Genomic DNA, 55,788 nt, shown 5'->3' with positions numbered 1-55,788 from the left:
CACAAGCGCCAGTTGCTGCACCAGATAGCGGTTGTGCGAGGCCAGATGAAGCTGATCGTGGAACCGCCGGTTGGCGCGCGACAGTGCCAGCGGGTCGTCCAGCCGGGCGCGGTCTTCCTCGATCATGGCGTAAAGAACGCGGATTTCCTCGGGGCTGGCGGCGCGGGCAGCCAGGCGCGCGGCCAGTGCCTCCAGCTCGGCGCGGACGGTATACAGTTCGGCAAGCTGCGTATGGTCCAGCGAGCTGACGATCAGGCTGCGGCCGTCGCGGGCCAACATCGACTGGGTTTCCAGCCGCTGCAACGCCTCGCGCACGGGGGTGCGGGACACGCCGAACCGCTCGGCCAGTTCCGATTCGACCAAGCGGTCGCCGGGCCGATACTGGCCACTTTCGATCGCATCGAGGATCAGGTCATAGGCGTCTTTCGGCATCGGCATATCCTTGTGGCGTTTGAACAGGTTACGCCCCGGCGCGCGGTCCCGCAACCGCCGCGGTCTCGACAGCCGCGGGGCGCGCGCCTAGGGTCGCGGCATGAGCAAACACCCCCTGCCCCGACTGGCCGATGTCACCACCTGGATCTTCGATCTGGACAACACCCTGTATCCACCCGAGGCGCGGCTGTTCGACCAGATCGAACGCCGCATGACCGACTGGGTGACCCGCCATCTGGGCCTGGCCGAGGCCGAGGCCAGCCACCTGCGCGATGATTACTGGCGCAATCACGGCACCACCTTGGCCGGGCTGATGGCCGATCACGCCATCGATCCGCTGCCGTTTCTGGCCTATGTGCATGACATCGACTTTGGCGTGCTGCGCCCCGATCCGGGCCTGGCGCAGGCGATCCGGGCGCTGCCGGGGCGCAAGATCGTGCAGACGAATGCCGATGCCGAATATGCCGGCAAGGTGCTGGCGATGCGCGGGCTGGACATGTTCGAGGCGATCTATGGGGTGGCCGAGGTCGGTTTTCACCCCAAGCCCGACCCGCGCGCCTATCACGCCGTGCTGTCGGCGCATGGCATCGACCCCACCCGCGCCGCGTTTTTCGAGGATGACCCGCGCAACCTGATCGTGCCGCACGAGCTGGGCATGGCCACGGTGCTGGTCGGGGCAGGCCGGCACGGGCCGGATGTGCTGGCTGCGGGTCACGCCCATGGTGCGCATGTCCATCACCGGACCGACGATCTGGCGGCGTTCCTGGCGGGGCTGGCCCGCTGATCTGCGACCTTCGGTCCCCCCTGGCGCGGTTGCGGTTGACATCGCCCCGCCCCGCAGCCACATCGCGCCCACAATCAAGGGAGAGACAGATGGCCCAAGTTCAAACCGCCGAAGAAACCCGCCGCGAAGCCGCTGGCGGCCGGATGCTGTGGCTGCTGGCCCTGGTGCTGGTGCTGATCGGCGTCGGTCTGACCGCCGCGATGGGGCTGGCCGGGCTGGCCGTGTTCGGGCTGATCGGCACGTTCCTGACCATGGCGGTGATCCTGATCTTCGCGGTCGGTGGCTAAGCCTGCCGCTGCGGCCCCGCGCCGCTTTGACATCGCCGGGGGCCGGGCCGTAAATGGTCCGGCCCTTTGCGATCGGAGACACCATGCAGACCGCGCCTCAGTCGAACCCGGCCGACAGCCTTGATTGCGATATCCTGATTTCTGGCGGCGGTGCGGCTGGCCTGATCGCGGCGGCGGCCTTTGGCGCCGAGGGCTTCAGCGTCATCTGCTGCGACCCGACCCCGCCCGTCACCGCCGAGGCCGCGCAGGGGGCCGATCTGCGCACCACGGCCTTTCTGCACCCCTCGCGCGCGTTGCTGGCGCGGGCCGGGCTGTGGGACCGCTTTGCCCCCCATGTCGCGCCCTTACAGATCATGCAGATCATCGATGCGGGCGGCGCGCAATCCCGCGCGCGGCTGACGCGGGCCTTCGATGCCGCCGACATTTCCGATGAGCCCTTTGGCTGGAACCTTCCGAACTGGCTGATCCGGCGCGAGGCTATGGCGGCGCTTGACGCCCTCCCGAATGTCACCTTCCTGGCTGGCGTTGCCACTACCGCCCTGACCACCCGCAGCACCGAGGCGCGCGTCACCCTGTCGGATGGCCGTCATGTCACCACCCGGCTGGTGGTCGCCGCCGATGGGCGCAATTCGGCGATGCGGGCGGCGGCGGGCATTCCGGTCAGCACCACCCGTTACGGCCAAAAGGCGGTGGTCTGCACCGTGACCCATCCGACCCCGCATCAGAACATCTCGACCGAGGTGCATCGCTGGGGCGGGCCGTTCACCCTGGTGCCGTTGCCGGACCGCGACGGCAGCCCCTCCTCTGCTGTGGTGTGGATGGAGCGCGCGGCCGAGGCCGACCGGCTGGTCGCCCTTCCGATGGACGATTTCACCGAGGCGCTGAATGAACGCTCAACCGGCGTTCTGGGGCAACTGACGCCGGTCACCGCGCGGCAAAGCTGGCCGATCATCAGCCAGATTGCCCGCCGCTTTCATGGCGAACGGCTGGCGCTGATCGCCGAGGCCGCGCATGTCGTGCCCCCCATCGGCGCGCAGGGCCTGAACATGAGCCTGGCCGATCTGGCCGATCTGGTCGATCTGTGCGTGGCGCATCGCGCCGATCCGGGCACCGCGCCGATGCTGGCGCGCTTTACCCGCGACCGCTGGCTGGAGGTGAAGGCCCGCGTCACCGGCATCGACGCGCTGAACCGCGCCAGCATGGTCAGCGCCCGGCCCCTGCGCGACCTGCGTGCCGCCGCCCTGGGCGCGCTTTACGCCATCAAGCCGGTGCGCCGCACGATGATGCGCGCGGGCCTGGGGATGCGCTAACCGCGCGGGGCTGGGGATGCGCTAACCGATCGGGCCGGGGCGGCGTTCGTCGGACAGCACGACATTCGCCTCGACCTGGCCGACGCCCGGCAGGGTCAGGATGCGGCGGCGCAGGATGCGTTCGAAATCGGCGATGTCGCGGGCGCTGACGCGCAGGCGGTAATCGAAGAGGCCGATGACCTGCTGGACCGTCTGCACCTCGGGGATGGCGGTCACCGCGCGCTCGAAATCCTCAAGGCTGACGCGGCCACGGGTTGCCAGCTTGATGCCCAGAAACACCGTCACGCCAAAGCCAAGCGCCGCCTGATCAACGACCACGCGGCGGCCCGCGATCACCCCGGCATCGGTCAGCCGACGGATGCGCCGCCAGGCGGCGGGTTGTGACAGGCCCAGGCGCCGGCCCACCTCACCCGCGCCCAGGGTCGCGTCATCGGCCAGCAGCCGCAAGAGCGCCCGGTCGGTGTCATCCAGCGCGATCACAGCGGCAACTCGGCGCTGTCTTTCAGCGTGGCGACATGCATCAGCGCCTCCAGCTCGGCGATATGGGGAAGGGTCAGGATGCGGGCGCGGTAGACCTCTTGCCAATGGGCCATGTCGCGGGCGATCACGCCCAGACGGACATCGGTGCGGCCAAGGAAGGTCTGGATCTCGGTCACCTCGGGCACCTGACGGGCGGCGGCCAGAAAGGCGTCAAAGGCGCGCGGATCGGCCTTGTCCAGGGTAAAGCGCAAGCTGACCTCGACCGCCCAGCCAAGCGCGCGCCAGTCGATCACCGCCTGCTGGCCGCGCAGCACCCCCGCCGCCCGCAACCGGTCCAGCCGCCGCCACAGCGTCGCGGGCGTCACCCCGGCGCGGTCGGCCAGATCCGCCGCGGCCAAATCGGGCGCGGCCAGCATCTGCCGCAGGATCCGCCGGTCGGTATCGTCAATCTGCATGATCCATCCGCATCTGCCGCCATTCACGCATGATCTTTTATCATGAACGCGAAAATCGTCAAACTATGCACGGATCACCGCCGCATTCGCGCTATTCTGCCCCCAGCCATCTGAAAGGATCATCCGATGCGAGTGTATTACGACCGCGACTGCGACGTGAACCTGATCAAGGACAAGAAGGTCGCCATTCTGGGCTATGGCAGCCAGGGCCACGCCCATGCGCTGAACCTGCGCGACAGCGGCGCCAAGTATGTCGTCGTCGCCCTGCGCCCGGGCAGCCCCTCGGCCAAGAAGGCCGAAGGCGAGGGCCTGAAGGTGATGGAGATCGCCGAGGCCGCCAAATGGGCCGACCTGATCATGTTCACCATGCCCGACGAATTGCAGGCCGAGACCTACAAGAAATACGTCCATGACAACCTGCGCGAGGGCGCCGCGATCGCCTTTGCCCATGGCCTGAACGTGCATTTCGGCCTGATCGAGCCGAAGCCGGGCGTCGATGTGATCATGATGGCCCCGAAAGGCCCCGGCCACACCGTGCGCGGCGAATATACCAAGGGCGGCGGCGTGCCCTGCCTGGTGGCCGTCCATCAGGACGCGACCGGCAAGGCGATGGACCTGGCCCTGTCTTATTGCAGCGCCATCGGTGGCGGGCGGTCGGGCATCATCGAGACCAACTTCCGCGAGGAATGCGAGACCGACCTGTTCGGCGAGCAGGCGGTGCTGTGCGGCGGCCTGGTCGAATTGATCCGTATGGGCTTTGAAACCCTGGTGGAGGCCGGCTACGAGCCCGAAATGGCCTATTTCGAGTGCCTGCACGAGGTCAAGCTGATCGTCGACCTGATCTATGAAGGCGGCATCGCCAACATGAACTATTCGATTAGCAATACCGCCGAATATGGCGAATATGTCAGCGGCCCGCGCATCCTGCCCTACGACGAGACGAAGGCCCGGATGAAGGCGGTGCTGCGCGACATCCAGACCGGCAAGTTCGTGCGCGATTTCATGCAGGAAAACGCCGTCGGCCAGCCGTCGTTCAAGGCCACGCGCCGCATCAACGACGAACACCAGATCGAACAGGTCGGCGCCAAGCTGCGCGAGATGATGCCTTGGATTTCCAAGGGCAAGATGGTGGACAAGGCGCGCAACTAAGCCGACAGTCACCGCATCCGGGGGCGCCTTGGGGCGCCCCTTTTCATGTCAGGACACCATGCACCGCCCGCCCCTTGCCGATTGGCTGATCCTGCTGGGCCTCGCGCTGATCTGGGGCGCATCCTTCGCCAATATCCGTCTGGCGCTGACCGGCTTTGGCCCGCTGACGGTGGCCGCGCTGCGCATCGCCATCGGTGCCGTCGCGCTGCTGATCGCCACCCGCGCCATGGGTCAGCGCCTGCCGCCGCTGTCCGCGCGCCGCGATTGGGCCTTTGCCATCGCCATCGCGGTGCTGTCGAACAGCCTGCCGTTTGCGCTGCTGTCCTGGGCACAGGGCCATGTCGCATCCGGCTTTGCGGGCATCACCATGGCGGCGGGTCCGCTGTTCACGCTGATCCTCGCCGCCTGGCTGCTGGGCGCAGGGCTGCGGCTGGCGCAGGTTGCCGGGATCGCGCTTGGCGCGACCGGCGTGGTGGTGCTGATCGGCCCGGCGGCGCTGAGCGCGACCAGCGGCGCGCCCTCGGAAAGCTGGGCGCGGCTCGCCTGCCTCGGGGTTGCCCTGTCCTATTCGATGGGGTCGATCCTGACGCGGCGCGCGCCACCTATGGCGATGCCTGCGATGGCGGCGGCGGTGCTCAGCGCGGCCAGCGTGATCAGTCTGGGGCTGATGATGGCGATCGAGGGGCTGCCCGATTTCGCCGCCGCCCCGCCTGCGGCCCTTGCCTCGGTCGTTTATCTGGGGCTGTTTCCGACCGGGCTGGCGACGCTTTTGATGATCGTGCTGATCCGCCGCGCCGGGCCGAACTTTGTCGCGCTGTCGAACTATCAGATCCCGCTGTGGTCGGTAGCCTTTGGCGCGCTGATCTTTCACGAACGCCTACCCGCCAGCTTTCTCCTGGCGCTTGGCTTGATCCTGGCGGGGCTGGCTTTGTCAAACCTGCGGCAGCGCCCCCGGCCGGCCTGACGGCAGGCGTATTTGGGCAAGAAAGAAGGGGCAAGCGCGCGCGCCCTGCCCCCATCTTCCTTGTTCATATACGCATCCGCACCCGCCACCGGGCGCGCGGTCAGGCCCCGGTGAACCGTGGCGGGCGCTTTTGCAGAAACGCCATCACGCCTTCGTGGAAGTCGGCGGTCTGGCCGCAGGCGGCCTGCAATTCAGCCTCCAGCGCAAGCTGTTCGGCCAGATCGGTATGGCCCTCGCGCAGGGCGCGCTTGATCGCGGCATAGGCCAGGCCCGGTCCCTGAGCCAGATGCCGGGCGCGGGCCGTGACATGGGCCGCGAAATCGGCATCGGCCACGCAGTCCCAGATCATCCCCCAATCGGCGGCCTGCCGGGCGGTGACGGGTTCGGCGAACAGCATCGTGCCCATGGCGCGCGCAAACCCCACCTGACGGGGCAGCCAATAGGTGCCGCCGGCATCGGGGATCAGGCCGATTTTCGTGAAGGCCTGGATGAAGCGGGCGGATTCGGTGGCGATCACCACATCCGCGCCAAGCGCCAGATTGGCCCCCGCCCCCGCCGCGCTGCCATTGACGGCGGCGATGGTCGGCAGGCGGCAGCCGGTCAGCGCGGCCAGCATGGGTTCGTACTCCTCGCGCAGGATGCGACCCAGATCGATGGGCGCGCCACCGGCATCGGCCAGATCCTGACCCGAGCAGAAGGCACGGCCGGTCCCGGTCAGCACCAGGCAGCGCGCCTCGGTCTCGGCGCGGGCGATGGCGGTGGTGATCTCGGCGCGCATGGTGCGGTTAAGCGCGTTCATCACCTCGGGCCGGTTCAGGGTGATGGTCGCCACATCATCGGTGACGTCGTAAAGAATGGTGGTGAAATCGGTCATGAGGCCCCCCTATTTGGGGGCGATCCTAGTGGCGGGATCGGGGCAAGGACAGCCCCGACCCGGCGTCATTCGCGCATGATCTTGTCCAGCCGCGCGCGTTCCTCATCGGTCAGCGCGCTCGGTGCGGCCTCGGCCGCCGTGGTCGGGCGGCGCGAGCGGATGAACAGCAGCCCACCGATCAGCGCCAAGAGGCCAACCACCGGGCCGATGGCGTAAAGGATCAGGTTGGTGCCGGTCGCGCGCGGTTCAAACAGGACGTAATCTCCGTAACGGTCGGTCACGAAGTCCACCACTTCGGTGTTGCTGTCACCCGCCACCAGCCGTTCGCGCACCAGAAGGCGCAGATCGCGGCTGACCTCGGCATTCGATTCGTCGATGTTTTCGCCCTGGCAGACCGGGCAACGCAGCACCTTGGAAATCTCGCGCGCGCGGGATTCGAGGGCGGGGTCGGGCAGCACCTCATCGGGTTGCACGGCAAGGGCGGGCATGGCCAGCGTCAGGCACAGGGTCAGCGCCGCCAGGGGGGCTTTGCCCCCGATCGTGCTGCGCACGCCCCCCAGGATATTTCGACCAAGAAGAAAGCGCATGGGTTACTCCGCCGGGGTGGCACGGGGGGTGTCACGGGGGGTTCGCGCGGTGCGCCGGGCGCCCGAAGCGGCAAAGCGATAGCGCCGGTCGCTGAGCGACAATAGCCCACCAAGCGCCATCAGTGCCGATCCCGCCCAGATCCAGTTGGCGAAGGGCTTGATATAGGTGCGCACCGCCCAGCCGCCGCCATCCTGTTCGTCGCCGATCACCAGATAGACGTCACGGGTGAAGCCGTTGTCGATGGCGGCCTCGGTCGTGGGCATGGTCTGCACGTTGTAGACGCGCTTTTCGGGGGTCAGCGTGGCGACCAGCTTACCGTTCTCGCGCACCGACATGCGCGCCATGGTGGACATGAAGTTCGGGCCTTCGACCTCATCCACGGCGTCGAGGGTGATCTCATAGCCCTCGACCGTGAAGGGTTGGCCGACCTGGGCGACGCGGATATCCTCGACATCCCAGGCCATCAGCAGGCTGACGCCGATGAAGGTGACGCCCAGGCCCGCATGGGCCACGGCCTTGCCCCAGTCGGCGCGCGGCAGGCGCGACATGCGGGCAAAGGGGTTCCCGCCCGAGGCGGTGGCGCGGAACCAGATCTCGGCCGCGGCGCCGAAGACCAGCCAGGCGCCCAGGCCCGCGCCGATCGGCGCCAGCAGCGACCGGCCGCTGCCGATCGTCCAGACCAGCCCCATCACCGCAAGCGCCAGCACCAGTGCCGGGATCAGCGGGCGCATGACCCGGCCCAGGCGGCCACGCTTCCACGGCAGGATCGCGCCAATGGGCAGGATCAGCGCCAGCACGACGATGAAGGGGGTGAAGGCCTTTTCAAAGAAGGGCGCGCCGACCGACAGCTTGTCGGCCCACAAAGCCTCGGCGACCAGCGGCCAGACGGTGCCGGTGAACACCACCATCGCCGCAACCGCGAGCAGCACATTGTTCAAGACCAAGGCGGATTCGCGGCTGACCATGGCAAACATGCCCTTGGCCTGCATCGCGCCCGCGCGCACCGCATAAAGCGTCAGCGCGCCGCCGACAAACACCGCCAGGATCATCAGGATGAAGATGCCGCGTTCGGGATCATTGGCAAAGCTGTGAACCGAGGTGATGACGCCCGAGCGCACGATGAACGTGCCGATCAGCGAAAAGCCAAAGGCCATGATCGCCAGCAGCACCGTCCAGCTTTTCAGCGATTCCCGCTTTTCCACGACGATGGCCGAATGCAGCAGCGCCGCCGCCAGCAGCCAGGGCATGAAACTGGCGTTTTCGACCGGATCCCAGAACCAGAAGCCGCCCCAGCCCAGTTCGTAATAGGCCCACCACGACCCAAGCGCGATGCCGATGGTCAGGAACACCCAGGCCGCCAGCGTCCAGGGGCGCACCCAGCGGCCCCAGGCGGCATCGACGCGCCCCTCGATCATCGCGGCGACGGCAAAAGCGAACGACATGCTGAGGCCGACATAGCCAAGGTATAGGAAGGGCGGATGGAAAGCCAGGCCCGGATCTTGCAGCAGCGGGTTCAGATCCTGACCGTTGAAGGGAGGCGCCTCGATCCGCAGGAACGGGTTCGAGGTGAACAGGATGAAGGCGTAAAACGCCAGCCCGATCAGACCCTGGATCGCCAGCACCCGCGCCTTGAGCCGCGGCGGCAGCGCGCCCCCGAACACAACCGCCGCCGCGCCAAACAGCGCCAGGATCAGCACCCACAGCAGCATCGATCCTTCGTGGTTGCCCCAGACACCCGAGATTTTATACAGCATCGGCTTGTCGGTATGGCTGTTGGCATAGACCAGCTGCACCGAAAAATCCGAGGTGACAAAGGCCCAGGTCAGGCAGGCGAAAGAGATCGTCACCAGCACAAGCTGTGTCACCGCCGCACTGTCGCCGACCGCCATCCAGCCGCGCCAGCCCTTGTGCGCACCGACCAGCGGCAGGGTCGATTGCAGGATCGACACCACGAAGGCCAGGATCAGTGCATAATGTCCAAGTTCGGCGGTCATGGCGGCTCCTTTGATTGGGGCCACCATAAAGACAAGGCCGCGCACCGCCAAGGTGGTGCGCGGCCCTGTCGCATGGGCGGGCCCGAGGATCACGGGCCTGTGATGATCACTGCGGCAGTCCGGCCTGCCATTCGGCCAAGGCGGCATTCGGCGGGGCGGCGGCGGAGGCTGGCGCAGCGGGCGAGGCCGTGGCGGGTGCTGCGGCCTCGGTCGGGGTTGCGCGGGCCTGGCGGTAATAATGCGCCTCGCGCGCGCCGAAATAGAACGAGATGACACCGCCCAGCAGCCACCAGGCCGCTTCGGGCATCTGCTCAAGCCCGCGCATCCGGGCCGCGAAACCATCGGGATCGGCCATCGAATAGGCGAAGATAACCACCGTGCCCAAGGTCATCAGCGGGCGCGGCAGGCGGTTCATCGCGTCGATCAGCCGGTCAAAGGCGGGGGTCAGGGTGGGGGTAGTCATGCACGGCTCCAATGCGCGATGCGGGCGCGGTGCTGCGCCTCGGTCAGGTGAAAACGGGGGGAGAGGAAGGTCTCGGCGCGGGTGATCCAACCACCCTTGCCACCATTGCGCCTGCGGCAATATTTGCGGCTGGCCGGGCGGGCATCGCCAAGCGCATAGTAGTAATCCCGCCGGGCGATGGCATAGGCGTCGGCCAGATGGACGGGGGCAGCGCGCGCCGCAGCTTCGGCTGCGCGACGGGTCAGCGGGCCGATCTGGCCATCGACCAGCAGGTCATGACCCATCGCATTCAGCATCCGCTGCAACACGCGGATCGCATTGCTGCCCGAGTTGACATACATGTCAAACAGTTGCGGCTGCAAAGCGGCGGGCAGACGATCAAGGCCCGGCGCGCGGAAATAGTGATCGACGAAAATCGCCGCCGCGCGATCGGCGGTCAGGTTCCGCAGGTCCGTGGCATCGACATGCCCGTCGCCGGTCACATCGATCCCCAACCGGCGCAGGGTCAACAGCGTCACACCGTGGTTCGTGATCCCGCCCGGATCGTCGGGATCGTCAACAAAGCCGCCCTCGCGCCGCACGATCTCGCGCGCCAGGTCGTCAACGGAAACCGCGCCCGCCGGGCGGGGCGGCTGCCGGGTCATCACCGTCATGGAAAGCCCCCTTGGCTGATGGAAAGCCACAGGCTGCCCGGCAAGGGTTAACGAAAGGCAAATGCGGCGACCGCAGGCGTCAGCCGTGCGCCCGGTCCGGCGGTCGCATGCCTCCGGCGGGGATGTATGTGCCAAGAAGAAGGCGGCTTTCTTCTTGGATCACATATCCCCCGCAGAGCGTCCGCACCCGCGCCTCAGCAGGGCAGGATCAGCTGTCGGGCTCCTGATAGACGCCCTGTTCCTTCAGCGCGTCGATAACTTCTTTCGGCATATAGGTTTCGTCATGCTTGGCCAGCAGCTTGTCGGCCTTGAAGGTGCCATCGACGTAATAGCCCTTGGCGATGGTTCCGGTGCCCTCGGTGAACAGGTCGGGGCGCGGCTCGCCGCCGATATAGGCGACCGGCACTTCGGCCCCGCCATCGGTGATGACGAAGTTGAAAGCCACGCCATCGACCGGCGTCATCGAGCCTTCCTTGACCAGTCCGCCGATCTGGAAATATTCATCCGATTCAGGCGGTTCGGCCAAAACCTGCGTGGGCGAACGGAACAGGTTGATGCCGTCGCGCATGGCGAACCCGATCAGCCCGGTGGCGATGATCAGCGCCAGAACGGTGATCAGGATCACCTGAATGCGGCGGGTTTTCTTGAGGCTTTTCATCGCGGCTCCTTACGGAAAGATCGGGGCCAGCATCAGCCCGGCGGTTTCATCAAGGCCCAGCATCAGATTGGCGTTCTGGATGGCCTGGCCGGACGACCCCTTGGTCAGGTTGTCGATGGCGGCGATCACCGTGGCGCGACCCTCGATGCGGTCACCGGCGACACCGATCTGGCAGAAGTTCGACCCCGCCACTGCGCGGGTCGAAGGCACTTGCCCCATCGGCAGCACCCGGATGAACGGCTCATCGGCATAGGCTTCGGCCAGCACCTGATGGATGCGGTCGGCCGCGCCGCGCACATAGACGGTGGCCAGGATACCCCGGTTGAAGGGACACAGATGCGGGGTGAACTGCACGCGCACCGGGCGTCCGGCAATCGCCGAAAACTCCTGATCGAACTCGCCCAGATGACGATGTGTGCCGCCCGCAGAATAGGGATGCGTCCCGCCCGACAATTCGGCGTGCAGCAGGTTTTCCTTCAGGCTGCGACCGGCGCCTGACACGCCATTCTTCAGGTCAAGAATGATGGCGTCCAGATCGATCACCCCGGCGGCGATCAGCGGACGGAGCGCGAATTGTCCGGCGGCGGCATTGCAGCCGGTGCCGGCGACCAGCCGCGCGGCGCGGATCTGGTCGCGATAGAACTCGGTCAGGCCATAGACGGCCTCGGCCTGCAATTCGACGGCGGCATGGGGCTGGCCATACCATTTCTGGTATTCGGCCGGGTCGCGCAGCCGGAAATCCGCCGACAGATCGACGATCTTCAGATCGCGCGGCAGGTCGCGGATCACCGCCTGGCTGGTCGCATGGGGCAGCGCGCAAAAGGCAAGGTCGATGGCGGAAAAGTCGATCTCCTCGATCTTGCACAGGCGCGGCAGGTCCAGATGGCCCAGGAACGGGAACACCTCGGCCATCGCCATCCCGGCCTTGCGTTCACCCGACAGCGCGGTGATCTGCATCCCCGGATGGCTGGCGATCAGGCGCACCAACTCGGCCCCGGTATAGCCCGAGGCCCCAAGGATGGCGATGCGATGGCTCATTGGGAGCCCCCCTGATCAAGCATTTTCAAGAGCATCAGCCAGAAGACCGACAACACGGCAGCGACACCACCGGCGCAGACATAGGCCGTGCCACGGGCTGCATAGATGATGTAATTGTAGGCATCGCCGCCAACGATCCTGTTGTCATAGGAATCGTCATACATGACCCCAATGCCATAGGCGGCCAACCAGATCGCGGCGCCAGCGCAGGCGACAGATGCGAAAACAAGGATGTATTTCATTGGTCCCCCTTAGGCGGATTCAAACCGGATCGGCGCGCGCATGAATTGCGTGGCCTTGGACGAGACAGAGGCCGGGTTACCGGTGGTCAGATACCGGCTGGTGGTGCCCGATCCGATGAACTGCGGCCTACGGGTCAGGTAATCCGCAAGGCTTTCCGCGACCAGATCGGCCTGGCTATAGACCTTGACCCCCGCCCCAAGCGCCTGCTGGAACGTGTCCTCCAGCAGCGGGTAGTGGGTGCAGCCCAGGATCGCAGCCTCGGGGTGCGGCATCCGGCGTTTCAGCGCCTCGACATGGGATTTCACCAGGGCCTCGGCCAGGATCTCATCGCCGGATTCGATGGCATCGACGACACCGCCACAGGGCTGCGCCTCGACGTCGACACCCACGGCGCGGAAGGCCAGTTCACGCTGAAAGGCGCGGCTGGCGACGGTGGCCGGGGTGGCGAACAGGGCGACATGTTTCACCGCGACCTCACGCGGGGGGCTGTTGTCGCCCCACTGTCGCTCGGTCAGCGCCTCGATCAACGGCACGAAAACGCCCAGCACGCGCTTGTCCTTGGGCAGCCAGGTTTCCTGCATCCGCTTCAGCGCGACGGCGGCGGCGGTGTTGCAGGCCAGGATCACCAGATCGCAGCCCTCGGCCCAAAGGCGTTCGACGCCCGCGCAGGTCAGGTTGAAGATGTCATCGGCATCGCGCACGCCGTAAGGCGCATGGGCATTGTCGCCGTAATAGACAAAGGGCAGGTCGGGCAGACGCTTTTGCAGCGCGCGATGCACCGTCAGCCCGCCCAGACCGCTGTCGAAAACGCCCACTGCCATGATGCCGCCCCTATCTTCTGTCGCGCCTTCTTAGCGCGCCGGGGGCCGGGATGAAAGCGGCGCGCGGGGATTTTACCCGCGCGCCGTTGTCGCTGCCTGGATGAGTATTTGGGCAAAGCGGAAGGGCTATTCGGCCGCCATCTTCTGCGGGCTGCCGCCCTGGCGAAAGGCTGCCAGCAGATCATCGCGTCGGCGCGCGGCGGCCCGGACGCCCTGTTCTTTGACCGGGCCATAGCCGCGAATATCTAGCGGCAGCAGCGCCAGATCGCGGGCAATCGCCATCGTGTCGGGCGTGACCTTGGCCAGCACCTCGTCCATGTCGGCCTCGAACTGGGCGATCAGGGCGCGTTCGGTGCGCCGTTCAGGGTGATAGCCGAACGGGTCCAGCGCGGTGCCGCGCAGCCGCTTCATCCCCGCCAGCAGCCGGAACAGCGGCATCACCCACGGCCCGAAGGCACGCTTTTTCGGGCGGCCATTGGCGTCCTTGCCCGGCAGGCTGGGCGGCGCCAGGTGGAAGGTGATCTTGCCCACGCCGTCAAAGGCCGCCTTCGCGCGGTCGGCGGTTTGCAGATGCAGCCGCGCAACCTCGTATTCGTCCTTATAGGCGAGCAGCTTGTGATAGCCCTTGGCGACGGCCTCGCGCAGGTCAGCGGGGGCGCGATTGACCAGGGCAAGAAAGCGGTCGGCCAGGGCCTGATCCTGATAATCGACCAGCCAGCCTGCCCGCAGCGCCACGGGATCGGCGGCGGTCGCGGGATCGGCAGGGGCGATCAGCGCCTCGGCTGCCGCCGGGTGGGCAATCGCCCAGCGGCCGATCTCGAAGGCGCGCTGATTGGCGGCGACGGCGGCGCCGTTCATCTCGATCGCCTTCAGGATCGCGGCGCGGCTGACCGGCACCGCGCCCATCTGCCAGGCCGCGCCCAGCATCATCATGTTGGAAAAGATCGAATCGCCGAGCGCAACGCGCGCCAGCTCTGACGCATCAAAGAAGGCCGCGCGATCGCGCCCCAGGCGGCTTTCCAGCGACATCCGCAGCCGGTCGGCAGGCAGGCGGAAATCGCGGTTGCGGGTGAACTCGCCGGTGACGATCTCATGGCTGTTGACGGCGGCGACGGTGCGGCCTTGGGTCATCAGCCCCAGTGTCTTGGCACCGGCGGTGACGACCAGATCGCCACCGATCACGCAATCGGCCTCGCCCACGGCGACGCGGATGGCGCTGATGTCGGCGGGCCGGTTGGCCAGGCGCAGGTGGATATGCACCGCCCCGCCCTTTTGCGCGAGGCCCGCCATCTCCATCATGCCGACGCCCATGCCATCCAGTTGCGCCGCCTGTGCCAGCACCGCGCCGACCGTTACGACGCCAGTGCCACCGACGCCCGTGACGACCAGGTTATGCGTGCCGTCGATCGACATCCGCGCGGGCTCTGCGATCTCGGGCAGGTCCAACGCAGCAGGGGCGGCCTTTTTCGGCTTGGCCCCCTCAAGCGTGACGAAGCTGGGGCAAAAGCCGTCCAGACAGCGGAAATCCTTGTTGCAGGATGATTGGTCGATGGCGCGCTTGGTGCCGAAATCGGTCTCGACCGGCACGACGGACACGCAGTTCGACTGCACGCTGCAATCGCCGCAGCCTTCGCAGACATCGGTATTGATGAACACGCGCCGGTCGATGTCGGGGAACTGGCCCTTCTTGCGGCGGCGGCGCTTCTCGGCGGCACAGGTCTGGATATAGACCATGGCGCTGACGCCGGGGGTTTCGGACAGGCGCTTTTGCACCGCCATCACCTCGGCGCGTTCATGGATCTCGACACCACTGAACTGCGCCGTATCGATCCCCTCTTTCTCGTCATGGACGACGATCACCGGCCTGACGCCCATGGCCTGCAATTCGCGCACGATCTGCGGCGCGGTCAGGCCGCCCTCATTCGGCTGGCCACCGGTCATGGCGACGGCATCGTTGAACAGGATCTTGTAGGTGATGTTGGTGCCCGCAGCCAAGGCCGCGCGGATCGCCAGCGAACCCGAGTGGTTATAGGTACCGTCGCCCAGGTTCTGAAACACATGCGCACGGGTGGAAAACGGCGCTTCGCCCACCCAGTTGACCCCCTCGCCGCCCATATGGGTGAAGCCGGTGGTTTCGCGGTCCATCCACTGCACCATATAGTGACAGCCGATCCCGGCATAGGCGCGGCTGCCGTCGGGCACCTTGGTCGAGCTGTTGTGCGGGCAGCCCGAGCAGAACCACGGCGTCCGGGTGGCGACTTCGGGGGCGTTGTCGGCGCGGCGCGCCTCGGCCAGGCGGGTCAGGCCGGCGCGGATCGCATCGGTGCCGCGGCCCTCCTCGATCAGGATGCCGCCGATCTTTTCGGCGATCATCACCGGGTCAAGCGCGTAGCGGGTGGGGAACAGTTCCTCGCCGGTGCGGTCGTGGTGCCAGCCCAGCACGCGGCGGCCGCGGCGCTTGTCAAAGATCGCTTCCTTGACCTGAACCTCGATCAGCTTGCGCTTTTCCTCGACGACGACGATCGCCTCCAGCCCCTCGGCCCATTCGGCAAAGGATTTCATGTCCATCGGGAAGGTCTGGCCGATCTTGTAGGTCGTCAGCCCCAGCCGGTCGGCCTCGTCGGCGTCGATCCCCAAAAGGTTCAGCGCGTGAACCAGATCCAGCCAGTTCTTGCCCGCCGCGACGAAGCCGATCTTGGCGCCGGGCTTGCCCCAGACGCGCTTGTCCAGCCGGTTCGCGCGCGAAAACGCCTCGGCGGCGAAGCGTTTGTAGTCGATCATCCGCGCCTCTTGCGCGACGGGGGTATCGCCCAGACGGATGTTCAGCCCGCCCGGCGGCAGGGCGAAATCGGGCGTGGTCAGATTGACGCGGAACGGGTTGCCATCGACGACGCTGGTCGCCTCGACCGTGTCCTTCATCGTCTTCAGCCCGACCCAGACCCCGGCAAAACGCGACAGCGCCCAGCCGTAGATGCCGTAATCCAGAATCTCCTGCACGCCCGCCGGCGACAGCACCGGGATATAGGCATCGACCATCGCCCAGTCCGACTGGTGCAGCACGGTCGAGCTTTCGCCGGTATGGTCATCGCCCATCGCCATGATCACCCCGCCATGACGCGAGCTGCCGGCCATGTTGGCATGGCGCATCACGTCGCCGGTGCGGTCAACGCCCGGGCCCTTGCCATACCACAGGCCAAAGACGCCATCATGCTTGCCCTCGCCGCGCAGCTCGGCCTGCTGGCTGCCCCACAGCGCGGTGGCGGCCAGATCCTCGTTTAGGCCGGGCTGGAACAGCACATTGGACGCCGCCAGCAGCTTGCCTTGCCGCGCCATCTGCAAATCGACCCCGCCCAGCGGGCTGCCGCGATAGCCGGTCACCAGACCCGCCGTATTCAGCCCCGCCGCCTTGTCGCGCGCCGCCTGCATCAGCATCAGCCGCACCAGGGCTTGCGTGCCGTTCAGCAGCACCTGATGCTTGCCCAGATCAAACCGGTCGTTCAAGGAAATCTCGACGCTCATCTGGCCCTCCCCTGCTGGATGAACTTTACGCATGATAGGTCACATTTGCTGACCCATCAACCAGAAAGTCACGGTCATGTCAGGGATAATCCCGTTTCCGGGCTTGACCGGCGGCCGATAATCTTCTGTCCTCAAGGCGCTTTCAATTTTTGCAGATCGAACATGCTGGACTGGGACAAGCTGCGCATCTTTCACGCCGTCGCCGATGCGGGCAGCCTGACCCATGCGGGCGACGGGCTGAACCTGTCGCAATCGGCCGTCAGCCGTCAGATCCGCGCGCTGGAAGAAACGCTGGGGACGACGCTGTTTCACCGCCATGCGCGCGGGCTGATTCTGACCGAACAGGGCGAATTGCTGTTCGATGCCACCCGGTCGATGGCGCGAAAGCTGGAAACCGCCTCGGCCCGCATCCGTGACAGCGAAGAACATGTGTTCGGCAAGCTGCGCATCACCACCACCACCGCATTCGGCACGCTGTGGCTGGCGCCGCGGCTGGTCAAGCTCTATGAACGCCACCCCGACCTGTCGATCGACCTGATGCTGGAAGAGCGCGTGCTTGACCTGCCCATGCGGGAGGCCGACGTGGCCATTCGCATGAAGGAGCCCAGCCAGGCCGACCTGATCCGCAAGCGGCTGCTGAACATCCGGATGCGGCTTTACGCAAGCCAAGCCTATCTGGACCATCACGGCACCCCCAGCGGGCTTGACGATCTGGCCCGCCACCGGGTGATCTGCCAGAACCCGACCGCCCATCAGGTCGCCGCCGGGGCGCATATGGCGCGGCTGATCCTGTCGCATGAGATCGGATCGACGCTCAGCGTGAACAACTATTTCGGCGTGCTTCAGGCGGTGCTGCACGACATCGGCATCGGCATCCTGCCCGACTATCTGGCCGGCGATTTCCCGCAACTGGTGCGCACCCTGCCGGCCGTGGAATCGACCGAAGTGCCGGTCTTTCTGGCCTACCCCGAGGAGCTGCGCCAATCCCGCCGCATCGCCGCCTTCCGCGATTTCGTGCAAGAGGAAATCATCGCGCAACGCAAGCTGACGGTCGCGCAGGACAGCGATGAGGGCTAGTTTTACAACCTGCGGTATTACAGCAACGCATATCGGCCATGCTGCACCCGCAGCATGTTTCCCCTTGTAAGGTATATCCATCGCCCATAAATCCGGCAAAGAGGCTGCGGATGAGGCAACTCCCGCGACTTCTACCTCCCTGTTGGACTTGGGCCGGGCTTCGTGCCTGGCCTATTTTTTTGCCCGCGGGGCTGCGCGCTTGCGCCGCCCATGCGCGGTCCGGGGACGCGCAGCGGGCGCGCGGGGCAAGCGGCGGTGCCATCCTTTGCATGTAGGCCCCGGCCAACAGTCGCGGGGAACACGTCCGCGATCTGTGTGCTGCTGCGCCCGCCTTGATGAGCACCTGAGCCAACCCCGCCGCATGGTCAGGTCGGTCGCCGACCAATCCGCCCGGGCTCGTGGACGGCTGATCGCACAAAGGATCGCATCTGCGCCTTCAACCCGTCAAAGCCATGACCCGGCGTGGACGACGACGCCGGTGATAACGGCACGCCATTTGTAGCGGGCATGCTGATGCGTGGTGAAGATTCTGGGAAACCAAGGGCCGACCCGCCCCGACCGCATATCCCCTGATCCTCCGCGACCACACCACGATTCCACCTTCCCCCCCGGCCCTGACGATCCTGCACCCTTACCCTTACCCTTACCCTTACCCTTACCCTTACCCTTACCCTTACCCTTACCCTTACCCTTAACCTTAACCTTAACCTTAACCTTAACCTTAACCTTAACCTTAACCTTAACCTTAACCTTAACCGGACCCTGACCCTGACCCTGACCCTGACCCTGACCCTGACCCTGACCCTGACCCCGCCATCACACCTGCGCCGATCACCCCACCACCCCCGATCACGAGAGCTTGTCCAACGTGATTGTCTTGGCGGTTGCGCGAGGTTTCATCTCGGTGGCATGGCTATGCCACAACCTTACACAAAGACATCCATGATGGCCCGTTCACTCCTGATCGCCCTTGCCGCAGGTCTCTGCGGACTGACCGCCCAAACTGCCTTGGCCGCCGATTGCGGCGGGGCGATCCGTTTTGCCGCCGGCACCGACCGTGGCAGCGTCTCGGGCACCATCGCCGGGGCGGACCTCTGCGAATACCGCCTGTCCGCGCGCAAGGGCCAGGTCATGACCGTCGCGCTTGACGCCCCCAGCGGTTTTGAAGCGATCGTGATTGATCCGGTCGAACACAATTTCGACGCAGACGGCGCGCTGCCCCTGCCCAAGGACGGCGCCTACAAGCTGCGCATCCTGCAAACCCGCAATTCGGCCCGCAAACACCCTGAGGCGCGCGCCTTCACAATGACGGTGCGCATCGCCGGGGCGGCAGCCGCCACCAAGCCCGTCACCAAACCCGCAGCCAAACCTGCGGCCAGTGCAAAACCCGCCGCCAAGCCGAAGGTCGCCGCGAGCCAGGCCCCGCAGTGCGAGACCACCGATGCCCTGCAAGCCGGCGTGACCGGCAACTACAGCGGCAGCATCAAAGGCGACGGCATGTGCGAATACAGCTTTGCCGGCCGCAAGGGGCAGACCCTGCACATGATGATGGACGCCGCGTCCGAGATCGACGCGATCATCTATGATCCGGTCAGCGCCACCCTGGAACGTGACGGCAGCTTCACCCTTCCGCAGGATGGCACCTACACCGTCCGGGTGCTGCAAGATCGCAATGCGGCGCGCAAGTCGACCGCCGCCAAGCCGTTTTCAATGGTCCTGAATCTGGATTGATCCCTCCACATCGGTTGATCCTTGGGGGCGGGCCGCCGGTCCGCCCCGATTCTTGCTCCGTCACAGCCCGTGATAGCGCCCAATCCTGAACAAACCCCTACCGTCCAAGGCTTCCCCTTCGCCGCAGGCTGGCTTAAAAGGCCGCAATCCCAGCGACAAAGGTGGCCCCATGCGCAATGATCCCGACATCACCCCCGATCTGATCGCCGCGCATGGGCTGAAGCCCGATGAATATCAGCGCATCCTGGACATCATCGGGCGGGTGCCGACGATCACCGAACTTGGCATTTTTTCGGCGATGTGGAACGAACATTGTTCCTACAAATCGTCAAAGAAATGGCTGCGCACGCTGCATACCACGGGCGATGTGGTGATCTGCGGGCCGGGCGAGAACGCCGGCGTCGTCGATATCGGCGACGGTCAGGCCGTGGTCTTCAAGATGGAAAGCCACAACCACCCCAGCTATATCGAGCCGCATCAGGGCGCCGCGACCGGTGTCGGCGGCATCCTGCGTGACGTGTTCACCATGGGCGCGCGTCCGATGGCGGCGATGGATGCGCTGTCCTTCGGCCTGCCCAGCCACCCCAAGACGGCGCATCTGGTGAAAGGCGTGGTCGAGGGGATCGGCGGTTACGGCAATGCCTTCGGCGTGCCGAATGTCGGCGGCGAAGTGCGCTTTCACGCGGCCTATAACGGCAATTGCCTGGTCAACGCTTTTGCGGCGGGCTTGGCCGATGCCGACAAGATCTTCTACTCGGCGGCTTCGGGCGTGGGGATGCCGGTTGTCTATCTGGGCGCGAAAACCGGCCGCGACGGCGTCGGCGGGGCCACCATGGCATCGGCCGAGTTCGACGACACGATCGAGGACAAGCGCCCGACCGTGCAGGTCGGCGACCCCTTCACCGAAAAATGCCTGCTGGAGGCCTGCCTGGAACTGATGGCATCGGGCTCGGTCATTTCCATTCAGGACATGGGCGCGGCGGGGCTGACCTGTTCGGCTGTCGAAATGGGCGACAAGGGCGGCCTTGGCATCCAGTTGAACCTGGATCACGTCCCGCAGCGCGAAACCAACATGACCGCGTATGAAATGATGCTGTCGGAATCCCAGGAACGGATGCTGATGGTGCTGAAGCCCGAAAAGGAAGCCGAGGCCCGCGCGATCTTTGAAAAATGGGATCTGGATTTCGCCATCGTCGGCGAGACGATCCCCGAGGACCGATTCCTGATCCTGCATGGCAATCAGGTGATGGCCGATCTGCCGCTGTCGAAACTGTCCTCCAGCGCGCCGGAATATGACCGGCCCTGGGTGGAAACGCCGAAAGCCGCGCCCTTGGGCGACCTGCCCGCGATCACCCCGATCGCCGCCTTGCGCGCCCTGATCGGCAGCCCGAACCACGCCCACAAGGCCTGGGTGTGGGAACAATATGACACGCAGGTGGGGGCCGACACCCTGCGCCGTCCGGGCCTGGGCGGCGGCCTTGTGCGCGTGCATGGCACCGACAAGGCGCTTGCCTTTACCAGCGACGTGACCCCCCGCTACGTCAAGGCCAACCCCTATGAGGGGGGCAAGCAGGCGGTGGCCGAGGCCTGGCGCAACCTGATCGCCACCGGCGCGACGCCGCTGGCCGCGACCGACAACCTGAACTTCGGCAATCCCGAAAAGCCCGAGATCATGGGCCAGTTCGTCGGCGCGATCAAAGGCATCGGCGAGGCCTGCCGGGCGCTGAACTTCCCCATCGTGTCGGGCAACGTGTCGCTTTACAATGAGACCGATGGCACGGGCATCCTGCCCACACCTACCATCGGCGGCGTCGGCCTGATCGCGCATCTGGATGACCGGATCGGCACCACCCCGCAGGCGGGCGATGTGCTGTTGGTGCTGGGCGCGACCCATGGCCATCTGGGCCAATCCGCCCTTGCCTATGAGGCCTTCGGGATCGAGGCCGGTGACGCCCCCGCCGTCGATCTGGCCGCTGAAAAGGCGCATGGCGATTTCGTTCTGGCGCAGCGCGCGCAGATCCGCGCGGCCACCGATCTGTCGGATGGCGGGCTGGCGCTTGCCGCCTTTGAAATGGCCGAGGCCGCAGGTCTGGGCCTGACCCTGACCGCGGGTGACATCCCCACCCTGTTCGCCGAGGATCAGGCCCGCTATCTGCTGGCCGCGTCCGAGGCCGATGCAGCCGCGCTTGAGGCTGCAGCCCGACAGGCGGGCCTCCCGCTTGCCCGTGTCGGCCAGGTCGGCGGCGATCAGGTGACATTCGGTGGTGACGCCGCGCCGCTGGCAGATCTGTCGTCGCTTTACCGCACGGCCTTTGCCACCGCGGTCTTTGGCGAGACAGGCCCCGAAGCGGCCTGATCTTCTTTCTTGCCAAAATACGCATAAAGCCCGCGCCACCGGCGCGGGCTTCGACGTCTCAACCCACGGCGACGCCGAACAGACGTCCGACGCCCGCCGTGATCGCCATCGCCGCCAACCCCCAGAACACCACGCGGGCAATCGCCGGTCCCATCGGCGCGCCACCCGCGCGCGCGCCAAGCGCCCCCAGCACGGCAAGGGCCAGCAGGGTCGCGCCCATCACCACCGGGATGATCTGCCCGGCAGGCGCCAGCACCGCAGCCAGCAGCGGCATACCCCCGGCGATGAAGAACGTGATCAGCGAGGCCCAAGCCGCCTGAAACGGGTTGGCCGCGTGAACATCGGACAGGCCCAGCTCCTCGCGGACATGGGCGGCAAGTGCGTCCTTTTCGGTCAGTTCGCGCGCGACCATGGCGGCGGTCGCGGGCGACATGCCGCGCGCCTCGAAAATCTCGGCCAGTTCGCGCTCTTCGTCCTCGGGCATGTCGATCAGCGCCTGGCGTTCGCGGGCGATATCGGCGCGTTCGGTATCGGCCTGCGACGAGACCGAGACATATTCCCCAGCCGCCATCGACATGGCCCCCGCCGCCAGACCTGCCGCCCCGGCCAGCAGCACCGCGCCGGGCGCGGGATTGGCCGCCGCCACCCCGACGATCAGCGATGAGATCGACACGATCCCGTCATTCGCGCCCAGAACGGCGGCGCGCAGCCAGCCCGAGCGGACGACATAATGGGGGTCATCGGGATGGGCCGAAGGTTGGGTGTGCTGGGCCATGGTCGTCCTCGCGTAACTCTAGAATAATTCTAAAACACGCGGGGACGCAGGCCAAGGGAAAATGCACGGCCCGCCCAAAGGGGCGCGCACATGTCAAGCTTGCACGCCCGCGCAGCGCGGCCAGGTCGCTTTGTGCGGCGGCCCGCAGGCCCCTGATGCCCCGGTCAGACCGCCGCCTCGATCGCGGCGACGATGCCGCCCACGGTGTCGGCCAGCAGCGCCTCATCCTCGGCCTCGGCCATGACGCGGATCAGCGGTTCGGTGCCTGACTTGCGGATCAGCAAGCGCCCGCGCCCGACCAGCCGCGCCTCGGCATCGGCGATGACGGCGCGCACGGCATCATTGGCCAGCGGCTCTTGCCCGTTGGTATAGCGCACGTTCTTCAGCATCTGCGGCACGGTGTCGAACTGGCGCATCAGCGCACTGGCGGGCTGGCCGGTCTCGGCCATGGCCGCCAGGAATTGCAGCCCGGCGATCAGCCCGTCGCCGGTGGTGGCGTAATCGGTCATCACGATATGGCCCGACTGCTCGCCCCCGAGGTTGAAGCCGCCCGCGCGCATCCGTTCGACCACATAGCGGTCGCCCACCCCGGTCCGCTCAAGCCCGATGCCGCGCGCGGCCAGGTGGCGCTCAAGGCCAAGGTTCGACATGACGGTGGCGACCAGGGCACCCCCTGCCAGCCGCCCTTCCTCGGCCCAGCGGGTCGCCAGCAGCGCCATGATCTGATCGCCATCGGCAATCTGGCCATGTTCGTCGATCAGCGCGATCCGGTCGGCATCGCCATCCAGACAGATGCCCAGATCGGCGCCATGCGCGACCACCGCACTGGCGGCGGTCTCGGGGTGGGTCGAGCCGCAATTCTTGTTGATGTTCAGCCCGTTCGGGTCGGTGCCGATCTCGATCACCTCGGCGCCCAGTTCCCACAGCACCGCAGGGGCGGCGCGATAGGCCGCGCCATTGGCCGCGTCGATCACCACTTTCAGCCCGGTCAGCTTGCCTTTGGCCGGGAAGGTGGTCTTGGCATATTCGACATAGCGGCCCACGCCGTCCTCGATCCGCTTGGCCCGGCCGATGTTCTGGGGCTGCGCGGGGATGATCTCACCCGCGACCAAGGCCTCGATCTCCATCTCGGCCTCATCGGACAGCTTGAAGCCATCGGGACCGAAGAACTTGATGCCGTTATCCGTCGCCGGGTTGTGGCTGGCCGAAATCATGATGCCCACATCGGCGCGCATGGATTTGGTCAGATAGCCCACCGCCGGGGTCGGGACCGGGCCCAGCAGCAGCACGTTCATGCCGGTCGAACACAGGCCCGCCGTCAGCGCGTTTTCGATCATGTAGCACGACAGCCGGGTGTCCTTGCCGATCACCACCCGGTGCCCGTTGGAATGGTCACGGCGGAAATACCGGCCGGCCGCCGCGCCCAGCCGCAGCGCCAGCTCGGCGGTCATCGGATAGCTATTGGCGGTGCCGCGCACCCCATCGGTGCCGAACAGCTTGCGGGTCATTCCTTGCCCCCCTGAATCGCCTGCCACAGCCGCAGGCCCTGTGAAATCTGGTCCACATCGTGAACCCGGTGAATCTGCACCCCCTGCGCCACGGCGGCCAGGGTGACGGCCAGCGTGCCGGGGCCGCGCGCATCCGCCGCCTCGGCCCCGCCGATTGCGCCGATGAACCGCTTGCGTGACACGCCCAGCAGGATCGGCAGGCCAAGGCCATGAAACAGCGCGATATTGCGCAACAGGGTCAGGTTATGCGCCTGGGTCTTGCCGAAACCGATGCCGGGGTCGATCAGGATGCGGTGGCGCGCGATGCCCGCCGCCTCGGCCTTTGCCACGGCAGCGGCCAGCCAGTCATAGACATCCAGCAGCACATCATCATAGCGCGGATCGGCCTGCATCGTCGCAGGCGTGCCCTGATGGTGCATGATGCACACCGGCACGTCGCGGACCGCCACCAGCGGTGCAAGCGCCGGGTCGAACGACAGCCCCGCCACATCATTGACGATCCCGGCCCCGGCATTCAGCGCCGGGCCAGCCACGCCCGCCTTGCGCGTATCGACCGAGATCGGCGCCAACCCCGCCAGCCCGGCGATCACGGGCACGACGCGGGCGGCCTCGGCCTCGGGCGGCACATCCTCGGCACCCGGACGGGTCGATTCCCCGCCGATATCCAGCAGATCCGCCCCCGCCGCGATCAGCGCACGGCCATGGGCAATGCCCGCCGCCGGGTCGTGAAAGCGCCCGCCATCGGAAAAGCTGTCGGGTGTGACATTGACGATGCCCATCACGCGCGGGCGGTCCAGCGTCAGGCCGCACAGGTCGGCGCGCGGCGCAGCCAGCCGGTCTTGCAGATCAGCGGGCAGACCCTGCGCCGCCACAACGCGCGGCGCGCCGTCGCGCGCGATCAGCCGCACCCGGTCGAACCAGCCCCAGCCCCCCGCCAGCGGCAGCGCGCCGGATGGGCGGTCAGGGTCCAGCCGGACCAGGGGAAGGGCGTAGACATCCTGCGTCATCTGCGCGGTATGATCCGAAACCAGCCCGCAGGCAAGCCGGGCGCGCGATCAGTCGGCCCGGCGCAGCACCGGCACGCGGCTTCCCGCCGGGGTCGAAACACCCGCGTGATCTGGACCGATCAGTTCCAGCCGATCCGCCGACATCTGTTCGGCCAGCCACAAGGCCAAAGCGGCGCCGTCGCCTGCCTGCCCGCGCGGGCCATCAGGCGTGTCCAGCACGATCTTGGACGGCGCCCACACCACCATCTGCCCATGCTTCATCGCCCAGTCGATTTCGGTGCGCGTCGCCACCACCACACAGCGCGGATCGCGCGCCGCGAGCCACCAGGCGTTCTGTTCGATGGCCAGCAGATCGACCCGCCGTTGCGTGGGCCGATGCCCGGTGACCGGACGCGGCACAGCCGGCAGGCCGACCGTCAGGATCACCGGAAGGCCGGTCGCCCCCAGCCGGTCCAGCACCCCGGCAAGCCCCGCCCCGCCGATGACCGCATTGTCCAGATGCGCCACCACCGGGTGCAGCGCGACCTGCGCCGCATCGCTGCGCACCGGCGCCTCGGCGCGCGACCGCACGATTTCCACGCCAAGCGCGCCCGGGCCGCGATCCAGCTTTTCCACCCGCACAAAGACGCGCATTGCCTGCGGCTCGGCCAGGATGCGTTCGGCCACCCGCGCGGCCAGCGTCTCCAGCAGGTTCAGCCGCTCGGCCGCCAGTTCGGCAGCGATCGCCTCGGTCAGCCGGTCATAGGACAGGATGCGGTCCACATCGTCATCAACCGCCCCGGCAACCGGCCGCACCTCGACCACGATGTTGAAGCGCAGCCGCTGGCCCTGGCCGCGCTCCTGCTGAAACGCGCCGATATCGGCGGTCACGACATGATCGCGCAGGCTGATCCGGTCACGCGGATCAGCGCCCGAGGATGCCTCGGCGCGTTCCTCGGGATGGGCGAAGGCAAGGTGGATGTCGCTGGTCATGCCCGCCTTTTACACCGAGGCGCGCGCCGCAGACAGCGCGAAACGACACCGGGCCTGTTCTGCACGACGCGCGGGCGGTCAGTTCTGTGCGACACGCACGCCGGGGCGATAGAAGATGTGGTTGTCGATCCGAACGGTGCGCACGAAACGCTTGGACCAGGGCGGGCTGACGGCGGGGGTGTGGAAATAGGTCGCGCCGCCGGTCAGTTCACGCGCGCCACCGGCCAGGGCATCGCGGGCCACGCGCTGCACGCGGGCAAAGGCCGCCATGTCGCGGATCGGGCGCGGGCTGCCGCAGTTATAGCTGAATTGACAGGCCCCGGCGCGGCCCTGCTTGACCACGCCGCAAATGGTGTTGGGAAAACGCCCGCTGTCGACGCGGTTCAGGATCACCTCGGCCACCGCCGCCTGTCCACGACGGCTTTCGCCGCGCGCCTCGAAATACAGGGTTTCGGCCAGACATTGCAGTTCCGCCTCGGACCCGGGGCCGGCCTGCATCGCGGCGGCCTGACGCGCGGTCGGGAAGCTGCCCTGCACCCGGATCGGCACCTCGCGATGGGTCTTGGCCATGCGCTCGGCGGTGCGGCGGCGCGCCTGCTCCTGGCGTTCGGCAAAGGTCACGTCGCGGCGCGGATGGGGCTGACCATCCACCGTCGTCGCCTCCTCGACCGCCGCCAGTGCCGCCGCCGTGGCTGAGTTGGAAAAGCCAAGCTGCGCCCCTGCCAGCCCATCCGCCTGCACAGGCCCCGCCACCGCCACCGCCAATGCGGTGATCCCGATCAGCCGACGCATTCCCGTCAGCGGTTTCGGTTCGATGGTCAACAGACCTGTCAGTATGTGATGTGACATGCACAACCCCATGGCAGCCTCGGACAGATCGGTGGGCTGGGCCGACCGATCCGCGCGAGCTATCCAAGACATGCGAACCCGTCCAGCCGCGATAGACACACGGCCGCGTGAAGGCACATCCCAGGGTTGAAACTGGCAATTTTCCGCCGATGATTCGGGTGAAACAGGGCAGATTTCTGCGATTTACTGCGCTTTCACAGCCACTTCCAGCGGTCGAAAGCGCGGATTGAAAATATTTTCCACAGCCCCGGCGCGACATGTCGGATGACGTAGCGGCACCGCGACGGCGCCGGATCAGCCCCCCGATTCGGCCCCCGACTTGGGCCCCGACCTGGACCCCGACCCGGCCCCGGTGCCAGCCGGTTCCGCGCGCGGCGCCAGGATCGCGAAATGCGCCGCCGCCAGCCGCGCGACCGGCACCCGGAACGGCGAACAGGACACGTAATCCACCCCCGCCGCACGGCAGAAGGCGATGGATTCCGGGTTGCCGCCATGCTCCCCGCAGATCGAGATCGTCAGCCCGTCCTTGGCAGCCCGCCCGCGCCGCGCGCCCAGCAGGACCAGCTCGCCCACGCCGTCGGTGTCCAGCACATGAAACGGATCCTCGCGATAAACGCCCTGGTTCACATAGGCCGACATGAACCGCCCCGCATCGTCGCGCGACAGGCCATAGGTCATCTGCGTCAGGTCGTTGGTGCCGAAGGACAGGAAGTCGGCATTGGCCGCGACCTCACCGGCGCGCAGGGCGGCGCGCGGCGTTTCGACCATCACCCCCAGGCGATAGTCGAAGCCCGCGCCCATGGCGACACGCACCGCCGCCGCCACCGCGTCGATGCGGGTCTTGACGATCTCGACCTCGCGCGCGGCGCTGACCAGGGGGATCATGATTTCGGGCACCACGCGGGCGCCACGGCGCTGCGCCTCGACCGTCGCCTCGAAGATGGCGCGGGCCTGCATTTCATAGATCTCGGGCATGGCGATGCCCAGCCGGACGCCGCGCATTCCCAGCATCGGGTTGAACTCGGTCAGCGCATCGACCCGGCGGGTGACCTCGGACAGCGGGCGGTCGACGGCCTCGGCCAGCGACCGCAGCCCCTCGCGGTCATGGGGCAGGAACTCATGCAGGGGGGGGTCGAACAGGCGGATGCAGACCGGCTGCCCCGCCATGATGTCGAACAGCGCGATGAAATCCGACCGCTGCATCGGCAGCAGCCGTTCCAGCGCCATCTGCCGGTCGGCGGCGGTGTCGGCAAAGATCATTTCGCGCATGACGGTCAGGCGATCTTCGTCGAAAAACATGTGTTCGGTGCGGCACAGGCCGATCCCCTCTGCCTCGAACATGCGGGCGGTGCGGGCGTCCTCGGGGGTGTCGGCATTGGCGCGCACGCCGATGTCGCGTTCGTTGTCGGCCCAGTGCAGCAGCATGTGGAAGGTTTCGTCTAGCGCCGGCTCCAGCATCTCGGCGGCGCCGGCCAGCACCTCGCCCGAGGTGCCGTCGACAGTGACTTCATCGCCCTCGCGCAGGATGCGGCCATCGGGCAGCCGCATCACCCGGTCGCGCGCATCCAGCCGCAGATCCGAGGCGCCGACGATGCAGGGCAGCCCCAGGCCGCGCGCGATCACCGCCGCATGGCTGGTCATGCCGCCGCGTTCGGTCAGCACGGCGACGGCGGCATGCATGCCGCGAATATCCTCGGGCGCGGTTTCGCGGCGCACCAGGATGCAGGCCTCGCCGCGCGCGGCGGCGGCTTGCGCGGCGGCCGAGGTCAGCACGATCCGACCCGTCGCCGCACCGGGGCTTGCGGCGATGGCGCGGGTCAGGCGGTCGCGGGGGCTGCGCGGATCGACCTGATAATGCAGCAATTCCGACAGCGCGCGGGGCTCGACCCGCAGCAGCGCCTCTTGCCGGGTGATGATGCCGTCCTGCGCCAGCCCGACCGCGATGCGCACCGCCGCGCGCGAGGATCGGGCGACCTTTTGCGCGTCGATGATGCGCAACTGGCCGTCCTCGACCACGAACTCGATCTGCATTTCCTCGCGCAGGCGGGCACGGCAGGATCGGGCGGCGGCGTGGAGTTCGGCAAAGACCGCGGGGGCCGCATCCTCAAGGCTGGGGCCACGGGCGTCGCGGGTCAGATACAGGGCATCGCCCGCCGCGCCCCGCCCCTGCATCTGGCCGCGAAAGCGCCCGGTGATGCGGGGGGTGCCGGTCACGCTGTCGACACATTGCATGGTGCCCGAGCCCGACAGCCCCGGCCCAAGCGCCTTGGCCATGGTCTGCACGATCAGCCCAAGCGCCGCATCGGCGGGCGCGCCCTTGGCCTGGCGCAGCAGCCGGGCGGTCGGCCCTTCCCAGGCGCGCGCCATCGAGCGCAGCACATCGGCCAGTTGCCGGGCCGGGTCTTGCGGAAAATCCTCATCCGTTTCAGCGTGATAGGCCGACAGCGCCGCGGCCAGTGCGCCGGGGCCGGGGGCGCGGTCGAACATGTCGGGGTCCAGCCGCGCGACATGGGTGGCGAAACTTTGCACGAAGCGCAGATACATCGCGTCGGCGGCATCGGCGCCAAGGGTGGCGGTCAGCTCGGCGTGGCGGGCGTCGTTCATGCCGACATTCAGCACCGAGCCAGGCCCGCCCCAATCGGGATTGGCCGGCGAGGGGCGGACCGAAACCAGCATGTCATCGCCAAAGACCGCTGCGATGCGGCCCATGTCGGGCGCCGCGCCGCCAGCGATGGCGCGCACCAGATCGCAGGACAGCGCGATGGCGGTGGGAACCGGCAGGTCCAGCCTGACCAGCCGTTGCAGGCATTTCGCGCGCCAGCCGTGGCGGGCGGCCTCAACCGTCGCGGCGGGGGCGATGGCGGTCCAATCGGTCAGGTCACGGTGGTGCTGCATTGCGGCAATCCTTTTGCCGCACCTTACAAGCCGCGCGTGATCTGGCAAGTGCGACCTGTGGGCAGGGCCTGCGGGACGATGTTCACAGCAGATGTGAAGATCGCCCCGCAAGCCCCTGTAATCGCTGAAAAACGCATGTCACAACCGATGCACCGCCGCGGCACAAGCCGTGCACAGTTCGTGCACCGTTCCGGGGGAATGGGCCTGCCGGGCGCGGGGACGCGCCCGGTCGGCCCTAGCCCTCGACGCGGGTCAGGTCGGCGACCTGGGCCAGCGTGGCGCGGATGCGCGACAAGAGGTTCAGCCGGTTGCGGCGGACGATCTGGTTGTCGGCATTCACCTGCACGTCGGTGAAGAACGCATCCAGCGGGGCGCGCAGCCGGGCCATGGCGGCCATGGCGGCGGGGAAATCCTCGGACGCCAGCGCGGGGGCGATGGCGGCCTCGGCCTGATCCAGCGCGGCAAACAGCGCGCCTTCGCTGTCGGTCTCGGCGAACTTCGGGTCAGCCCCGAAACTGTATTCCACGCCGTCCTTGGCCTCGGCCTGGGTCAGGATGTTGTTGGCGCGCTTGAAGCCCTGCAACAGGTTCGCCCCGTCCTCGGTTTTCAGGAAGGCCGCCAGAGCCTCGGCCCGTTTGACCACCAGCACCAGATCATCGCTGCCCGGCATGGCCAGCACGGCGTCGATCACGTCATGCCGGATGCCCTGCTCGCGCAGGTGGACCTTGAGGCGGTCGTGGAGGAAAGACAGGAGGTCGGCGGTCAGTAGCTTCCGGGGAGGCTCTTCATTTTCGATTTCATCTTCGGATTCAGCCTCGGCCTCACTAACACGACGGTTATAGTCCTCGAGCAAATCGGCTGTCTCTGAACCATCTTCAATTTCTTCTTGACCTGATTCCTCATCCAAAGGCAGGTCGGCCGGGACCATTCTTAGCATCTTAAGCAGATCGATAAGATGGCCCTCATCGTGTGCCACGGGAATAGCTTTGGCCAGCCAAGCTGAGTGCTCATTGACGCCATCTGCCCAATCGTCAATCCGACCAATGAGTTCCAAGCCGTCAAGTGTCGAGTGAACGCCCTTAAGGGCACTCTCTGCGACGTCACCCAACCCCACCCGAACCCCATTCCCCAACACCAACCGGATCACCCCCAGCGCGGCCCGGCGCAGCGCGAAGGGGTCTTTCGACCCCGTGGGCTTTTCATCAATCGCCCAGAAGCCGATCAGCGTGTCGATCTTGTCGGCCAAGGCCACAGCGACCGACACCGGGGCGGTCGGCACATCATCAGTCGGACCCAGCGGCGAATAATGGTCGCGGGCGGCGTCGGCCACCGCGGCGTCCTCGCCTGCCTCAAGCGCGTAATAGCGGCCCATCACGCCTTGCAACTCGGGGAATTCACCCACCATCGAGGATCGCAGGTCAAGTTTGGCCAGCTTCGCCGCGCGTTCGGCCTGCGCAGGGTCGGCCTTGACCGCAGGCGCGATTTCGCGCGCAAGCGCGGCGATGCGGGCGATGCGGTCGGATTGGCTGCCCAGCTTGTTGTGGAAGGTGACGGCGGCCAGCCCCTCGGCCCAGTCGTCCATCCCCGCCTTGGCCACGCGCAGGTCGTTGTCCCAGAAGAACCGCGCATCCGACAGCCGCGCCGACAGCACCTTCTGGTTGCCCTTCAGGATCGTCGCGCCATTGTCGGCGGTCTCGCGGTTGGCGACGGTGACAAATCCCTCGATCCGGCCGCTTTTCGGATTGCGGACCGAGAAGAACTTCTGATGTTCCTTCATCGAGGTCTGCAGCACCTCGGGCGGCAGGCCCAGAAAGGCGTCGTCGATGCGGCCCATCAGCACCACCGGCCATTCGACCAGCCCCGCGACCTCGGCCAGCAAGCCCGCATCGGGGACGACCTCAAGCCCTTGGGCGAAGGCCAGGTTTTCGGCGGCGGACCAGATCGCGGCCTCACGTTCGACCGGGTCCAGCATGACGCGGGCGCGGCGCAGTTTGGCGGCGTAGTCATCGAAACCGGTGACGGTGATCGGGTCAGGCGCCATGAAGCGGTGGCCGCGCGTCATCGCCCCGGCGGTGATGCCGTCGACATCCAGCGCCACGGCCTGCGCGCCGGATTCGTCCGACAAGAGAGCGATGATCGAATGCAGCGGGCGCACCCAGCGCAAGCTGCCCGACCCCCAGCGCATCGACTTGGGCCAGGGGAAATTGCGGATCGTGGCCTCCAGCACCTCGGCCAGGATCTCGGCGGCGGGGCGGCCGGGCTTGTCGATCACCGCAAACAGGATCGCGCCCTTGCCGGTGTCGCGTTCTTCCAGCTGATCGCGGCTCAGGCCGGTGGATCGCAGAAAGCCCTCGATCGCTTGTGCGGGGGCGTCAGCGCGCGGGCCTTTGCGTTCCTCGCGCACGGGGCGGGATGCGGCGTCCAGCCCCTCGATGGTCAGGGTCAGGCGGCGCGGCGTCGAGAAGGCCCCGGCGCTGCGATAGGTCAGCCCGGCCCCGACCAGCCCGTCGGTCATCAGCTTTTTCAGATCCTCGCGGGCGCGGGGCTGCATCCGGGCGGGGATTTCTTCGGAAAAGAGTTCAATCAGCAGGTCGGCCATTATTCGATAACCTTCTTTTCCTCGGCGGATTCGTTCAACTGATGCCAGGCAAAGGCCCGGCCATCGGGATAGACGGCAATCACCCGGTCGATGCCGGGGTGGATGTTGCGGGTGCCCAGATAGGCGCGGGCCGCACCCGAGGCGAGATCCTCGGTCAGGGCGCGGGCATTGTAGCACTGGAACCATTTCGGCCCGTTCAGCGGCGTCGGCGCATCGTAACCCGCGCCTTCGGTCAGGGCCGAGGGCGTCAGCGTGAAACAGGCGCGATAGCGCAGCGGGCTGCTGGCGGCGTCGATACCGGCGAAGCCCGCGACCGGCAGCGGATGCGGCGCGCCATTGGCATCGGTGAAGGCCAGTTCCTGCACACCTGTCACCTGGTCCACGGGCTCATAAAAGCCGTAGACCTGAAGGTAATACATCACCAGCCCCGACAGGGCGGCCACCAGGATCAGGCCCGCGCCAACGATGCGCCCGTTCATGCCGCGCCCCCGGCGGGGGTGGTGACAAAGGCATCGGCGCAGGCTTTCGCCAGGGCGCGGACGCGGCCGATATAGGCCTGGCGTTCGGTCACGCTGATGACGCCGCGCGCGTCCAGCAGGTTGAAGATATGGCTGGCCTTGATCGTCTGGTCATAGGCCGGATGGGCCATGACGATGGTGCGGCCGGCCGCATCGGTCGCGGGGGCGGCCAGGATGCGGTGACATTCGGCCTCGGCATCCTTGAAATGCTGAAACAGCATGTCGGTATCGGCCTGGTCAAAGTTCCAGCGCGAATATTCCTGTTCGGTCTGGCGGAAGATGTCGCCATAGGTCAGCGGGATGGGGCTGCCGGGATCGTTGAACGGCATGTCCATGACGTGATCAATGCCCAGCACATACATGGCCAGCCGTTCAAGGCCATAGGTCAACTCGCCCGCGACAGGGCGGCAGTCATGGCCGCCGACCTGCTGGAAATAGGTGAATTGCGACACTTCCATGCCGTCGCACCAGACCTCCCATCCCAGGCCCCAGGCGCCGAGGGTGGGGCTTTCCCAGTCGTCCTCGACAAAGCGGATGTCGTGCAGGTCAGTGTCGATGCCGATGGCGCGCAGGCTGCCCAGATACAGGTCTTGAAGATCGGGCGGGCTGGGTTTGATCAGCACCTGGTATTGGTAATAGTGCTGAAGCCGGTTCGGATTTTCGCCATAGCGCCCGTCGGTTGGCCGGCGCGAGGGCTGGACATAGGCCGCAGCCCAGGGGCGCGTGCCAAGCGCGCGCAGCGTGGTGGCGGGGTGAAAGGTGCCCGCGCCCACCTCCATGTCATAGGGTTGCAGGATGGCGCAGCCCTTGGACGCCCAATAGGTCTGAAGGCGCAGGATCACCTCCTGGAAGGACCGGGGTTGGGTGGGGCTGTGGGTCATGGCGGGGATCCTTGGCGGTCAGACGGGCGGGTTACCCATAGGCGCAGGCGGGGGCGCGGTCAACGTGGGGCGCTGCAAGGGCGGGGCGGTTGCCGCGCCGGGGCGGCCCGGCTAACGTGGCGGCGCAACGAAGGGGATCAGGATGCAGAGCAGGCAGGCAGGCGGCGGGATCAGGGGCATCCTGGGCGGGATCGGGATGGCCATGCTGATGGGCAGCGCGGCCTGGGCCGATCAGGTCTATATCCAGATCGAGGCCAAGCGCAGCGCCGCCGAGGCCGAGGCGCGGGCTGCCGACTGGGCGGCGCGGCTGCCGGGGCTTGTCGGTTTCCGGCTGGACAGCGGCTGGTATGCGATGGCGATCGGCCCCCTGGATCGCGCCGAGGCCGAAGCCCGTCTGGCCGCGCTGAAGGCCGCGGGCGCGGTGCCCGCCGACAGCTATCTGGCGACGGGCCGCGATTATGCCGCGCCGTTCTGGCCACTGGAGGGGGGCGCGCAGGCGGCCGGAGGTGATGCTCCGGGGGCTGACCCGGCGCAGGGGGCCGCAGGCGGTGTTTCGGGGGCTGAGCCGGCACAGGGGTCCGCAGGCGATGCCTCGGGGGCTGACCCGGCGCAGGGGGCGGATGTCGGGGGTGGGTCGGGCGCAGCGGCGGACGCCCCTGCCGCCGTGTCCGCCGACGCCCCTGCCCCGCAAGCCCCGCCCCCCCAGACCGCCGCCGAACGCCTTGCCGCCGCCCGCGCCGATGAGGCCGCGCTGGACCGCCCCGCGCGTGAGGATGTGCAGCGCGCCCTTGCCTGGCTGGGCCATGATCCGGGCGGCGTCGATGGCGCCTTTGGGGCGGGCACGCGCAAGGCGATCGCCGCCTGGCAATCCGGCGCCGGACATGAGGCGACGGGGGTGCTGTCGCGCGCCGACCACGACCGCCTGATCGCCGACTGGCGCGCCGGGCTTGCCGCGCTTGGGCTTGAGCCGCTGACCGACCCGACGCCGGGGATCGAGATGCTGATCCCCACCGGTCTTGTGCGGTTCGACAGGGTTGTTCCGCCGTTTGCGATCTTTCGCAGCAAGGATGCGTCGGGGGTCGAACTCTACCTGTTCTCACGCCCCGGCGATGCGCGCGGGCTGGCGGCCATGGGCGACCTGATCGCCAGCCTGGACGTGCTGCCCGAGGGCGCCACGCGCAAGGCCACGCGCGACAGCTTTACCATCGACGGTCAGACCGGATCGGTGCTGACCCATGCGACCGGACGGCTGGAGGGCGGCATCCTGCGGGGCTTCGTGCTGGTCTGGCCCGCCGCCGATCAGGCCCGCCGCGATCGGGTTCTGGGGCTGATGGCTGACAGCTTCCGGCCGCTTGGCACCCTGACCCTTGACCCCGGCGCGCAGGCCAGCCTGGCCGAGGCCCCCGCCGATCTGGCCGACAGCCTGATCGGCGCCGCCCCCAAGGCCGCCGGTTCGGGGTTTTTCGTCGGCCGCGATGGCGCGGTGCTGACCGCCGAGACGCTGACCCGATCCTGCCGCCGCCTGACCATCGACGGCATTCCGGCGCGGCAGTTGGCGGCCGATCCGGGGCTGAACCTGGCCTTCCTGCGCCCCGAACGGGTGATCGCCCCGCGCGCCGTGGCCGAACTGACAGCACCCGAGGCCCGGCCTGGCGCGGGCGCGGCCATCGCGGTCGCGGGCTATAGCTGGCCCGGCACCCTGCCCGGTGCGATCCTGACCCAAGGCCGCGTCACCGCCCCCGAAGATGCCGCGGGCGAGCCGAGCCTTGGCAGCGCCACCGCCGCCATCCGCCCCGGCGATGTCGGCGGCCCGGTGCTGGATGCCCAAGGCGCGGTGGCCGGTATGCTGATGCCCGTGCCGCAGGACGGTGCGCATCTGTTCCCGCCGGATTTCGCCCCGTATCGGCTGGCCCCCGCGCTGCGCGATTTCCTGCAAGGCGCGGGCGTGCAGCCCGTGGTCGCGGCCCCGGGCGACCCGCTGGAGGCCGCCGATCTGGCCGCACGCGGGCGCGATCTGACGGTGGAAATCGCCTGCTACTAGTCGCGCCAGAAACGCGGCAGCAGCAGGACCAGCACCGACAGCAGTTCCAGCCGGCCCAGGAACATGCCCAGGATCATCAGCCATTTCGCCGCCACCGGGAAATCGGCCACCGATCCGTTCGCCGTCAGCCCAGGCCCCCAGATCAGCCCGACATTGGCGATCGACGTCCAGGCCGCGACGAAGGCGGTGAACGGGTCCAGCCCGACCAGCGACAGCGCCACGATCAGCAGACCGAAGGTCAGGAAAAAGATCGACACGAAGGCCATCACCGAATCGATGACCGAGGCCTGAACCACCTGCCCGTCATAGCGCACCGGAAGGATGCGATGCGGGCTGTGCATCCGCCCGATCTGGCTGCGCACCGCCTGAAACAGGATCTGATACCGAAACACCTTGACCGAACAGCCGGTCGAGTTCGTGCAGCCGCCGATCAATCCGACAACGATCATCACCACAAAGGACAGCTGCCCCCAGGCCAGCACATCCGCCGACACAAAACCCGTGCCGGAAAAGGATGAGGTGACGTTGAACACCGCCTCGCGCAGGGTGGGCCAAAAGGCGTCCTCATGCCGGATCAGGCGGTAGGCGGTGATGATCGCCACCGCATATCCGATCCAGCGCAGATAGGCCCGCAGCTGCACGTCGCGCCACAAGGGCAGCGGGTCGCCCTTCAGCACCTGCACAAAGCGGATGAAGGGCGCGGAGGCCAGCACCATGAACAGCGCCGCCGCATATTCGTTCGGCCCGATGAAGCCCGCGAAACTGGCGTCATGATTGGAAAAACCGCCCGTCGACATGGTTGTCAGCGCATGGATCAGCGCGTCAAAGGGCGTCATCCCCAGCGCCAGATAGGTGAAGCCGCAGGCCACCGTCAGCACCACATAGATGCGCGTCATCTCGGAACTGATGTCCATGGCGCGGGGCAGGATCTTGCCCAGGGTGTCGAAGCCCTCGGATTTGAAGAACTGCATCCCGCCGACCCGCATCACCGGCAGAAAGATCAGCGCGACGACCAGAATCCCCAGGCCACCCAGCCATTGCAGGATCGCGCGCCACAGATTCGTGCCCCAGGGCAGCACGTCCAGCGCCGGGAAGGCAGTGGCGCCGGTGGTGGTCAGGCCCGACATCGCCTCGAAATAGGCGTCGGTCGGGCTGACATAGGGCGCGCCCAGCACGAAGGGCAGCGCGCCCACCGCTGGCAGCACCAGCCAGACGCCCGTGGTCAGCACGAAACTCTGCCGCAGATTCAGCGACTTTTCCCCGCCTTGCGTGGCCACCGTCAGCAGCACTCCGGCCAGCACCGTCACCACCATCGCGCCCAGAAACGCCTGCCAATGCGGATCGCCGCGCGCCGCGTCGACGATCAGCGGCGCCAGCATGGCCAACCCCATCGCGGCCACAAGTTTTCCGATCACATTGGCGACAGGGCGCAGGTCCATGGCGACAGGCATGGGCCGCGCGCCCCGATCCTGTCAAGCGGCCCCGGCCTTTGGTCGCGTCTTGCGGCCCGGCCCCTTGCGCCGCAGCGCGGCATCGTTAAGCTGCCGCCGCCCGGTTCGCGCCAACGCAGGAGGCCCCCGATGACCACCACCCCCTTTGCCAAGATCCTGATCGCCAACCGCGGCGAGATCGCCATCCGCGTCATGCGCGCCGCCAACGAGCTGGGCAAAAAGACGGTCGCCGTCTATGCCGAGGAAGACAAGCTGGGCCTGCACCGCTTCAAGGCCGATGAGGCATATCGCATCGGCGAGGGGCTAAGCCCGGTCGGCGCCTATCTTTCGATCCCCGAGATCATCCGGGTGGCGCAGGAATCGGGCGCCGATGCGATCCATCCGGGCTATGGGCTGTTGTCGGAGAACCCCGATTTCGTCGATGCCTGCGCGGCAGCGGGCATCACCTTCATCGGCCCGCGCGCCGATACGATGCGCGCACTTGGCGACAAGGCGTCGGCGCGCCGGGTCGCCATCGCGGCGGGGGTGCCGGTGATCCCCGCGACCGAGGTGCTGGGCGATGACATGGCCGCAATCCGCGACCAGGCCGCCGCCATCGGCTATCCCTTGATGCTGAAGGCCAGTTGGGGCGGCGGCGGGCGCGGGATGCGCCCGATCAACGGCCCCGAGGAACTGGAAACCAAGATCCGCGAGGGCCGTCGCGAGGCCGAAGCCGCATTCGGCAATGGCGAGGGCTATCTGGAAAAGATGATCCTGCGCGCCCGCCATGTCGAGGTGCAGCTTTTGGGCGACCTGCATGGCGGGCTTTACCATCTGTTTGAACGCGACTGCACCGTGCAGCGCCGCAACCAGAAGGTCGTCGAACGCGCGCCCGCCCCCTATCTGACAGAGGCACAGCGCGCCGAGGTCTGCGAACTGGCGCTGAAGATCGGCCGCGCCGTGGGCTATCAGAACGCAGGCACCGTCGAGTTCCTGATGGATATGGACAGCCAGCAGTTCTATTTCATCGAGGTGAACCCGCGCGTTCAGGTGGAACATACCGTCACCGAAGAAGTGACCGGCATCGACATCGTGCAAAGCCAGATCCGCATTGCCGAAGGCGCGACGCTGGCCGAGGCCACCGGCCATGCCGCACAGGGCGACATCGCCCTGTCGGGTCATGCGCTGCAATGCCGGGTGACGACGGAAGACCCGCAGAACAATTTCATCCCCGATTATGGCCGCATCACCGCCTATCGGTCGGCCACCGGCATGGGCATCCGGCTGGATGGCGGCACCGCCTATTCCGGCGGGGTCATCACCCGCTATTATGACAGCCTGCTGGTCAAGGTCACCGCCTGGGCGCAAACCCCCGGCCAGGCCATCGCCCGCATGGACCGCGCCCTGCGCGAGTTCCGCGTGCGCGGGGTCAGCACGAATATCGACTTCGTGATCAACCTGTTGAAACATCCGGTGTTTCTGAACGACACCTATACGACCAAGTTCATCGACACGACGCCGGACCTGTTCGCCTTCAAGGCGCGGCGCGACCGGGCGACCAAGATCCTGACCTATCTGGCCGACATCACCGTCAACGGCCACCCCGAGACGGCGGGCCGCCCCCGCCCGGCCGAGGCGCTGAAGACCCCGCGCCCGCCGTCCCATCCGCATGACGCGCCCGCGGGCACTCGGCAGATCCTGCTGGACCGGGGAGCCAAGGGCGTGGCCGACTGGATGGCCGCCCAGCAGCGCCTGCTGATCACCGACACGACGATGCGCGACGGGCATCAGTCGCTGCTGGCCACACGGATGCGGTCGATCGACATGATCCGCGTCGCCCCCGCCTATGCCAGCCTGTTGCCGGGGCTGTTCAGCGTCGAATGCTGGGGCGGGGCGACCTTTGACGTGGCCTATCGCTTCTTGCAGGAATGCCCCTGGCAGCGCCTGCGCGACCTGCGCGCGGCCATGCCCAACATCCTGACACAGATGCTGCTGCGCGGTGCGAACGGGGTGGGCTATACCACCTATCCCGATAACGTCGTGCGGTTCTTCGTCAAGCAGGCAGCCGAAACCGGGGTCGACATCTTCCGCGTGTTCGACAGCCTGAACTGGGTCGAAAACATGCGCGTCGCCATGGATGCGGTGATCGAGACCGGCAAGATCTGCGAGGGCACGATCTGCTATACCGGCGATATCCTTGACCCGGGCCGCAGCAAATACGACCTGAATTATTACGTCGCCATGGGCAAGGAGCTGGAGGCGGCGGGCGCCCATATCCTTGGCCTGAAAGACATGGCGGGCCTGCTGAAACCCGCCGCCGCCCGCGCCCTGATCCGCGCGCTGAAGGATGAAGTCGGCCTGCCGATCCATTTCCACACGCATGACACGTCGGGGCTGGCAGGCGCCACGGTGCTGGCCGCTGCCGAGGCCGGGGCCGATGCGATCGACGCGGCGATGGACGCGCTGTCGGGCGGCACCTCGCAGCCGTGCCTTGGCTCGATCGTCGAGGCGCTGCGCAACACCGACCGCGACACCGGGCTGGACCCCGCCGCGATCCGCGCGATCTCGGCCTATTGGGAACAGGTCCGCGATCAATATGCCGCCTTTGAAAGCGGGCTTGAGGCCCCGGCATCCGAAGTCTGGCTGCATGAAATGCCTGGTGGCCAGTTCACCAACCTGAAAGCGCAGGCCCGCAGCCTGGGGCTGGAGGACCGCTGGCACGAAGTCGCGGCGGCCTATGCCGAGGTGAACCAGATGTTCGGTGACATCGTGAAGGTTACGCCGTCTTCCAAGGTGGTGGGCGACATGGCGCTGATGATGGTGGCGCAGGGGCTGTCGCGCGAACAGGTCGAAGACCCGGCCACCGATGTCGCCTTCCCCGACAGCGTGGTCGACATGATGCGCGGCAATCTGGGCCAACCGCCCGGCGGCTGGCCCGAGGGGATCCAGCAAAAGGTGCTGAAGGGCGAGGCCCCGCTGACCCGTCGCCCCGCCGAGGGCCTGCCGGATACCGATCTGGCCGCCGCCCGCGCCAGGCTGGCCACCGACAGCGGCATCGACCCCGCCCGTATCGACGATGAGGATCTGGCCGGCTACCTGATGTATCCCAAGGTCGTCACCGATTACGCCAGCCGCCATGAGATCTATGGCCCGGTGCGGGCCCTGCCGACCCGCAACTTCTTTTACGGGATGGAGCCGGGCGAGGAGATCAGCGCCGAAATCGACCCCGGCAAGACGCTGGAACTGCGCCTGCAAGCGGTGGGTGAGACCACCGACGACGGCGAGGTAAAGGTGTTCTTTGAACTGAACGGCCAGCCCCGCACCGTGCGGGTGCCGAACCGGCTGGTGAAATCCGCTGCGGCCGCCCGGCCCAAGGCCGACAGCGCCAACCCCGGCCATGTCGGCGCGCCGATGCCCGGCTCGGTTGCCTCGCTGGCCGTCAGCGTGGGGCAGAAGGTGCAGCCGGGCGATCTGCTTCTGACCATCGAGGCGATGAAGATGGAAACCGGCATCCATGCCGACCGCGCGGCCACCGTGACCGCGATCCATGTTCACGCCGGTCAGCAGATCGACGCCAAGGATCTGCTGGTGGAACTGGGGTAAAGGGGGGCGCTGCCCCCCTCGCGGCTGCGCCGCTCACCCCCTGGCGTATTTCAGCAAGAAAGAAAGCGGCTTTCCTTCTTGTCCAGATACGCCGGGGTCAGGAGGGTCAGGAAAAGGTCCGGTGGACCTTTTCCCCGACGAACGCCCATCGGCCCATGGTCGAGGGCGAGGGGGGCAGCGCCCCGGTCCGCAGTCAACCATAAGCGCGCAGCACCAGTTGCCCCATGCCCCAGAAGGCGGTGGCGATCAGCGACAGCGCGCCGATCAGCTGCACACGCCAGCGGTGGCGGATCAGGCGGCGGGCGATCTGCGTCTCATCCGTCAGCGCCTCAGCCATCAGCCGCCGCGCCAAGCCACGGCGCAGAACCGCGACCAACGCGAGCGGCGCAAGCAGCAGAAAGGCGACCTGCCCGCTTTCCGCGCCATAGCCAAAGCCCGCGACGGCCGCGAGGGTCAGCACGAAAGCGCCCCCCGCCCAGGCGGGCAGATTGTCGCCCTGGCCCGCGATGCGCGGCAAGCTCAGCCTCAGCCAGTCGGTCAGCCGCCCCGGCGCGCCCCCGCGCCGCGCCGTCAGCACCACCGGCAGCGGCACCCCCAGCACGCTTTGCCCGATCAGCACCCAGATCCCCGACAGGCACAGCCAGAACCACAAGCTTGCAAAGCTGCGGGTGTCGATCAGGTCGGACAGGATGTGAAAGGCGGTCACGGATGGCCTCGGGCTGGGGTCGGTGCAGGTTAGCCGTCCGGCGCGGCGGTGAAAAGCGCGTGCTTGCCCCCGCGCGCGGGATCGGTCAGGGATAGGGGCGAAAGGAAACCGCTATGCCCCAGACCCCGATCCTTGCCCCCTTCCCCGCCGCCCGCCCGCGCCGCCTGCGCCGCAACCCGGCGCTGCGTGAGCTGGTGCAGGAACATCGCCTGACCACCGGCGATCTGATCTGGCCGATCTTCGTGACCGAAGTGCCGGGGGCGGATGTGCATATCCCCTCGATGCCCGGCGTCAGCCGCCGCACGCTGGACGGTGCCATCCGCGCCGCCGAGGAGGCGGCGAGCCTGGGCATCCCAGCGATCTGCCTGTTCCCCTATACCGACCCCGCGCAAAAGACCGAGGATTGCGCCGAGGCCTGGTCGCCCGACAATATCGTCAACCGCACGATCCGCGCGATCAAGGCCCGCGTGCCGGATGTGGCGATCATGACCGACATCGCGCTGGACCCCTATAACATCAACGGCCATGACGGCTATGTGCGCGACGGCGTGATCGTGAATGACGAAACCGTCGATGCGCTGGTCAAGATGGCCCTAGCGCAGGCCGAGGCCGGGGCGGATATTCTGGGGCCGTCCGACATGATGGATGGCCGGATCGGGCGGATGCGCGCCGCGCTGGAGGCGGCGGGGCATCGCGATGTGGCGATCCTGTCCTATGCCGCGAAATATGCCAGTGCCTTTTATGGCCCGTTCCGCGATGCAGTCGGCGCAAGCGGCGCGCTGAAGGGCGACAAGAAGACCTATCAGATGAACCCAGCCAATACCGACGAGGCCCTGCGGATGATCGCCCGCGATCTGGCCGAGGGCGCGGATATGGTGATGGTCAAGCCCGGCATGGCCTATCTGGACATCTGCCACCGCGTGAAGGACGCCTTCGGCGCGCCGACCTATGCCTATCAGGTGTCGGGCGAATATGCGATGCTGATGGGCGCGATCGAACGCGGCTGGCTGAAGCGCGAGGTCATCTTGGAAAGCCTGATGGCGTTCCGGCGGGCCGGTTGTGACGGCGTGCTGACCTATTTCGCGCCCGAGGCGGCGCGGGCGATCCGCGAGATGAACGGCTAGGCCCTAGCTGCCCAGGATGACGCGCACATAGTTGCGCGTCTCACGATAGGGGGGGATGCCGCCGTGGCGTGCGACCGCCTCGGGGCCGGCGTTATAGGCCGCAAGCGCCAGCCGCCAATCGCCAAAGCGGTTATACATCATGCGCAGGTAACGCGCCCCACCCTCAAGGTTCTGCTGCGGGTCATGCGGATCGACGCCCAGCTTGCGCGCCGTGCCGGGCATGAGTTGCGCCAGACCGGTCGCGCCCTTGTGCGACCGCGCGCGCGGGTTCCAGCCGGATTCTTGCTGCACCAGCCGAAGGAAGATGTTTTCGGGAATGCCATGACGGCGCGCCGCCGCCTGCGCATGCGACAGATAGACGCCGCGATACCGCCCGCTGTAGTTCGGGGCCACGACCGGAGCGGCCTGTTCCAGCAGGTTCATCTGCCCCGCGCCACCGGGCCGCAAACGCGACGAATTGTTGTATTGCGCGGCCAGCCGGTTATCCAGCAGCCGCGTCTGGTTGGAAAACGCCGTCGCCCGCGATTTCGACGATGAACCGCGCAGCTTCAGCCCTTCGGCATCGGCCATCGTGGGCAGGCTGATGGCGCCGATCGCCACAACCGTCACCGCCATCATCATGCCTGAACGCATCTTGCCGAACATGCGAACCTCGTTCCGTCAGTTGCCCCAGCCTTCCGCAGGCCCCGCACGGGCCGGTTGTCCCGGCCGCCTTGCTGCGCCACTATAGCCGAACTTCGCGCTGCCGCCAGCTTTTGCGGCGGGGCAGTTCCATCACGGGAGCGTGATCGGCGGATTTTCTCCGCGCCGGGCCGCGCCGCTTAACCGGCCCTTAACCGGTTGCCATTTAGTCATCTGCTGCGATGATGCCGCGACAAGGGAATCGCGCCGGGCCTGAACCCGGCGGAACTAAGGAAGGATGCCAGAATGGCGGGTTCGGTGAACAAGGTGATCCTGGTGGGCAATCTGGGGCGCGACCCCGAGGTGCGGACCTTCCAGAACGGCGGCAAGGTCTGCAACCTGCGCATCGCTACCTCGGAAAGCTGGAAGGACCGCAACAGCGGCGAACGGCGCGAACGCACCGAATGGCATTCGGTGGCGATCTTTTCGGAACCCCTGGCGCGCATCGCCGAGCAATATCTGCGCAAGGGCAGCAAGGTCTATATCGAGGGCCAGCTTGAGACCCGCAAATGGCAGGATCAATCCGGCCAGGACCGCTATACGACCGAGGTCGTGCTGCGTCCCTTCACCGGCAACCTGACGCTGCTGGATGGCCGCGATGGCGGTGGCAGCGGCGGCGGCCAAGGGGGCGGCGGCAACTTCGGCGGCGGCTATGACGACGACCGCGGCTATGGCGGTGGCGCGGGCGGAAATTATGGCGGTGGCAGCGGTGGCGGCAGCACCGGCGGCGGCCGCGCCAGCATCGAGGACGATGAGATCCCGTTCTGATCGTCGTCTGGTGACACGGACCGGGGCTTTGCCCCGGACCCCAGGATACTTCGGCCAAGAAGAAAGCAGCCGCGCGCCGGGTGGCATGGCCCGGCGGGCGCGGTCGGGATACCGGCGGGCATCAGGCTTCGGGTTGCCGAGGCGAGGCGGTCGGTGCCGTTGAGACGGACTGCTGCAATCCAGCGGTTGTTGCCTTTGGAGCCAAGGGCGAAGCGGGACTTGGCCGATGTGGCGGGCGCTGTTGGAACGGGGCGCCGCGTCTTCGCGGTCCTAGGCGTTGAAACCTGGGGCGCAGCCATGCGGCACGTGACAGATGTGCGGGGGCGCCGTTGGAACGGGGGTTGCCGAGTCGCAGCGCTCGTTGCCTCCGGCTTAAGTGCCTGCCGCGACGCGGACTGATCGATGCGCGCAGTGCCGTTGGATCCCGCACCAGCCTTGTCTGCTTCGCGCGCCATGGCCCAGTCGCCGCATCATCTGATCCTGACCGCCATGCCACCGAACATGCCGCCTCTGGTCGCAGATCGCTTTCCACAAGGTTCGCTGCCACGGATGAGTCATCGAATGCACGGTCATGGCGGCCCGAGGTGTCTTGCAGCGGCGCACAGCACCAAACACAAAGCCAGCCGACGCACCGGCCCGCGCAGGGTGCCAGACATGCGGCCTGCGTTGCCCCGCCGCGCCCCGCGGACCTTCACGGCAGCCCAGAGCCGCAGCCTGATGCCCTATCGGCTGATCGGGGGCACCTCCAAATCTCCCTGCACCCCTGCGTTGCCCCGCCGCGCCCAAGCAGATCGGCACGCACCGGCAGGCCTGCGCAGCGCCGTAGGGTGACCTTGGCTGATCGGGCGCCCCCAAAAATCGCCCTGCACCCCTGCATCGCCCCGGCGTGCCGCAGCGTAACCGCACGCATCGGCAGGCTTGCGCAGCGCTGTAGCGTGAACTAGGTTCATCGGGTTAGCCCCGCAAAGTCGCTCCGCACCACTGGGTCGCCCCGGCGACGCCCAGCGCAACGGCAGGCACCGGCAGCTCACCCCACAGCATCAGCGCAGCCTGCCCCCAGACTGCCCCAACCTCTCCATGCCATGACCTGCGCCCCCCTTCTTTCTTGCCCAAATACGCTCGGGGGTGTGGGGGCAGACAGCCCCCACGCCGCGCCTTCCCACCGCGCACCACCGCCGGTGCTTGCAGCCGCGACGGGCCTTGGCTAAGCCAACCGCCAAAGGAGACCCGCGATGCCCCTGTTCCTTGACGCCACCGCCCCCGGATTTCAGGCCGATTTCACCGCCCTTCTGGGCATGAAGCGCGAGGACAGCCCCGATGTCGATGCCACCGTGGCGACCATCATCGACGATGTGCGCGCCCGTGGCGACCAGGCCGTCATCGACCTGACCGCGCGCTTTGACCGCCTGACGCTGACGCCCGACACACTGGCCTTCAGCGCCGATGAGATCGCCACGATCATCGCACGCGTCAGCCCCGACGATCGCGCCGCGCTGGAACTGGCCGCCGCGCGCATCCGCGATTATCACGCCCGGCAGATGCCGCAGGACGCGATGTGGACCGATGCAGCGGGCGCCGAACTCGGCTGGCGCTGGACGCCGGTCGGCGCGGCGGGGCTTTATGTGCCGGGCGGATTGGCCAGCTATCCGTCCTCGGTGCTGATGAACGCCATTCCGGCCAAGATCGCCGGAGTGCGGCGGCTGGTCGTCACCGTGCCGACACCGGACGGGCAGGTCAATCCGCTGGTGCTGCTGGCCGCCGAACTGGCGGGCGTCGATACCGTCTACCGGATCGGCGGGGCGCAGGCGATTGCCGCCCTGGCCTACGGCACCGCGACCATCGCCCCGGTCGACAAGATCACCGGCCCCGGCAATGCCTTTGTCGCCGCCGCCAAGCGCCGGGTCTTTGGCCGTGTCGGCATCGACATGATCGCCGGTCCGTCCGAGATCCTGGTCATCGCGGATGCCGCCAACGACCCCGACTGGATCGCCACCGACCTGCTGAGCCAGGCCGAGCATGACGCCAGCGCGCAATCCATCCTGATCACCGATGACGCCGCTTTTGGCCGCCGCGTGGCCGAGGCGGTGGCGCGCCAACTGACCACCCTGCCCCGCGCCGAGATCGCCGGGGCAAGCTGGCGCGACTTCGGCGCGATCATCACCGTCCCCGATCTGGCCACCGCCACCGCCCTGTCGAACCGCATCGCGCCCGAGCATCTGGAACTGTGCGTCACCGACCCGATGGCCCTGGCCGACCAGATCACCGATGCCGGCGCCATCTTCCTGGGCGCCTTCACCCCCGAGGCGATCGGCGATTACATCGGCGGCCCGAACCATGTGCTGCCGACCGCCCGATCCGCGCGGTTTTCCAGCGGCCTCTCGGTGCTGGATTTCATGAAGCGCACCACCCTGGCGCGCATGACCCCCGGCGCCCTGGCGGCGATCGGCCCCGCCGCCGTGCGGCTGGCCGAAGCCGAGGGCTTGCAGGCCCACGGCCTTTCGGTGCAGCGTCGGCTGGATGCGTTGAACGGGGGGCAGGCATGACCATCACCGACATGATCGGCTATCTGGCCGTCCTGCTGTCGACGGTCTGCTTTCTGCCGCAGGCGATCAAGACCCTGCGCCACCGCGCCACGCGCGATTTGTCGCTGACCGGGCTGATCCTGCTTTTGGCCAATGTCAGTTGCTGGCTGATCTACGGCCTTCTGAACAAGGACATGCCCTTGATCCTGGCCAACCTGGTCACGGTCACGATGATCGCCGCCACCCTGGGCGCCAAGATCCATTACGAACGGGGGGCGGCATGACACGCATCGCCCAGTTGCTGATCGACGATGCCGGCCTGCCCGCGCCCTCGCCCGAGGTCGAACAGGATCGCCGCGTCGCCGTCTTCGACCTGCTTGAGGATAACAGCTTCGTCCTTCCCGGTCGCGGCGACATTCCCGCCCCGCCGGGGCCGTTTCACCTGACACTGGCGGTGCGCGATGGCCGTCTGGTCTTTGACACCTGCGATCAGGCCGGTGCCAAACTGGCCGAGTTCCACCTGTCGATGGGCCCCTTTCGTCAGGTGGTCAAGGACTACAGCCAGATCTGCGCCAGCTATGTCGATGCCGTCAAACGCCTGCCCCCCGCCCAGATCGAGGCCATCGACATGGCCCGCCGCGGCATCCACAATGAGGGCGCGCGCACCCTTCAGGAACGGCTGGAGGGCAAGGCCAGCATCGACATCGACACGGCGCGCCGCCTGTTCACGCTGATTTGCGTGCTGATCCCGGGCTAGGCGATGGCAGCAGGCAAGCTTCCGCATTCGGTGCTGTTTTGCTGCGATCACAACGCGATCCGCTCGCCCATGGCCGAAGGGCTGATGAAGCGGCTGTATGGCACCGATTGTTACGTTCAGTCGGCGGGCGTGCATAACGACATGGACATCGACGGTTTCGCGGTCGCCGTCTGTCAGGAGGTGGGCGTCGAACTGGCCCGCCACCGCACCCGTTCCTTTGACCAGATGCAGGAATGGGGCGATGACCTGTCAGCCTTCGATCTGATCATCGCCCTCACCCCCGCCAGTCAGCGCCGCGCGCTGGAGCTGACCCGCTATCACCATCTGGATATCGAATACTGGCCAGTCATGGACCCGTCCGGCCTAGCCGAAAGTCGTGAATCGCGCCTCGCGCTCTATCGGCAGGTGCGTGACCAGATTAAAGATCGGATGATTGACCGTTTTGGCCCCCCGAAGGAGACGACATGACCGCCCAGAACCAGACCCGCGCCCTGATCGCCGCCTATTTCGACGCTTTCAACGCAGGCGACACCGGGCGGATGCTGTCGATGGTGGCTGATGACATCGCCCATCACGTCAACGAAGGCCAGATCCGGCGCGGCCGCGATCTGTTTGCGGCCTTCAACGATCACATGACGCGCTGCTATCGTGAAAACCTGACCGATATGGTGGTTTTCGCCAGCGAGGACGGCACGCGCGCCGCCGCCGAATTCGTGGTGAACGGCACCTATCTGGCAACCGACGAGGGCCTGCCGCCCGCGCGCGGCCAGACCTATGTGCTGCCGGCCGGGTCGTTCTTCACCATCAAGGACGGCAAGATCGCGCGCATCACCACCTTCTACAACCTGGCCGACTGGCTGAAGCAGGTCTCGGCCTGATGGTTCAGGTCCGGGCGCTGACCGGCGATGCGCTGGATGCCGCGCTGGAAGATGTGGCGCGGCTGCGCATCGCGGTGTTTCGCGACTGGCCCTATCTGTATGATGGCGATCTGGATTACGAACGCGATTACCTGCGCGCCTATGCCAGCCCTGGCGCGGTCGTGGTCGGGGCGTTTGACGGCGCGCAGCTGATCGGCGCGGCAACGGGCGCCCCGATGCAGGACCACGCCGAGGATTTCGCCGCCGCCTTCGCGAACCGCCCCGAACCCCTGTCCGACATCTTCTATTGCGCCGAATCGGTGCTGCTGCCCGATTGGCGCGGCCATGGCATCGGCCACGCCTTCTTCGACGAACGCGAAGCCCATGCCCGCCGCCTTGGTCATCGCCATTCGGCCTTTTGCAGCGTGATCCGCCCCGCCGATCACCCGGCCCGGCCTGCCGATTACCGCCCGCTGGACGGGTTCTGGCGCAAGCGCGGCTACGCCCCGCTGCCCGGCGTGATCGCGCAGTTCCGCTGGAAGGACATCGGCCAGCCCGATCAGACCGACCACCACCTGCAATTCTGGATGCGCCCGCTATGAAGATCACCATCGCCGCCGCCGCCTATCCGCTGGACTGGTTCGACGACTGGTCAGACTATGAGGCCAAGCTGACCGCCTGGGTCGAAGCCGCCGTTTCTTCTTGGCCCGAATGTCCCGCGGGGGGCAGCGTCCCCCCCGCCCGCAATCCATCGGGCGCCCCCCCCGCGCAGCTCCTGGTCTTTCCTGAATATGGCGCGATGGAACTGGCCTCGCTGGCCGGTCACCCCGCCGCCTCGGATCTTGAGGCCTCGCTGCGCGCCGTGGCCGATCTGGAACCGGCCCGCGCCGCGCTGCATGATCGGCTGGCGCGCCAGCACGGCATCCATATCCTTGCCGCATCCGGCCCGGTCTTTACCGGCGCGCGCCCCGTCAATCGCGCCACGCTTTATGGCCCGAACGGCCCGATCGGCCATCAGGACAAGCAAATCATGACCCGCTTTGAACGCGAGGATTGGGACGTGACCGCCGATCCCGCCTCGGGTCTGGCGCTGTTCGACACCGCCCTTGGCAAGATCGGCGTGCTGATCTGTTACGACAGCGAGTTTCCGGCGCTTGGCCGCGCGCTGACCGAGGCCGGGGCGCGGATCATCCTTTGCCCCTCTTGCACCGACAGCATCGCCGGTTTCACCCGCGTGCGCATCGGTGCCATGGCCCGCGCGCTTGAGGGGCAATGCGTCACCGTGCAATCGCCGACCGTGCGCCCCGTCGACTGGAACCCCGCCATCGACGAAAACCGCGGTGCCGCCGCCATCTACGGCCCGCCCGACCGCGGCTGGCCCGAAACCGGCGTTCTCGCCGAGGGCAAGCTGGACGAACCCGGCTGGGTGATCGCCACGGTCGACCTTGATCTGGTCGCCCAAAGCCGCGCCGATGGCGCCGTGCTGCCCTTTGCCCATCACCCCGAATCCGCCGCCAGCGCCGCCCGTGGGGTCCGCATTGTAAAAATGCCTTGAAAATTGCGCGTTTCAGGCGCATGAGGTGGCCGCCCGCATTTTGACGGGTAATCCCTGATGGAGTGACCATGGCCAAGGAAGAAATGCTCGAATTTCCCGGCGTCGTGAAGGAACTCCTGCCGAATGCGACGTTCAAGGTCGAGCTGGAAAACGGCCATGAGATCATCGCGCATATGGCAGGCAAGATGCGCAAGAACCGCATCCGCGTTCTGGCCGGCGACAAGGTGCAGGTGGAAATGAACACCTATGACCTGACGAAGGGGCGGATCAATTACCGCTTCAAGTAAACGGCTGATCCTTGGATCGGCCAGCCCGCGCAGGCTGGAATTGCTGGCGCAGATCGGCGTCATTCCGGCGGCGGTGCGCGCCCCCGATATAGACGAGACCCCGCACCGGGCCGAAGGCCCGCGCGCCTATGTCACGCGGATGGCGCGGCAAAAGGCCGAGGCTGTGGCGCTGAACCCGGATGAGGTCGTGCTGTGCGCCGACACCACCGTCACCCTGGGCCGCCGCATTCTGGGAAAGCCCGAACAGGAGGGTGAAGCCCGCGCCATGCTGATGGCTTTGTCGGGTCGCCGCCATCAGGTGCTGACCGCGGTCGCGCTGCGCGGCGCGGGGTTCCTGCGCGAAAAGCTGGTCATCACGACCGTCCGCTTTGCCACCCTGACCCCGGCGATGCTGGATGATTACATCGCCAGCGGCGAATGGCAGGGCAAGGCGGGTGCCTATGGCATCCAGGGCCGCGCCGGGGCCTTCGTGCCGTGGCTGTCGGGCAGCTTCACCGGCGTCGTCGGCCTGCCCCTGGCCGAGACCCGCGCGATGCTGGCACATGAAGGATTGGTCGCATGAAGGGTTCGATGATTGTTCTGGGCAGCTTCCACGGGCATGAGGCCGCCGCGCTCATGATCGACGGTCGGCTTGAGGATCTGCTGATCGACCCGGCCGATGCGCTGCCCCTGGCCCCCGGCGCGATCCTGCGCGCCACCGTCGACCGCCCGGTCAAGGGCCAGGGCGGCGTCTTCGTGCGCCTTCCCGGCGGCAGCGGTTTCCTGCGTGAAACCGGCGGCCTGGCCCCCGGTCAAAGCCTGCTGGTGCAGGTCTCGGGCGTGGCCGAACCGGGCAAGGCCGTGCCCGTCACCACCCGCATCCTGTTCAAGTCCCGCTTCGTGATCGTCACGCCGGGCGCGCCGGGCATCAATATCTCACGGGCGATCCGCGATGCCGATCTGCGCGATGATCTGACCGCGCTTGCCGATCAGGCGATGGCGGGCAACCCGCACGGGCTGATCCTGCGGTCGGCCTGTGACGGCGCGGATGAGACCGAGATCGCCGATGATCTGCTGGCGCTGCGCGACCTTGCCCTGGCGGTGATGGCCGATGACAAGGGCGGCCCGGAACTTCTGGTCGATGCGCCCTCGCCCCAGGATCAGGCGTGGCGCGAGTGGCCCGAGGCCGAGGTGATGGACGACGCCCCCGGCGCCTTTGACCGCCATGACCTGCCCGACCAGATCGCGGCGCTTCTGCGGCCCGAGGTCGCGCTGACCGGCGGCGGCAGCATGGTGATTGAACCCACCCGCGCGCTGATCGCCATCGACGTGAACACCGGCACCGACACCAGCCCGGCGGCCGCGCTGAAGGCCAATATCTCTGCTGTCCGCGACCTGCCGCGCCAGTTGCGGCTGCGCGGCCTGGGCGGTCAGGTGGTGGTGGATGTTGCGCCGATGCCCAAGCGCGACCGCGCCACGCTTGAACAGCAACTGCGGGCCGCGCTGAAGCGGGAATCGGCGGAAACCACGCTGGCCGGTTGGACCCCGCTGGGCCATCTTGAAATCCAACGCAAACGCGACCGCGCGCCGCTGTCGCTGGTCCTTGGGGGCAAGGCATGAGCTGCCCGATCTGCAAAAAGCCCACGGACGCGCATTACCGGCCCTTCTGTTCCAAACGCTGCGCCGACATCGATCTGGGCCGCTGGCTGACCGGTTCCTATGTCATTCCGGGCGAGCCGGCCGAGGTCGCCGAAGAAACCCCGCGCCCGGCGGATGTCGACGACAAATAAACGCATTTTGCGACTGGACAGCCCCGCCGCGCCGGGCTATTCACCCCGCACCAAACGGTGCCCAGATAGCTCAGTTGGTAGAGCAGCGGATTGAAAATCCGCGTGTCGCTGGTTCGATTCCGGCTCTGGGCACCACTTTTTCCCCTGATGATTGTTGCGATGGCGCGCCTGTTCGGGCCGTGTCTTTTGGCGCATCGCCCGCCGGCGCGGGGTGATCTGCGCCGCATCCGTCACTGTGTGATCTGCGCCGCACGACCCCGCGCGCGCCCTAGCCGATCAGCCTGCGGAACAGGTCCGTTGCCTGCGCCAGATGGTCCGCCGCGCGCGGCGCGTCGGGATTGTTAGCGCGCGCCAGCTTTGGCAGTGATGGGCGGTAGCTTTGGCAGTGAATATTTTTCTTCACCGCCTGCGCGACACGCCTCTTCACCGCCTGCGCGACACGCCTGCTGTCAGGATCGCAGCCAGCACGGCACCGGCGACAGCGGCGGCGCGGCGGCGGTGATGCCAGGTTGCCCAGACCAGGGCCGCGCCGAGGGCGACGGCGGTCGCGTCGACGGCACCGTCGAGCAGGTCCACAGGCCTGCCGTCATAGAGGGCCAGCGCCACCTGGCCGCCCTCGACCCCGACCAGGTAGATGACGGATGTCCAGATCGCGGCGAGGCCCAGAGACAGCCGCGTGGCCGCCAGCGCCAGCGTCACCGCCGCCCCCAGCGCTGCATGGGCCAGCAGGACAGACGCCCAATAATGTGCGTCGGACTGGGCCTCGGGGCTGCGCATCAGATCCATCAGCCAGTTCATGACAGCCGCTCCGCCAGCCGTGCCATCACCGCCTCTTTGGTGGCCCCGGCCAGCGTCATCTGCACCAACTCGTCGGCAATCGCGCGCATCATCGCAAACGTCGCCTCACAAGCCTCGGGCGTGGTCTGCTGATAGATGCGGATCTGCGCCGCCTGGCGCAGGCCGGACAGGAACGCTGCTGCGCCCACCCAGGCGCGGAACCTGGCGTCGATCTCGGTTGCCAGTTGCAGCGCGGTCACGGGCGCGGTCGGGTTGACCAGGCTGATGATCGCGGCCTCAGCCTCGATCAGCTCGGATCGGCCACCCGCCAGGACGCGCACAGCCTCGGGGCCGGTGACCAACCACCTCGCCACCACCAGGGCGGCGGTCAGGCCGTCCATTCCATCGAGGGTCGACAGGCGACGAAGGTAGATGTTTTCCCACTCGTCGGCCGCCACATCGGCATAATACCGACGGCAGCCCTCCAGCACCTGCGCCGGGGTCAGATCCTCGGGCGTCGCGGCTGCCTCTTCGGGCAGGGTTGAATACGCCAAGGCGCGATAATCGATCATGCTGGCACCACCATCCTATAGAGGCGAAGGTTCGTCTTTCCGACGCACATTGCATACATGTTGAAGGTCTGCACCGCGCCCGAGCTGTTGTTCATCAGCAGGCCCTGCGGGCTGTTCAGTTCGCTGTTCCAGAGGAACGGCTGGCGGTAGGTTTTCGGGCCATGCGTGGGGTCCAGCACCTCGCCATAGCTCGTCGGAGCGCTTTTCCCGCCGCCGGTCGAGATCTGGAACGACCTGTTACCGCGCGGCATGGTGGAAATCTCGATCGTCACCCCCAACACCCGCATCCCTGCGGGTGCGGCTGTCAGCGCGGCTGGTGCGGGCGTGGCGAAAAAGCGGTTGGCCGTCGCGTCCCACAGCCCCAGCGGGTCGTATTTGACCGTCATCGGGGCATAGTTCCAGCCGGGGTCGATGGTGCCGTTCCACTGCAATTCGGCGGCAAAGATCAATTGCTCTGTGGCCATCGGGCTGGCACCTGCGGCACCGCGAATATCCGTGGCAGCGGCTGCCATCCCGACGATCCCGGCCGGGCCGACATAGCCCAGAGCGGGCTTTGCACCCGCGCCGCCTGTCCAGTCGATCACGCGCAGCACCACCCGAGCACCATCCGCCTCGGCCGTCATCACAGGGGTCCAGCCAGATGCGCCAGCGAGACCCTGAGGCACGGTCAACGTCGCGCCATCCCAGGACACTTGCGTTCCGGCCAGACCGGTATCGACGCGCATCCCGGTGATCTGGTCGCGCGCCGCATAGGCGGCATTGCGGGCCTCGACACTGGTCTGGGCAGCGTCGGTCGCCACCGACGCGGCACTTTCAGCGCGGCCGGCGGCCGCTGCGGCATCGTCCCGTGCGATCACCGTTCCCGACACCGAGGCATCGAGCAACGCTGCCGCGCTGATCGCCGCATCGATGCGCGCGCGATCCTCGTCCGAGATCGCCCCTGGCGGCCCTTGGACCACCGACAGCGTCTTAACCACATCAACCATTACTGCACCGCTCCCTGATCATGATCGTCCCGTCGTCGAGGCACTGGCGATCGCCATTGCTCCAGGTCACCCAAAGCCGGATCGGATAGGGCCACCGGCGCGGGGGCACGGTGACCGTCTCGGGGGTCAGGAGCAACGCGCAGTCGCCCTCGGCCAGCCCTGCGGCGCTGTCCGGCCCGGCCTGCACCGGCACCGCGATACAGGCCCCGTCGGCCGACAGCTCGGCGACCAGTTGCGCGCCGCCGAAATTGATCGGCTGCCCGCGCAGATCCTCGAACCGCCACCGCCAGCGCTTGCTTTCCGTGACCGTGTAGGTGATCCGGGTTGTCATCCGCTTGTCTCCAGCAGGGCTTGGAATGCGACCACGACAGCCGAGGCGGCATCCTCGGTGGTGGCCAGCTCGATCTGCGCAATCGAGCCGAGCCGAGCAGTTTCGAGCTGCGCAGCGGCGGCGCGATAGACGTTGGCCAGGTTGAGGTAGATCTGCGCGACCTGATCGGGCGTGGTGCCGGTAATCCCGACCTCGGCCCCGATCAGCGGATAGTCCGTGATCTGCGCACCAGTGGTGCCGAGATAGCCGCGCGCCTCGGCCTCTTTCATGAGGTAAAGCGCCTCTTGCCCAGGAATATCGGTTACATAGCGGCGGCGCACGGCTGCCGATGCCTCGTTGATCTGCGCGATGGCTTGCTGCTTGGCCGCCAAAAGATCACTGTTCTTTTGTTCATCCGTGCGGGCATCAATCCATGCTGAGCCATCCCACGTCGCCCACGATCCAGGGGATGGGGGCAGATCGGCAACGCCGCCATCGTGGAAATATGTACTCTCGGAAAAGTGCCCTTCGACATAAACCTCGCCGTCGAACACATTAAGCTCGACATTTTGAATGTCTGGGGCGGTAATCGTGCGCCTGTATACGCCGGTGCTCGCAAGATATACCGTGGCGGTGAGGCTCATTTGTAGGCTCCAAACAGAGCCATCCGCCAGTCTCTGACGGCAGATGTCCCTCTGATGATGAACTGGAGGGTGTTTGCCCCAGCGTTAAAGTTGATCGTTTTCATGAGCATCACAAAGGTATCCCCAGCCGAGGCGGTGCGCATTGATTCGACGACAGTGCCGTTGAGCTGAAGCTCGAAGAGAGCGTAGTTTTGTCCCTCAATGACTGACCCAAAGAACACGACGCCCCGCATTGGGTAGGCCAACGAAATGTTCAGCATCGATCCGTTGACCGACCAGAACTGTGTGATCGATTGATCTGCGATCTTGAGGGTGTCGACCGACAGATCCCGGATCTGGGCCGAGCCGATCACGGCGGACCCCATCTGAGCCTGGTCGGTGATCAGCGCGGCGGTCTTGGTCAGGTTGGTGGCGGTGACCGTGCCGGTCTTGATCATGTCGCCGTCGATGACGGTGCGCCCATAATCGGCGTCGAGCCGGAAATCCCCCTCATAGGTCGCCAGGCAGACCACGTTGGCC

Annotated in this window: 54 protein-coding genes and 1 tRNA gene (2 of these 55 cut by a window edge); 24 read left to right on the top strand and 31 right to left on the bottom strand. The window is 67.0% G+C overall.

What is annotated here, in order from left to right; all coding sequences use genetic code 11:
* Positions 1-432 carry the 5' portion of a GntR family transcriptional regulator gene (locus tag ACEYYA_RS02880; RefSeq protein ID WP_374797359.1) on the bottom strand. It extends 219 nt beyond the left edge of the window, so 432 of the gene's 651 nt are visible here — the first part of the coding sequence; its start codon is at positions 430-432; its stop codon lies off the left edge, out of view.
* 100 nt (positions 433-532) lie between these two features.
* Between ACEYYA_RS02880 and ACEYYA_RS02875 the strand changes: the two genes are divergently transcribed.
* The 3 genes from ACEYYA_RS02875 to ACEYYA_RS02865 all read left to right on the top strand — a co-directional run bounded on the left by ACEYYA_RS02875 (position 533) and on the right by ACEYYA_RS02865 (position 2,813).
* Positions 533-1,216 carry a pyrimidine 5'-nucleotidase gene (locus tag ACEYYA_RS02875; protein WP_374797357.1) on the top strand — a complete coding sequence of 228 codons (684 nt, stop codon included), beginning with the start codon at positions 533-535 and terminating at the stop codon, positions 1,214-1,216.
* Positions 1,217-1,305: 89 nt separating this feature from the next.
* Positions 1,306-1,503, top strand: coding sequence for a hypothetical protein (locus tag ACEYYA_RS02870; RefSeq protein WP_374797355.1), 198 nt, complete (start codon positions 1,306-1,308; stop codon positions 1,501-1,503).
* 83 nt (positions 1,504-1,586) lie between these two features.
* On the top strand, positions 1,587-2,813 hold the full coding sequence (locus ACEYYA_RS02865) for a UbiH/UbiF family hydroxylase (protein WP_374797353.1): 1,227 nt from the start codon (positions 1,587-1,589) through the stop codon (positions 2,811-2,813).
* 21 nt (positions 2,814-2,834) lie between these two features.
* On the opposite strand, the gene ACEYYA_RS02860 is transcribed toward ACEYYA_RS02865, so the two are convergent.
* Both ACEYYA_RS02860 and ACEYYA_RS02855 read right to left on the bottom strand, forming a co-directional pair.
* Positions 2,835-3,293, bottom strand: coding sequence for an Lrp/AsnC family transcriptional regulator (locus tag ACEYYA_RS02860; RefSeq protein WP_374797351.1), 459 nt, complete (start codon positions 3,291-3,293; stop codon positions 2,835-2,837).
* Positions 3,290-3,748, bottom strand: a complete 459-nt coding sequence (locus ACEYYA_RS02855) for an Lrp/AsnC family transcriptional regulator (protein WP_374797349.1) — start codon at positions 3,746-3,748, stop codon at positions 3,290-3,292. Before ACEYYA_RS02855 ends, ACEYYA_RS02860 begins: the two co-directional genes overlap by 4 nt.
* 126 nt (positions 3,749-3,874) lie before the next feature.
* Between ACEYYA_RS02855 and ilvC the strand changes: the two genes are divergently transcribed.
* Both ilvC and ACEYYA_RS02845 read left to right on the top strand, forming a co-directional pair.
* The gene (gene ilvC, locus ACEYYA_RS02850; protein WP_374797347.1) at positions 3,875-4,897 is read left to right on the top strand and encodes a ketol-acid reductoisomerase; all 1,023 of its coding nucleotides are present in this window, start codon (positions 3,875-3,877) and stop codon (positions 4,895-4,897) included.
* A 58-nt stretch (positions 4,898-4,955) separates the two neighbouring features.
* Entirely contained in the window at positions 4,956-5,861 is a 906-nt protein-coding gene (locus ACEYYA_RS02845) for a DMT family transporter (protein ID WP_374797345.1), read from the top strand.
* Positions 5,862-5,961: 100 nt separating this feature from the next.
* On the opposite strand, the gene ACEYYA_RS02840 is transcribed toward ACEYYA_RS02845, so the two are convergent.
* The 10 genes from ACEYYA_RS02840 to ACEYYA_RS02795 all read right to left on the bottom strand — a co-directional run bounded on the left by ACEYYA_RS02840 (position 5,962) and on the right by ACEYYA_RS02795 (position 16,712).
* Positions 5,962-6,735: an enoyl-CoA hydratase-related protein gene (locus tag ACEYYA_RS02840; protein ID WP_374797343.1), complete on the bottom strand. Its 774-nt coding sequence runs from the start codon at positions 6,733-6,735 to the stop codon at positions 5,962-5,964.
* Positions 6,736-6,800: 65 nt separating this feature from the next.
* Positions 6,801-7,322, bottom strand: a complete 522-nt coding sequence (locus ACEYYA_RS02835; RefSeq protein WP_374797341.1) for a cytochrome c-type biogenesis protein — start codon at positions 7,320-7,322, stop codon at positions 6,801-6,803.
* A 3-nt stretch (positions 7,323-7,325) separates the two neighbouring features.
* Positions 7,326-9,317, bottom strand: a complete 1,992-nt coding sequence (locus ACEYYA_RS02830; protein WP_374797339.1) for a heme lyase CcmF/NrfE family subunit — start codon at positions 9,315-9,317, stop codon at positions 7,326-7,328.
* 106 nt (positions 9,318-9,423) lie between these two features.
* Positions 9,424-9,780, bottom strand: a complete 357-nt coding sequence (locus ACEYYA_RS02825; protein WP_374797337.1) for a 3TM-type holin — start codon at positions 9,778-9,780, stop codon at positions 9,424-9,426.
* The gene (locus ACEYYA_RS02820) at positions 9,777-10,433 is read right to left on the bottom strand and encodes a holin-associated N-acetylmuramidase (protein ID WP_374797335.1); all 657 of its coding nucleotides are present in this window, start codon (positions 10,431-10,433) and stop codon (positions 9,777-9,779) included. The genes ACEYYA_RS02825 and ACEYYA_RS02820 overlap by 4 nt, the downstream gene beginning before the upstream one ends.
* 208 nt (positions 10,434-10,641) lie before the next feature.
* The gene (gene ccmE / locus ACEYYA_RS02815) at positions 10,642-11,091 is read right to left on the bottom strand and encodes a cytochrome c maturation protein CcmE (RefSeq protein WP_374797333.1); all 450 of its coding nucleotides are present in this window, start codon (positions 11,089-11,091) and stop codon (positions 10,642-10,644) included.
* 9 nt (positions 11,092-11,100) lie between these two features.
* On the bottom strand, positions 11,101-12,129 hold the full coding sequence (gene argC, locus ACEYYA_RS02810; RefSeq protein ID WP_374797331.1) for an N-acetyl-gamma-glutamyl-phosphate reductase: 1,029 nt from the start codon (positions 12,127-12,129) through the stop codon (positions 11,101-11,103).
* Positions 12,126-12,371 (bottom strand): hypothetical protein, encoded by a 246-nt coding sequence (locus ACEYYA_RS02805; protein ID WP_374797329.1) that lies wholly within the window; start codon positions 12,369-12,371, stop codon positions 12,126-12,128. The genes argC and ACEYYA_RS02805 overlap by 4 nt, the downstream gene beginning before the upstream one ends.
* Before the next feature lie 9 nt (positions 12,372-12,380).
* Positions 12,381-13,193, bottom strand: a complete 813-nt coding sequence (locus ACEYYA_RS02800) for a glutamate racemase (protein ID WP_374797327.1) — start codon at positions 13,191-13,193, stop codon at positions 12,381-12,383.
* 126 nt (positions 13,194-13,319) lie between these two features.
* On the bottom strand, positions 13,320-16,712 hold the full coding sequence (locus tag ACEYYA_RS02795) for an indolepyruvate ferredoxin oxidoreductase family protein (RefSeq protein ID WP_374797325.1): 3,393 nt from the start codon (positions 16,710-16,712) through the stop codon (positions 13,320-13,322).
* 165 nt (positions 16,713-16,877) lie between these two features.
* Between ACEYYA_RS02795 and ACEYYA_RS02790 the strand changes: the two genes are divergently transcribed.
* From ACEYYA_RS02790 to purL, 3 genes are all read left to right on the top strand, one after another.
* Positions 16,878-17,789, top strand: coding sequence for a LysR family transcriptional regulator (locus ACEYYA_RS02790; protein WP_374797410.1), 912 nt, complete (start codon positions 16,878-16,880; stop codon positions 17,787-17,789).
* A gap of 945 nt (positions 17,790-18,734) precedes the next feature.
* The gene (locus ACEYYA_RS02785) at positions 18,735-19,520 is read left to right on the top strand and encodes a PPC domain-containing protein (protein WP_374797323.1); all 786 of its coding nucleotides are present in this window, start codon (positions 18,735-18,737) and stop codon (positions 19,518-19,520) included.
* A 169-nt stretch (positions 19,521-19,689) separates the two neighbouring features.
* On the top strand, positions 19,690-21,876 hold the full coding sequence (gene purL / locus ACEYYA_RS02780) for a phosphoribosylformylglycinamidine synthase subunit PurL (protein WP_374797321.1): 2,187 nt from the start codon (positions 19,690-19,692) through the stop codon (positions 21,874-21,876).
* 58 nt (positions 21,877-21,934) lie between these two features.
* On the opposite strand, the gene ACEYYA_RS02775 is transcribed toward purL, so the two are convergent.
* From ACEYYA_RS02775 to ACEYYA_RS02735, 9 genes are all read right to left on the bottom strand, one after another.
* The gene (locus ACEYYA_RS02775; protein ID WP_374797319.1) at positions 21,935-22,651 is read right to left on the bottom strand and encodes a VIT1/CCC1 transporter family protein; all 717 of its coding nucleotides are present in this window, start codon (positions 22,649-22,651) and stop codon (positions 21,935-21,937) included.
* A gap of 164 nt (positions 22,652-22,815) precedes the next feature.
* Positions 22,816-24,159: a phosphoglucosamine mutase gene (glmM, locus tag ACEYYA_RS02770; RefSeq protein WP_374797317.1), complete on the bottom strand. Its 1,344-nt coding sequence runs from the start codon at positions 24,157-24,159 to the stop codon at positions 22,816-22,818.
* Complete coding sequence (folP, locus tag ACEYYA_RS02765; protein ID WP_374797315.1) at positions 24,156-25,166, bottom strand: dihydropteroate synthase; 1,011 nt, start codon at positions 25,164-25,166, stop codon at positions 24,156-24,158. The genes glmM and folP overlap by 4 nt, the downstream gene beginning before the upstream one ends.
* Positions 25,167-25,214: 48 nt before the next feature.
* Positions 25,215-26,138: a dihydroneopterin aldolase gene (locus ACEYYA_RS02760; protein ID WP_374797313.1), complete on the bottom strand. Its 924-nt coding sequence runs from the start codon at positions 26,136-26,138 to the stop codon at positions 25,215-25,217.
* 78 nt (positions 26,139-26,216) lie between these two features.
* On the bottom strand, positions 26,217-26,960 hold the full coding sequence (locus ACEYYA_RS02755; RefSeq protein WP_374797311.1) for a cell wall hydrolase: 744 nt from the start codon (positions 26,958-26,960) through the stop codon (positions 26,217-26,219).
* A gap of 321 nt (positions 26,961-27,281) precedes the next feature.
* Complete coding sequence (locus ACEYYA_RS02750; protein ID WP_374797309.1) at positions 27,282-29,882, bottom strand: putative PEP-binding protein; 2,601 nt, start codon at positions 29,880-29,882, stop codon at positions 27,282-27,284.
* Between the two features lie 235 nt (positions 29,883-30,117).
* Positions 30,118-32,481, bottom strand: coding sequence for a glycine--tRNA ligase subunit beta (glyS, locus tag ACEYYA_RS02745; protein ID WP_374797307.1), 2,364 nt, complete (start codon positions 32,479-32,481; stop codon positions 30,118-30,120).
* Positions 32,481-32,960 (bottom strand): DUF6446 family protein, encoded by a 480-nt coding sequence (locus ACEYYA_RS02740; protein WP_374797305.1) that lies wholly within the window; start codon positions 32,958-32,960, stop codon positions 32,481-32,483. Before ACEYYA_RS02740 ends, glyS begins: the two co-directional genes overlap by 1 nt.
* Positions 32,957-33,880, bottom strand: coding sequence for a glycine--tRNA ligase subunit alpha (locus tag ACEYYA_RS02735; RefSeq protein WP_374797303.1), 924 nt, complete (start codon positions 33,878-33,880; stop codon positions 32,957-32,959). Before ACEYYA_RS02735 ends, ACEYYA_RS02740 begins: the two co-directional genes overlap by 4 nt.
* 142 nt (positions 33,881-34,022) lie before the next feature.
* Here ACEYYA_RS02735 and ACEYYA_RS02730 point away from each other — a divergent pair, with 142 nt between their 5' ends.
* Complete coding sequence (locus ACEYYA_RS02730; protein WP_374797301.1) at positions 34,023-35,921, top strand: serine protease; 1,899 nt, start codon at positions 34,023-34,025, stop codon at positions 35,919-35,921.
* On the opposite strand, the gene ACEYYA_RS02725 is transcribed toward ACEYYA_RS02730, so the two are convergent.
* Positions 35,918-37,360 (bottom strand): TrkH family potassium uptake protein, encoded by a 1,443-nt coding sequence (locus ACEYYA_RS02725; protein WP_374797299.1) that lies wholly within the window; start codon positions 37,358-37,360, stop codon positions 35,918-35,920. The genes ACEYYA_RS02730 and ACEYYA_RS02725 overlap by 4 nt on opposite strands.
* Positions 37,361-37,501: 141 nt before the next feature.
* Here ACEYYA_RS02725 and ACEYYA_RS02720 point away from each other — a divergent pair, with 141 nt between their 5' ends.
* Positions 37,502-40,954: a pyruvate carboxylase gene (locus ACEYYA_RS02720; RefSeq protein WP_374797297.1), complete on the top strand. Its 3,453-nt coding sequence runs from the start codon at positions 37,502-37,504 to the stop codon at positions 40,952-40,954.
* 193 nt (positions 40,955-41,147) lie between these two features.
* On the opposite strand, the gene ACEYYA_RS02715 is transcribed toward ACEYYA_RS02720, so the two are convergent.
* The gene (locus tag ACEYYA_RS02715) at positions 41,148-41,660 is read right to left on the bottom strand and encodes a component of SufBCD complex (RefSeq protein ID WP_374797295.1); all 513 of its coding nucleotides are present in this window, start codon (positions 41,658-41,660) and stop codon (positions 41,148-41,150) included.
* 113 nt (positions 41,661-41,773) lie between these two features.
* Between ACEYYA_RS02715 and hemB the strand changes: the two genes are divergently transcribed.
* On the top strand, positions 41,774-42,784 hold the full coding sequence (hemB, locus tag ACEYYA_RS02710) for a porphobilinogen synthase (RefSeq protein ID WP_374797293.1): 1,011 nt from the start codon (positions 41,774-41,776) through the stop codon (positions 42,782-42,784).
* A 3-nt stretch (positions 42,785-42,787) separates the two neighbouring features.
* Here the strand turns inward: hemB and ACEYYA_RS02705 are convergent, their stop codons facing one another.
* Complete coding sequence (locus ACEYYA_RS02705; protein WP_374797291.1) at positions 42,788-43,429, bottom strand: lytic transglycosylase domain-containing protein; 642 nt, start codon at positions 43,427-43,429, stop codon at positions 42,788-42,790.
* A 282-nt stretch (positions 43,430-43,711) separates the two neighbouring features.
* Here ACEYYA_RS02705 and ssb point away from each other — a divergent pair, with 282 nt between their 5' ends.
* The 13 genes from ssb to ACEYYA_RS02640 all read left to right on the top strand — a co-directional run bounded on the left by ssb (position 43,712) and on the right by ACEYYA_RS02640 (position 52,115).
* Positions 43,712-44,233, top strand: a complete 522-nt coding sequence (ssb, locus tag ACEYYA_RS02700; RefSeq protein ID WP_374797289.1) for a single-stranded DNA-binding protein — start codon at positions 43,712-43,714, stop codon at positions 44,231-44,233.
* 1,232 nt (positions 44,234-45,465) lie between these two features.
* Positions 45,466-46,776: a histidinol dehydrogenase gene (gene hisD, locus ACEYYA_RS02695; RefSeq protein ID WP_374797287.1), complete on the top strand. Its 1,311-nt coding sequence runs from the start codon at positions 45,466-45,468 to the stop codon at positions 46,774-46,776.
* Positions 46,773-47,039, top strand: a complete 267-nt coding sequence (locus tag ACEYYA_RS02690; RefSeq protein WP_374797285.1) for a SemiSWEET family sugar transporter — start codon at positions 46,773-46,775, stop codon at positions 47,037-47,039. Before hisD ends, ACEYYA_RS02690 begins: the two co-directional genes overlap by 4 nt.
* On the top strand, positions 47,036-47,512 hold the full coding sequence (locus ACEYYA_RS02685) for a UPF0262 family protein (protein ID WP_374797283.1): 477 nt from the start codon (positions 47,036-47,038) through the stop codon (positions 47,510-47,512). The genes ACEYYA_RS02690 and ACEYYA_RS02685 overlap by 4 nt, the downstream gene beginning before the upstream one ends.
* Positions 47,513-47,515: 3 nt before the next feature.
* Entirely contained in the window at positions 47,516-47,980 is a 465-nt protein-coding gene (locus ACEYYA_RS02680; RefSeq protein ID WP_374797282.1) for an arsenate-mycothiol transferase ArsC, read from the top strand.
* A complete protein-coding gene (locus ACEYYA_RS02675) occupies positions 47,977-48,390 on the top strand; it encodes a ketosteroid isomerase-related protein (RefSeq protein ID WP_374797280.1) in 414 nt (137 codons plus the stop codon). Before ACEYYA_RS02680 ends, ACEYYA_RS02675 begins: the two co-directional genes overlap by 4 nt.
* On the top strand, positions 48,390-48,971 hold the full coding sequence (locus tag ACEYYA_RS02670) for a GNAT family N-acetyltransferase (RefSeq protein WP_374797278.1): 582 nt from the start codon (positions 48,390-48,392) through the stop codon (positions 48,969-48,971). Before ACEYYA_RS02675 ends, ACEYYA_RS02670 begins: the two co-directional genes overlap by 1 nt.
* A gap of 2 nt (positions 48,972-48,973) precedes the next feature.
* Positions 48,974-49,924 carry a carbon-nitrogen hydrolase family protein gene (locus ACEYYA_RS02665; protein ID WP_374797408.1) on the top strand — a complete coding sequence of 317 codons (951 nt, stop codon included), beginning with the start codon at positions 48,974-48,976 and terminating at the stop codon, positions 49,922-49,924.
* Positions 49,925-49,992: 68 nt separating this feature from the next.
* Positions 49,993-50,211, top strand: coding sequence for a translation initiation factor IF-1 (gene infA, locus ACEYYA_RS02660; RefSeq protein WP_036716789.1), 219 nt, complete (start codon positions 49,993-49,995; stop codon positions 50,209-50,211).
* 40 nt (positions 50,212-50,251) lie between these two features.
* The gene (locus ACEYYA_RS02655) at positions 50,252-50,773 is read left to right on the top strand and encodes a Maf family protein (RefSeq protein WP_374797276.1); all 522 of its coding nucleotides are present in this window, start codon (positions 50,252-50,254) and stop codon (positions 50,771-50,773) included.
* The gene (locus tag ACEYYA_RS02650) at positions 50,770-51,810 is read left to right on the top strand and encodes a ribonuclease E/G (protein WP_374797274.1); all 1,041 of its coding nucleotides are present in this window, start codon (positions 50,770-50,772) and stop codon (positions 51,808-51,810) included. The genes ACEYYA_RS02655 and ACEYYA_RS02650 overlap by 4 nt, the downstream gene beginning before the upstream one ends.
* The gene (locus tag ACEYYA_RS02645) at positions 51,807-51,980 is read left to right on the top strand and encodes a DNA gyrase inhibitor YacG (protein WP_374797272.1); all 174 of its coding nucleotides are present in this window, start codon (positions 51,807-51,809) and stop codon (positions 51,978-51,980) included. Before ACEYYA_RS02650 ends, ACEYYA_RS02645 begins: the two co-directional genes overlap by 4 nt.
* Before the next feature lie 59 nt (positions 51,981-52,039).
* A tRNA-Phe gene (locus ACEYYA_RS02640) sits at positions 52,040-52,115 on the top strand.
* Positions 52,116-52,403: 288 nt separating this feature from the next.
* On the opposite strand, the gene ACEYYA_RS02635 is transcribed toward ACEYYA_RS02640, so the two are convergent.
* The 6 genes in view from ACEYYA_RS02635 to ACEYYA_RS02610 are tightly spaced (each overlapping or abutting the next) and all read right to left on the bottom strand, a layout consistent with a single transcriptional unit that may run on beyond the window.
* Positions 52,404-52,778 carry a hypothetical protein gene (locus ACEYYA_RS02635; protein ID WP_374797270.1) on the bottom strand — a complete coding sequence of 125 codons (375 nt, stop codon included), beginning with the start codon at positions 52,776-52,778 and terminating at the stop codon, positions 52,404-52,406.
* Positions 52,775-53,329: a hypothetical protein gene (locus ACEYYA_RS02630; protein ID WP_374797268.1), complete on the bottom strand. Its 555-nt coding sequence runs from the start codon at positions 53,327-53,329 to the stop codon at positions 52,775-52,777. The genes ACEYYA_RS02635 and ACEYYA_RS02630 overlap by 4 nt, the downstream gene beginning before the upstream one ends.
* Positions 53,326-54,315 carry a hypothetical protein gene (locus ACEYYA_RS02625; RefSeq protein WP_374797266.1) on the bottom strand — a complete coding sequence of 330 codons (990 nt, stop codon included), beginning with the start codon at positions 54,313-54,315 and terminating at the stop codon, positions 53,326-53,328. Before ACEYYA_RS02625 ends, ACEYYA_RS02630 begins: the two co-directional genes overlap by 4 nt.
* Positions 54,308-54,646, bottom strand: a complete 339-nt coding sequence (locus tag ACEYYA_RS02620) for a hypothetical protein (protein WP_374797265.1) — start codon at positions 54,644-54,646, stop codon at positions 54,308-54,310. Before ACEYYA_RS02620 ends, ACEYYA_RS02625 begins: the two co-directional genes overlap by 8 nt.
* Complete coding sequence (locus ACEYYA_RS02615; protein WP_374797263.1) at positions 54,643-55,269, bottom strand: hypothetical protein; 627 nt, start codon at positions 55,267-55,269, stop codon at positions 54,643-54,645. The genes ACEYYA_RS02620 and ACEYYA_RS02615 overlap by 4 nt, the downstream gene beginning before the upstream one ends.
* On the bottom strand, positions 55,266-55,788 hold the 3' portion of the coding sequence (locus tag ACEYYA_RS02610; RefSeq protein WP_374797261.1) for a phage tail protein. The gene runs 3,863 nt beyond the window's last position; only the last 523 of its 4,386 coding nucleotides appear in the window; its start codon lies off the right edge, out of view — the gene reads right to left on this strand; the stop codon is at positions 55,266-55,268. The genes ACEYYA_RS02615 and ACEYYA_RS02610 overlap by 4 nt, the downstream gene beginning before the upstream one ends.

Source organism: Paracoccus zhouxuedongae (assembly GCF_041927815.1).
In the GTDB taxonomy this organism is placed as follows: Bacteria; Pseudomonadota; Alphaproteobacteria; order Rhodobacterales; family Rhodobacteraceae; genus Paracoccus.
The sequence above is the reverse complement of the archived record's forward strand: the minus strand, read 5'-3'. Positions and strand labels throughout refer to the sequence as shown.

What these genes read in the sequence shown, in the direction of transcription:
- hemB (WP_374797293.1), top strand. Translation starts at nt 41,774, where the DNA reads ATGCCCCAGACCCCGATCCTTGCCCCCTTCCCCGCCGCCCGCCCGCGC.
- ACEYYA_RS02865 (WP_374797353.1), top strand. Translation starts at nt 1,587, where the DNA reads ATGCAGACCGCGCCTCAGTCGAACCCGGCCGACAGCCTTGATTGCGAT.
- ACEYYA_RS02735 (WP_374797303.1), bottom strand. Translation starts at nt 33,880, where the DNA reads ATGACCCACAGCCCCACCCAACCCCGGTCCTTCCAGGAGGTGATCCTG.
- ACEYYA_RS02725 (WP_374797299.1), bottom strand. Translation starts at nt 37,360, where the DNA reads ATGGACCTGCGCCCTGTCGCCAATGTGATCGGAAAACTTGTGGCCGCG.
- ACEYYA_RS02795 (WP_374797325.1), bottom strand. Translation starts at nt 16,712, where the DNA reads ATGAGCGTCGAGATTTCCTTGAACGACCGGTTTGATCTGGGCAAGCAT.
- ACEYYA_RS02830 (WP_374797339.1), bottom strand. Translation starts at nt 9,317, where the DNA reads ATGACCGCCGAACTTGGACATTATGCACTGATCCTGGCCTTCGTGGTG.
- ACEYYA_RS02820 (WP_374797335.1), bottom strand. Translation starts at nt 10,433, where the DNA reads ATGACGGTGATGACCCGGCAGCCGCCCCGCCCGGCGGGCGCGGTTTCC.
- argC (WP_374797331.1), bottom strand. Translation starts at nt 12,129, where the DNA reads ATGAGCCATCGCATCGCCATCCTTGGGGCCTCGGGCTATACCGGGGCC.
- purL (WP_374797321.1), top strand. Translation starts at nt 19,690, where the DNA reads ATGCGCAATGATCCCGACATCACCCCCGATCTGATCGCCGCGCATGGG.
- ACEYYA_RS02875 (WP_374797357.1), top strand. Translation starts at nt 533, where the DNA reads ATGAGCAAACACCCCCTGCCCCGACTGGCCGATGTCACCACCTGGATC.
- ACEYYA_RS02670 (WP_374797278.1), top strand. Translation starts at nt 48,390, where the DNA reads ATGGTTCAGGTCCGGGCGCTGACCGGCGATGCGCTGGATGCCGCGCTG.
- ACEYYA_RS02750 (WP_374797309.1), bottom strand. Translation starts at nt 29,882, where the DNA reads ATGCAGCACCACCGTGACCTGACCGATTGGACCGCCATCGCCCCCGCC.
- ACEYYA_RS02635 (WP_374797270.1), bottom strand. Translation starts at nt 52,778, where the DNA reads ATGAACTGGCTGATGGATCTGATGCGCAGCCCCGAGGCCCAGTCCGAC.
- ACEYYA_RS02620 (WP_374797265.1), bottom strand. Translation starts at nt 54,646, where the DNA reads ATGACAACCCGGATCACCTACACGGTCACGGAAAGCAAGCGCTGGCGG.
- ACEYYA_RS02630 (WP_374797268.1), bottom strand. Translation starts at nt 53,329, where the DNA reads ATGATCGATTATCGCGCCTTGGCGTATTCAACCCTGCCCGAAGAGGCA.
- ACEYYA_RS02625 (WP_374797266.1), bottom strand. Translation starts at nt 54,315, where the DNA reads ATGGTTGATGTGGTTAAGACGCTGTCGGTGGTCCAAGGGCCGCCAGGG.
- ssb (WP_374797289.1), top strand. Translation starts at nt 43,712, where the DNA reads ATGGCGGGTTCGGTGAACAAGGTGATCCTGGTGGGCAATCTGGGGCGC.
- folP (WP_374797315.1), bottom strand. Translation starts at nt 25,166, where the DNA reads ATGACGCAGGATGTCTACGCCCTTCCCCTGGTCCGGCTGGACCCTGAC.
- ACEYYA_RS02680 (WP_374797282.1), top strand. Translation starts at nt 47,516, where the DNA reads ATGGCAGCAGGCAAGCTTCCGCATTCGGTGCTGTTTTGCTGCGATCAC.
- ACEYYA_RS02845 (WP_374797345.1), top strand. Translation starts at nt 4,956, where the DNA reads ATGCACCGCCCGCCCCTTGCCGATTGGCTGATCCTGCTGGGCCTCGCG.
- ACEYYA_RS02705 (WP_374797291.1), bottom strand. Translation starts at nt 43,429, where the DNA reads ATGTTCGGCAAGATGCGTTCAGGCATGATGATGGCGGTGACGGTTGTG.
- ACEYYA_RS02685 (WP_374797283.1), top strand. Translation starts at nt 47,036, where the DNA reads ATGACACGCATCGCCCAGTTGCTGATCGACGATGCCGGCCTGCCCGCG.
- ACEYYA_RS02720 (WP_374797297.1), top strand. Translation starts at nt 37,502, where the DNA reads ATGACCACCACCCCCTTTGCCAAGATCCTGATCGCCAACCGCGGCGAG.
- ilvC (WP_374797347.1), top strand. Translation starts at nt 3,875, where the DNA reads ATGCGAGTGTATTACGACCGCGACTGCGACGTGAACCTGATCAAGGAC.
- ACEYYA_RS02840 (WP_374797343.1), bottom strand. Translation starts at nt 6,735, where the DNA reads ATGACCGATTTCACCACCATTCTTTACGACGTCACCGATGATGTGGCG.
- ACEYYA_RS02615 (WP_374797263.1), bottom strand. Translation starts at nt 55,269, where the DNA reads ATGAGCCTCACCGCCACGGTATATCTTGCGAGCACCGGCGTATACAGG.
- ACEYYA_RS02690 (WP_374797285.1), top strand. Translation starts at nt 46,773, where the DNA reads ATGACCATCACCGACATGATCGGCTATCTGGCCGTCCTGCTGTCGACG.
- ACEYYA_RS02775 (WP_374797319.1), bottom strand. Translation starts at nt 22,651, where the DNA reads ATGGCCCAGCACACCCAACCTTCGGCCCATCCCGATGACCCCCATTAT.
- ACEYYA_RS02740 (WP_374797305.1), bottom strand. Translation starts at nt 32,960, where the DNA reads ATGAACGGGCGCATCGTTGGCGCGGGCCTGATCCTGGTGGCCGCCCTG.
- hisD (WP_374797287.1), top strand. Translation starts at nt 45,466, where the DNA reads ATGCCCCTGTTCCTTGACGCCACCGCCCCCGGATTTCAGGCCGATTTC.
- ACEYYA_RS02825 (WP_374797337.1), bottom strand. Translation starts at nt 9,780, where the DNA reads ATGACTACCCCCACCCTGACCCCCGCCTTTGACCGGCTGATCGACGCG.
- ACEYYA_RS02870 (WP_374797355.1), top strand. Translation starts at nt 1,306, where the DNA reads ATGGCCCAAGTTCAAACCGCCGAAGAAACCCGCCGCGAAGCCGCTGGC.
- ACEYYA_RS02805 (WP_374797329.1), bottom strand. Translation starts at nt 12,371, where the DNA reads ATGAAATACATCCTTGTTTTCGCATCTGTCGCCTGCGCTGGCGCCGCG.
- ACEYYA_RS02730 (WP_374797301.1), top strand. Translation starts at nt 34,023, where the DNA reads ATGCAGAGCAGGCAGGCAGGCGGCGGGATCAGGGGCATCCTGGGCGGG.
- ccmE (WP_374797333.1), bottom strand. Translation starts at nt 11,091, where the DNA reads ATGAAAAGCCTCAAGAAAACCCGCCGCATTCAGGTGATCCTGATCACC.
- infA (WP_036716789.1), top strand. Translation starts at nt 49,993, where the DNA reads ATGGCCAAGGAAGAAATGCTCGAATTTCCCGGCGTCGTGAAGGAACTC.
- ACEYYA_RS02835 (WP_374797341.1), bottom strand. Translation starts at nt 7,322, where the DNA reads ATGCGCTTTCTTCTTGGTCGAAATATCCTGGGGGGCGTGCGCAGCACG.
- ACEYYA_RS02760 (WP_374797313.1), bottom strand. Translation starts at nt 26,138, where the DNA reads ATGACCAGCGACATCCACCTTGCCTTCGCCCATCCCGAGGAACGCGCC.
- ACEYYA_RS02800 (WP_374797327.1), bottom strand. Translation starts at nt 13,193, where the DNA reads ATGGCAGTGGGCGTTTTCGACAGCGGTCTGGGCGGGCTGACGGTGCAT.
- ACEYYA_RS02650 (WP_374797274.1), top strand. Translation starts at nt 50,770, where the DNA reads ATGAAGGGTTCGATGATTGTTCTGGGCAGCTTCCACGGGCATGAGGCC.
- ACEYYA_RS02855 (WP_374797349.1), bottom strand. Translation starts at nt 3,748, where the DNA reads ATGCAGATTGACGATACCGACCGGCGGATCCTGCGGCAGATGCTGGCC.
- ACEYYA_RS02675 (WP_374797280.1), top strand. Translation starts at nt 47,977, where the DNA reads ATGACCGCCCAGAACCAGACCCGCGCCCTGATCGCCGCCTATTTCGAC.
- ACEYYA_RS02645 (WP_374797272.1), top strand. Translation starts at nt 51,807, where the DNA reads ATGAGCTGCCCGATCTGCAAAAAGCCCACGGACGCGCATTACCGGCCC.
- ACEYYA_RS02785 (WP_374797323.1), top strand. Translation starts at nt 18,735, where the DNA reads ATGGCCCGTTCACTCCTGATCGCCCTTGCCGCAGGTCTCTGCGGACTG.
- glyS (WP_374797307.1), bottom strand. Translation starts at nt 32,481, where the DNA reads ATGGCCGACCTGCTGATTGAACTCTTTTCCGAAGAAATCCCCGCCCGG.
- glmM (WP_374797317.1), bottom strand. Translation starts at nt 24,159, where the DNA reads ATGACCCGCAAGCTGTTCGGCACCGATGGGGTGCGCGGCACCGCCAAT.